Genomic DNA, 49,438 nt, shown 5'->3' on the forward strand with positions numbered 1-49,438 from the left:
TGAAGTCTTTGGCTATGAGGGCGGGATTGGCGCAGACTACAAGGGCTTTAGCTCCTATGCTTCTATCGCGCAAAATTTCCCCACCTATAAAGGCTATTTACTGCAAGATACCTATGAGCTAGGCGCGGTATCTGGGATCATTTATACGCTATCTTTGCAGTATGAGATTGCGCGCTATCACTTGCGCTTTGCGTGGCTTAGTCAATTTACCCAGCGCGTGAAATACAAAGGCTATGATATTTACAATGATGAAACCGGCTTCATCGACAAAGCCGGATATAGCGTGCATAATCTCTACATAAATTGGGAGCCCTTTGGAGCAAAAAGACTTGCCTTGCGCCTAAGTGTGAATAATATCTTTAATACCTTCTACATCGCCCAAACAAGCCCCTTTAAAAATGAAGCGATGGATCCCCTAAAGCCAGATAGTATCCGCCGCGCTATGCCAAGCCCAGGGATTGATGCGCGATTTGAGGTAAGCTATCAGTTTTAATCCCCCCAACTCTATTGCATAGAATCATCAATAGAGTTTATCAATCCACTAAAAGTGGATTCTAGTAGAATCCACTTTTAGTAATCTCTTTGTAAAATCACGCTACACTCTAGGCTCTAAAGCAACACAAAGCTAGAATCTAGGTATAAAGGATTGCAAGTGAGAAGTGGGTATTTTGGGCAGCATGGAGGGCAGTTTGTCCCAGAGATTTTTATGAATGCCATTATTGAGCTAGAGCAGGCGTATATGCGCTATAAAGTGGATTCTAGCTTCCAAAAAGAGTTACAAGAGCTATTAGACAACTACGCAGGGCGACCATCGCGTCTCTACTATGCCGCTAAGATGAGTCAAGATCTAGGGGTGAGAATCTACCTAAAACGCGAAGATCTCAACCACACCGGCTCTCATAAAATCAACAATGTCCTAGGGCAGGCATTGCTTGCTAAAAAAATGGGCAAAACCCGCATAATCGCCGAGACAGGCGCAGGGCAGCACGGCGTAGCAAGTGCCACGGGTGCGGCTCTTTTGGGGCTTTCTTGCGAAATCTTTATGGGTGAAGAAGATGCCAAAAGACAGGCATTAAATGTATATAGAATGCGCCTACTTGGGGCAAAGGTGCATATCGTCTCTAGCGGGACTGCCACGCTAAAAGATGCAGTATCCCAAGCCTTGCGCGAGTGGAGTATGCGCGTAGAAGATACGCATTACTTGCTAGGGTCAGCCGTAGGACCGCACCCTTTCCCTATGATTGTGCGCGACTTGCAAAGTGTCATATCACTAGAATCTAGAGCGCAGATCTTGCAAGCAGAAGGGAGACTGCCAGATATGGTGGTAGCGTGCGTGGGTGGTGGGAGCAACGCCATAGGGAGCTTTCATCACTTTATCCCAGATTCTAGCGTGCGGCTCATTGGCTGTGAGGCAGCGGGCAAGGGCGTTAGCACCAAAGAGACTGCCGCTACTATCACCACAGGCAAGGTGGGGATTTTCCACGGGATGAAGAGCTACTTCTGCCAAGATGAGTGCGGGCAAATCGCGCCTGTGTATAGCATATCTGCGGGGCTTGATTATCCGGGTGTGGGACCAGAGCACGCATATTTACACGATATAAAACGCGCAGAATTTGTCGCAATCACTGATGATGAAGCCGTAGAAGCATTTGAATATCTATCAAAAATGGAGGGCATTATCCCCGCCATTGAAAGCTCACACGCCATAGCCTATGTGCGCAAAGTCGCTAAAGATTTGCCAAAAGACTCACTCATCTTACTCACACTCTCTGGCAGAGGTGATAAAGACTGCGCGGCTATGGCACGATACAAAGGGGAGGAGATTTATGAGTAGCATTGCACAAGCCTTTAGCAAAGCAAAGGCATTTATCCCATTTATCACTTGTGGCGATCCTAATTTAGCATTTAGCGAGAAAGCCATTTATACACTTGCAGAAAATGGCGCAGATATTATTGAGCTAGGCATACCATTTTCAGATCCGGTGGCAGAAGGTGGCGTGATACAAAAAGCCACCGCACGCGCGCTAGAGTCTGGCACAAGCGTGGAAGATGTCTTTAGACTTGTGGCAAAAGTGCGCACCAAAAGCAGTGTGCCGCTTGTGCTTATGACCTATGCCAATATTGTGTTTTCTTATGGAAGTAAGGAGTTTTTTGCTAAGGCTAGGGAGCTTGGGGTAGATGGCGTGATACTCCCAGATGTGCCCTATGAAGAGAGGGAGGAGTTCGCGCGATTTGCTCAAGGAATAGATCTAATCCCACTAATCGCCCCCACAAGCAATGACCGCATAGCAATGCTAGCTACAAATGCGCAAGGCTTCATCTACTGCGTCTCTTCGCTAGGCGTTACAGGGGTGCGTGAGAATATCCCAAGCAATGAATCCATCATCGCACGCATTAAGCAAGCAAGCTCTACCCCCGTGGCAGTGGGCTTTGGGATCTCTACGCCAGATCAAGTTAGGGAAATAGCACGCTATGCTGATGGCGTGATCATCGGCAGTGCGGTAGTGAGTATCTGCGCGCTTAATGAGAGCGAAGAAGTGCGATTACAAAAGCTTGGTGCGTATGCAAGGGAGATACGAGCTGCGCTAGATTCTGCGGGCTAACAAAAGGGATTCTAGGGGGTAGGCGATTCAGTCTTGAGTGAGCAATGCGGCAGTGTTGCGGCTTATGGCAAAGGCACGAACGCTAAGTTCGCTAACCTTTACCATAAGCTGCAAAGCTACCACGGTCCCCACCGCAATCCTTAGAATCGTGTTGAAATAAAACAGGCTTTGTGAAATTAAACACCCTTCAAAAGTGGATTCTAGGCTTAATGCCGTTTTTCTCTCACTTGCGAGATTCTGCGATAGCGGAATCGTGGCAAAGCAAGGCGAAGCCGCAGCTTCTTTAGAAAGCAAGGGATACCGCTCGGCGTTGTGCGATTGTTTCTTTAGTAAGCCCAATCCTCGCGCTAGCTCGCACACAATGACTTCCTAGCCCAAGCTTAAGTCCCTAGCACTAGAATCACCAAAAAATGCTACAATTTCCGCCACAATGGATCTTAAGAGTATCACCACCTACGCAAGGCTTGAGAAATGAAAAGTTTTTATGCGCGTTTTTATCCTTACATTAAAGATTATTATTTTTTCTTCTTCTGTGCCATTTGTGCTAGTGCGCTTAATGCTGGCTGCACGGCGTCTGCCACCTATCTTGTAAAGCCTGTTTTAGATAAGATTTTTACCGAAAAAGATGCGGCTATGCTGCTGCTTTTGCCAGCGTTATTTGTGGCGACATATTTTGGCAAAAGTGTGGGCGCGTATGCGCAAAATTTCTTTGTCAATTATATTGGGCTAGATATTGTGCGCAAAATCCGCGAAGATGTCCTAGCCCATATGCTACGGCTTGATTTAGAGTTTTTCAACAAAATGCGCAAAGGCGAGCTCATCGCACGCATTACCAATGATATAGGGCTTGTGCGAGCGGCGGTGTCAAATTATTTTGCTGATTTTATGCGCGAGAGTCTTACGATTATCGGGCTGCTTTGTGTGGTGATCTACCAAAATCCACGCCTTGCGTTCTACTCGCTTGTGGTGCTGCCCCTTGCGGTGCTGCCGATCCTAATCATTATCCGCCATTTAAAGCGCATTTCACGCAAAACACAGGAGAAAAACAGCGACATCACCGCTAAGATTAGCGAAGTGTTTAACAATACCGAAATCATCAAGGCAAACAACGGCGAGCAAATCGAGCTAGAGCATTACAAAAGAGAGAATCACCACTTTTTCAAGCTTGGCATTAAAGCCACGCTTATAGGCGGGCTTAATGGTCCTATTATGGAGACTTTGGGGGCGATCGCCATTGGGGTGGTGATCTTTGTGGGAGGAAGCGAGGTCATCGCTGGCAATATGACTACCGGGGAGTTTGGCTCCTTTACCACGGCACTTTTTATGCTCTATACGCCCATTAAACGCGTGATAGGGATCATCACAAGCTTTCAAGACGCGCTTGTAGGGGGTGAGCGGATCGGGCAGATCCTAGATCTGCGCCCAAGTATCATTGATGGCAATACAATCTTACAAGCCCCATTGCAAGAGCTTTCTATCAATAATGTGCATTTACACTATGATGAGGTCGCTGCGCTAAATGGCGTGAGTCTAGCAGTAAAGCGCAATGAGATCGTAGCACTTGTAGGCAGAAGCGGCAGTGGCAAAAGCTCTCTTGTGAATATGATCTTGCGCTTGTATGATCCAAGCAGTGGAGAAATCACAATCAATGGCACCAATATCAAGCACTTCACGCAAAAAAGCCTGCGCGATCATATCACGATCGTAACGCAGCGCATTTTTATATTCCACGATACTATCGCGGCAAATGTCGCCTATGGGCAAGCAATCGATGAAGCGCGCGTGATAGAGAGCCTGAAAAAGGCGCAGGCGTGGGAGTTTGTGGAAGCTTGTGAAAATGGGATTTATACAATGCTTGATGAGTTTGGCGCGAATCTTAGCGGTGGGCAGCGGCAGAGGATCGCTATCGCAAGAGCGATTTACCGCGATTGCGATGTGATCATCTTTGATGAAGCGACAAGCGCGCTAGATATACACACAGAAGAAGCCGTGCGAGAGAGCATCGATACTATCAAAAAAGATAAGATCATTATCCTAATCGCGCATCGCCCAAGCACCATCTCCCTAGCCTCGCGCGTGTATTGCCTAGATAATGGCATAATCACTGACATCACCACCCCACAAGGATTTTTAGCCCGCGATGAAATACGACATAACGCTTGACACTTTTGTCATCTCTGATACACACTTTGGGCATAAAGCCGTGATGAAAAAGGAGCCTATCCGCAAGCTAGCCCTAAAGCAAAGCGGCTTTACGCGCTTTGATGAGCTGCAGATCTATCGCTGGAATAATGCCCTTAGCGCAGATGATAAAATCCTGCATTTAGGAGATTTATACTTTGATATGGGCTATAAATACTTGCCGCGCCTACACGGAGAGAAGATCCTTATTGTGGGGAATAATGACATAGGCAAGTTTGAGCGAGTAGAAAAAATGCAAGAGTGGCAAGTCTGCCATAAGCTAAAGCTCCAAATCCCTGAAGCCAAGCGTATAAAAGCCCGCCTTAGGGCAAAATTTGGCAAGTCCCAGCTTAAAGACCCTTATGCCAATGCCATTGTGCTAGACCTTGGCAAAGAGCGCGTGATGTTTAGCCATTTTCCTGTGTTTAACCGCAAGAGAGATGATCGATTCTACCTAGCGCGTGATGTGCTTGATGAAGCGTATAAAATCTGCGATTGCAGTCTCAATATCCACGGACACACGCACACCAAAAAGACCTATAATCGCTTCTGTATCAATGCCTGCTGCGAGGAGCTAGACTTCACGCCTGTGCGCCTTAGAGAGATTGTGCGCTAGGGGATTGTGGGCGATTGTGGTTGGTGGTGGGCTAGATCTACGATAGTAAGGAGTATGAGTGGAACTTGTGGTTGTGTTGGTCATTATTTTTATAGTGTTTTTGTTTGTCGGCGCGGTGTATGGGTTTATCGCCCGCTCTAAGGCGCAGCAGATTGCTAGAGATTTGGAGCTCGCACATAGTAAGCTTGGGCGCGTGATGGCAAGACTAGAGAAGCTAGAATCTAGTTTTTCCCCATCATCACAAGCCGGCAAAATCGGTGCGGCGATCCACGCGCAACAAAAAGGCGAAAAAGTGGATTCTAGTAAAGATTCTGCTAGTGCAGAATGTGTGGATTGCCACGCGGATTTTCAATCCGCTCGCAATGACAGCACAAACGCCGCCCACAATGACACAAAAGTGGATTCTAGGTCTTGGGATTCTAAGATTGTGCGGCTAGAATCGGGGCTTTTTAAGCCGAGTGCGGAGATAAGGCTAGGTCGCCTATCGCACAAGCAAGGCGCAGAAATCCGCGATTCTAGCCCGCAAGCTGAATCCCTCGCTAAAAAAGTGGATTCTAGTGGATCTTGCGATTCTAGCCCGCAAGCCAAATCCATCGCTAAAGATTCTAGTAAGCCCAAATCCGCAGCACACTCTAGCACACAGCCTACCCCCAAATTCCAACGCCTCCTCCACACATTCACGCAAAACAGCCTTGCCCTGCTTGGTGGGATATTTTTTATCCTTGCGGCATTTTTCCTTATCAATTACTCAATCAATCACTCTCTTATCACGCCCCAAGTTCGCATTGGCTTGAGTCTTGCCTTTGGCGTGCTGCTGCTTGCTTGTGGGATACTCTCCACACTCTACCAACACACACTAGCAAGAAAGCTCCAACGCCTAAGCATATTCAAGCAGCCCTCCATAATCGCCCAAACCTGCATTGGCGCGGGGCTTGTGGTGGAGTTTCTAGCGGTGTATGGGGGGTATTATTTTTATAGATTTTTTGGGCTTACAGGGGCATTTGCGCTGCTGGCACTCATCGCGGTATTTGCGCTTGTTTTGACCCTGCGCTATGGGGTGGTGATAGGGATTTTTGGCGTGCTAGGGAGCTTTAGCACGCCTGTGCTGCTCGCAAGTGGGGCGTATCACGCTACTATGCTTTTTGTCTATGTGCTTGTGTGCTATTTTTTCGCATTTAGCATTGCGATAAGAAGCAGGCAATTTGTGATATTTCTCATCGCAAATGTGTTTGTGCTAGGCTATATGCTGGATTTTGTGCTCTTGCGCGAGGTGGGAAAAGTGGGGCTTGTGCTGCTTGTGCTTGTGGTTATAGCACTGCTTGGGGCGCATAGTGCTTTCGCGCTTATGTATGCGCCAGATTCTACGCCCCTATCTACAAGCGAGCAAGCAAGCAGCAAAAAGCCTAGCAATGCTATGGCATTGTGGTGCAATGCTTTGGGGCTTAGCCTTGTGCTCTCTGCGCTTGTGCTGTGCGTGGGGATCGCTAGGCTTTTTTCGCGACTTGGCTATATGGATTTTGGCACGCTTGAGCTAGCATTTTTGGCATTTATCACAGCGTGTTTGTTCGCACTCCCAGCTCTCACGCGCTTTGCACGCTATCCTATTAGCCCGCTTTATCTAAGCCTGCCCATACCCTTTAGCGTGCTTATGCTCTGCTTTGTGATTAAGGCTGCTGGGGCAAGCACGCTTGTGGCACTTGGCTTTATGGTAGGCGTGGCGGCGGGGCTTTATGTCTATGTGCGCTTTAGGGATTTGGCTTGTGGGCTAGAATCCACTTGCAAAAGCACTTCTGGTGCAAAAGTGGATTCTAGTAATGATTCTGCTAGCGCAGAATGTGTGGATTGCCACGCGGATTTTCAATCCGCTCGCAATGACAGAAAAAACACTACTATTGAAAAAATGGATTCTAAGAAGTCTTGGGATTCTAAGAGGTCTTGCAATTCTAGCCCACAGGCTGAATCCCTCGCTAAAGATTCTAATGTAGCGCGTATGCGCGTATGGTATCTATGGCTTATGAGCTTTAGCGCGCTATGCTTTCTCCTACTCTCCACACAGATTGCCTGCCTTGATTGGATTGAGAGTGCTGGCAAATATGCGATGTGGATTCTAGGGCTTGGGGTGTTTGGCTGGGTGTATCGCGCGGTGGTGGTCTATGGGCTCACACCCTATCGCGATGTCTTGCTGCTTGTAAGCGCGTTTGGGGCACTTGGGGCACTTGGGCTCATTGGCGATGATCTCTTACACACGCTTCCACAGACGATGAGAGTCTCTCTGCTCTGGCTTGCAAGCGGTATTTTGCTAGCCCTGCTTGGACGCACAAAGATTCTGCCTAGGGGGATTAGCGGCTTTGAGTGGGTGTTTGCTGGCTTTGGGCTGCTGGCGACTTGGGCGCATATTGTGGGGGTTGATTTGCTCTATGGGCTATTTGGCGGCTTGCGCGGCTCGTATCTGCCAGAGCTTTGCGTCTTTATGCTTGTGAGTGCGATAAATCTCTGGCTTTTTGCGCGTGCGGTGGATTCTCCTGCTGCTTCTCCCTCTACCTCTCTTTCCACTTGGCGCCGTGGGATTTTTGCCGCTCTAGCTGTGCTGCTACTTTGGGAGATAATCGCGCTCATCAATCTCTGCGCGCTTTGGATCGTGCGACATTGGTTTATGGGATTTGATGATTTCTATATGCCGCGCGAGAGTATATCGCGCACGCTAGCGGTTTGCGTGGTGTTTGCCATCGCATTTGGTGCGCTTACAATCAGCTCCATAGCGCGCACAAAGCAGAATCTAGCCCAGCAAAGCCAGCTAGCTAATCACTCATCTCGCCAGAATCCACTTTGGATAAGTTTTTACACGCGCTCAAGCCTAGTGCTTTTTGTCTATGGGCTTGTGGGATTCTGCTCGCTACTTCTCTCCTATAAGGGACATACCTATGCCTATGCCGCAGCGGAGATAGATATGCTCCAAGCCTTAAATCAGCTCTTTGTAGCAATCATAGCCCAAGTGGTGCTTATAGGGCTAGCTGGAGTGCTGTGCTTGTGCTACACAAAATCCCTAGCCACATCGTGGCACGCACAAGGAGCAAAAGACACTAAAGACTCTTTTACATTTGCACGCTTCTCACTGCAGCTCATCGCCAATACCGCGGCTCTTGTGGGGATTGTGGGTGCGCTGGTGTATGTGATACGACTATGCTTTGCTGGGAGGGGGGATATTTCCTTTGGCAATATAGTGATAGGCGATAGGAGCTTGTTCTATGAGTTTGGGAGTGCTGGGTTTGGTGAGATTGAGCTATATACCTACTCTATCGCGCTAGTGCTGCTTGGGATTATTATGCTAGCGGGGTATTTTATCTCGCGCTATAAGGTGTATAAAATCTATGCGTTTGTGCTCTTTGGGGCTGCCACGCTCAAGGTCTTTTTCATCGATACAAGCAGACTTGATAGCCTAGCAAAGATCGCGCTATTTGTCTGTATGGGCGTGCTGTTTTTAAGCGTAAGCTATCTCTATGCGCGATTGGTGAAAAAAGTGGATTCTAGGGATCAGCTTGTGGGCTAGAATCGTAGATTTCATCAGCCCGCTCGCTCGATAGACCTCTAGTCTTATCTCACTCGCTCGCTTTGAAAACCACGATTCTAGCACCACAATCTTAGAATCCTAATTCAGCAAAGCGTAAAACGAGGATTCTAGGTAATGATAGGCAGCAACGCCACAACGCCACAAAGCTAATGGCTAGCCCATACGCAAGAGATAGGATTCTAGCTCTTGCAAGACTTGCTCCCATTGTCCATAGACATTTTGCGCAAAGACCTCCCCCCCACAATACCCACTAAAGCGACTTTTGCCTATCTCGCCCCACCGCCAATCATATCGCTTATATGCCAAAGTCGCACACGGCACGCCAAGGGCTATGGCTAAGTGCGCCACCACAGAATCCACACTTACTACCAAATCCATAGCTGTAATCAGCCTAGCAGTATCGTAAAAATCGTGCAAAGCATAAGTGTATAAAATCCTATCTTGCGTGTTTGTAGCAGGGGCTTGCAGGGATTCTAGGGAGCTTTTGGACTCTGTGGTTAGGGATTTTAAAGTGGGCTTTTCTACAATGGATTCTAGTGGCTCAGGCTGGATACAATGCAAGGAAAATGCCAAGCCCTTTTGCGCACAAGAGCCAAAGCTTGCTAGCAGCTTTTCAAGCGGGATTGACTTGTATGCAGCATAGGCGAAGTTGGGATTTGAGTGGAAAAATATCCCTATGCGCAAAGGCTTAGTGGTATCTGGGGTAGGAGTGGTAAAAGTCTCTACAATGCCCTCTAAACAGGAGTCCCTCACCACTTGCGTAGCAGAATCTAGCAAGGCAAACTCATCAAGCGCGCTAGGGCTATGTGCGGGCGTGGTGGCAAAGACATCGCGCAGATACAGGGCATTGTGTGCGAAGTCTTCAAGCAGTGAGATCCCTAGCACATAGGGCAGGCTTGGCAGAGAGATACAATAATCAAAGTCATTAAACTCTTCCCCCACGACATTAAACCGCTTGGCAAAAAGCCTACGCAAAGGGGCTTGCACAAAGACATATTTCTCCTTGCATTCTAGGCTATCGATAAATCTTGCAAACATCACACTATCGCCAAAGCCCTGCTCGTGGAAAAGAAGCACGCGAGCATTTTTGATACATTCGCGGATCGCCGCTGGCTCTGGCAGCACGGCAATATGCCTTGAGCTTTGGAAAAATCGCGCATTATCTAGTGTTTGCTCTTTATGGAGCTTTAATCGCTCTTGATAGTAGCCAAAGCCCCTTTCAAGCACCCCCACACTAAGCAGCAAATGCGCGTAGTTTATGACATATTCAAACTTTGGGGCGATCATATAGCACTTTTGATAAAGTCGCTCTGCTTCTCTGCTCTTGCCCGCATAGCGCAGGGCATTAGCAAAGTTGAAGTAAAAATCCGCGCGCGAGGCATTATAGGCTTGATATAGCTCCTCGCTCTCGCCTAGCTCTTTAAGGCGTGGGGCAAAATAGGCTTCAAGATTTTTATACAAAATCAATGCAGAATCCACATCATCAACCATCACATAAGTGTGGGCTAGGTTGAAGTGGGCTTCTAGGCTTTGACAGGTTTTATACAGCGCGATGGCTTGGGGGTAGGCTTCCACTTTGGCATAGAGATTAGCGAGATTATAGGCGGCTTGGGTGTCATTGGGAGAGAGCTTTAGCACTTCTTGGTAAGCGGCTATGGCGTGCTCTGTCTCATCGGCTTGGCTTAGAATCCTAGCAAGATTGAAGTAAATGTCTGGGTTGGTGCTTGGCAGAAAAGGTGCGAGTGTTAGGGCGGCGGATTTTAGCGAGCCGGCTTTGCGCAAAAGCTCGGAGAGATTTATAGCTATGGACTCATCATTTGGGGCGAGATTCTGGGCGTTTTTAAGATAGTCTATGGCTCGTGCCACATCACCTAGATAATACAAGCTCATCGCGCAAATAAACCATACTTGCGCGTTGTTTGGGTCTTTAGCAAGCAGTGCGGTGGCGATTTGTAGGCAAAGGGGGTAATTTTGCTCGTTATAAGTGTGTAAAAGATTGGTAAGAGTGGCTTGTCGCTTCTCTTGATTCATCTAGCCACTCTTACTACACAAGGCTGGGTCTAGCTATTTTTATGCGCTTTGCGATACTCTAAAATCATCGCATACACTTCATCTTTCAAAAGAAGCTTTTGCTTTTTTAGCACCTCGATTTCTGTATTGGCAAGATGCTCTATGCCATCTTCAGCATTTTTGATCTTTTGATCAAGCTCGTTATGCTCGTTAAAAATTTTTTCAAAATGCGCATTGTTCATCTTTAGCGCGTGGATTTCATCTCGATATTCGTGGAACATTTTAGACTCCTTAAGCTATGGATTGTGGGTAATTGTAGCATTTTAAGCTTAATTTCTGCTAGGATAGCCGCTTTGATTCTGTGGCGTTAAGGAGAGAGAAAGTGTGGCGCAAATGGCTTAATCATTGGCAGAAAAATGACAAATCCCTGCTAGCAAAAGTGCGGCATACCATAAAGCTTGCGTATCGGTTTTTGACATATCGGGAAGAGATGTTTTACTACGCTTCTTCGCTGAGTTTTTATACGATTTTCGCGCTTGTCCCGATGCTGTTTATCACCTTTTCTGTTTTGCTAGCTTTTTCGCACTTTCAAGATAAGATTGTCGATGTAGAGCGGCTCATACTCTCTAATATCCTCCCTGCAAATGCCGAAGTGGTGATGAACTTTATGAATACATTTTTAGAAAATGGCGACAAAATGGGCGTTGTCGGGGTGATCTCTGTTTTTATCACTTCTTTGCTCTTTTTTCGCAATTATGAGTTTATCACTTCAAAAATGTTTAACTCTAAGCCACGCAAGTTTTTTGACTCTTTGATGATGTATTGGACGATGATTACGCTGTTTCCCTTAGCTTCGGTGGCGATGGTGTATCTTAGTATGAGTGCGCAAGAGATCCTTGATACCCACTTTAAATCGCTTGTGTATTCCCAAGCATTTGTGTGGTTTGTTACTTGTGTGTTGTTTTTGGTGCTGTTTAGGATTTCTGCTAATAAGCCTCTGCATAAAACAACGCTATTTATCTCATCTTTTGTTTCAGGTAGCATTTGGTTTGTGGTGAAAAATCTCTTTGTCTATTATGTAACGCTTAATACCACTTACTCCACACTCTATGGCTCTGTATCAATCGTGCTATTTTTGATGGTGTGGATTTATGTCTCGTGGCTTATTATCCTCTTTGGTATGCGGGCGTGTCAGGGGGTTTTACAATGCTTTGCCCTAGAGAAATCACCCACACAAGATGATATGATCTAGCTATGCTTAAGCTTAAAATGTGCGGACTATGGAGAGAAGAGGATATAGCCTGTGTCAATGCGCTTGTGCCTGATTTTATCGGCTTTGTTTTTGCCAAAAGCCCCCGCCAAGTAAGCAAGCCAAAAGCTACGCATCTTAAATCACTCTTGCACCCGCAAATCCAAGCCGTAGGTGTCTTTGTGGATATGCCTTTAGAGCAGATCATAGAGCTTGTAGAATCTAGCGTGATTGATGTGATCCAGCTACACGATAGCCATTTGTGTGAGAGCGAAGAGATCTTTGAGAAGCGCGAGAGTAGAATCCACTTTTTGCAAGCACGCACCAAAGCCCCTATCATCAAAGCCATAGCCGCTACAAGCGCGCGCGCCATACTCGCCCAAGAGCATAGCTGCGCAGATATGCTACTGCTTGATAATGCCAAAGGTGGCAGTGGAGAGCAGTTTGACTGGGAGTATATAGAGCAAGCAAGAGATCAGGGCTTTAGGCGCGAATTTTTCCTAGCAGGAGGGCTAAATGCCAGCAATCTTGCCAAAGCCCTAGAGCTTAAGCCCTATGGCATAGATCTCTCTAAAGGGCTAGAATCCAATGGGCTAAAAGACTGCCAAAAAATGCGCGATATTGTCGCTACAATCCGCCCAGCAATGAGACAATGCAGCAAGTAGCGGCAGGGGTGAAAGATCGCGGATTCTAGGGCAAGTGTGCAAAGCTAGAATCCACTTTTTCAAAAAGTGGATTCTAGGGGGTAGGCGATTCAGTCTTGGGTGGGCAATGCGGCAGTAAAGCAGGTTTTGTAAAGCAAACCAAGCTTTTTGAAGTAAAACAGGCTTTGTGAAAACGCTTTTTTCTCTCACTCGCGAGCCAACTCTCCTATCCCCTCCCCATCTCTCACTCGCGAGCGAGTGAAGCGAGCGTGGCGATCCATATTCTGCGCTAGCAAAAAGGGCATTGCTAGAATCCACTTTTTCAAAAAGTGGATTCTAGGGACAAGCACAACCACAGGCAAACTTCGCTACAATGCGCACAAAAAGGAGCAAATATGTGTGGGATAGTGGGCTACATCGGCACAAAAGAAAAACGAGAAATATTGCTTAGTGGATTAAAAGAGCTAGAGTATAGGGGCTATGATTCTGCGGGCTTTGCGGTGCTAGGAGAGGGCGAGCTGCTAGGGTTTAAAGCCACAGGCAAGCTTGAAAATCTAGCGGTAAAGACAAAGGATTTTAACTCTAATGGATTTGGGCTTGGCATAGCGCATACAAGATGGGCTACACACGGCAAGCCCACAGAGGCAAACGCCCACCCCCACACAGGCGAGTGTAGCTATGTCGTGCATAATGGCATTATCGAAAACTACAAAGAGCTAAAAGAAGCATTGATAGCAAAAGGGCATAGATTTGTTAGCCAAACAGACACAGAAGTGATTGTGCATTTGTTTGAAGAGCATCTAAAGTCTGCCGACAATGCGCGTGCAGCGTGGGAGCAGACTGCTAAACGGCTAAAAGGAGCATACGCGACACTGCTTATCACAAAAGCCGCGCCTGATAGGATCTTTTATGCCAAAAGTGGTGCGCCTTTAATCATCGGTGCGCCAAAGACAAGCCTAGAAGATCCAAATGCTACTAGGGAGATATTTTTTGCCTCTTCAGATGCGCCGCTTATTGGGCTTGTGGATATGGTGGTGTATTTAGAAGATGGCGCGGTGGGGGATTCGCTAGACTTCCCTAGCCTAGAGCCTAAAGTTGCTTTGACGCATTCTAAATCCTATGCGCAGAAAAATGGCTTCCGCTACTTTATGGAGAAAGAGATCTATGAGCAAGAGCAAGTGCTGCTAGAGACTATGATGGGCAGAGTGAGAGAAGATGGCATAGGGCTTGATGAGCTAGATCCTAGGCTCTTTGAAGGCGTGAGTGAGATTAGTATCTGTGCGTGTGGGACAAGCTATCACGCAGGAATGGTGGGCAAATACCTCTTAGAGCGCAAGGCAAAGGTGCGCACCAATGTTACTCTTGCAAGTGAGCTGCGCTATGCCAAGCCTATTTTGCTGCAAGATGAGCTCTTTATCGTGATCTCTCAAAGTGGCGAGACGGCTGATACCCTAGAAGCCTTGAAACTTGCCAAATCCCAAGGACTCCGCACGCTAGCAATCTGCAATGTCGATAACAGCTCTATCGTGCGAGAAGCCGATGCGGTGCTGCTCACACGCGCTGGGATAGAAAAGGGCGTAGCTAGCACCAAAGCCTTTGCCACGCAGGTTATGGTGCTGTGGATTCTAAGCGTGTTTTTAGGAGTGCAAAGAGGGCTAATCGATGAAAAGGGGCGAAAAAGCGAGCGAGCAAGTATGATTGCTGCCATTGCTGCTACAAGGGTGGATATTGCCTTGCACGAGCGGCTTAAGCGACTCTCTAAGCGGTATTTACACGGACACGGATTTTTCTTCATCGGGCGAGATGTGTTCTACCCACTAGCCTTAGAGGGTGCATTGAAGCTCAAAGAAATCAGCTATTTGCACGCAGAGGGCTATGCAAGCGGTGAGATGAAGCACGGACCTATCGCGCTAGTTGATGCCAATCTCTTCACCATAGCCCTTATGCCAAAGCACCTACTCTATGAAAAAATCGCTTCTAATGTCGAGGAGCTAAGTGCTAGAGATGCGACTATTTGCGCGATCGCTCAAGAGGAATTTGCTCTAGCAGATGATTGGATCAAGATCAAAGAAGCCCATAGCTATATGGAAGAGTTTTTTTCTATGATGGTAGCCCTCCAGCTACTAGCTCTTGAAATTTCTGTGCGGCTTGGCAATGATGTGGATATGCCAAGAAATCTTGCTAAGTCCGTTACCGTGGAGTAAGCAATGCTAGAGCCAAAGTGGGCTAGCTAGAATCCACATTGATTTAGGAGTGATGATGTTTGAGCTTTTACACACCAATGATGGAGCGCGTGCAGGCAAGCTGCATTTAGCGCACTCTATCGTGCCTACACCTGTGTTTATGCCAGTAGGCACGCAAGCTTGTGTGAAAGGACTTGATGCCACAGATTTAGGCGAGATCCTGCAAGCAAAGCTTATCCTAGCCAACACCTACCACACTTATTTGCGCCCGGGTGCTGCGATTATGAAAGAGTTTGGCGGGGTGCATAACTTTAGCGGATTTAATGCAAGCTTTTTAAGTGATTCTGGTGGGTTTCAGGCATTTAGCCTTGGGGCAAATGTGAAAAAGACAGATTCTGGCGTGTGGTTTAGCTCGCATATTGATGGGAGCAAGCATCTCTTCACCCCAGAATCCGTGCTTGATATGCAATACGCGCTTAATAGCGATATTATGATGGTGCTAGATGATTTGATCGCCCTGCCTGCTACACAAGAGCGACTAGCCCTAAGTGTAGAGACCACGACCAAATGGGCTAAACGCTCCATCGCCTACCACAAAGAGCAAAAAGATTTAGGCAAAGCCAGCACAAATCATCTCTTTGGCATTGTGCAAGGCGGGGTGAGCGAGCAGTTTCGCACACAAAGCGCGCTAGAGTTGCGCGAGCTAGACTTTGATGGCTACGCGCTTGGCGGACTTGCTGTGGGCGAGAGCGCAGAGGAGATGTATGCCACAATCGCCCACACCACGCCCTTGCTCCCAGAATCTAAGCCGCGCTATCTTATGGGCGTGGGCACGCCGGAGAATTTGATCGAGGCAATCCATCGCGGAGTGGATATGTTTGACTGCGTGATGCCTTGTAGAAATGCGCGAAATGGCACGCTTTTTACACACTTTGGCAAGCTTAATATCAAAAACTCTTGCTACAAAAACGATCCTGCGCCTATTGATCCTGCTTGTGCGTGCTACACTTGCACGCGCTACTCTCGTGCGTATTTGCACCATCTAAATAAAGCCCAAGAGCTTACCTACCACCGCCTAGCCACTTTGCATAATCTTAGCTACTACCTAGAGCTTATGCGTGCTGCAAGAGAAGCGATAATGCACGATAAATGGCTAGAATTTAGGGCAGAGTTTTATGCCAAAAGACAAGCTTAACCACAAAGGAGCAATATGAAATACCAAGAAATCACCAAGCAAGGTATCAATAAACTTATGGATAGCTTTTATGCCAAAGTGCGTGCGGATACAGGCGAACTAGGCAAGATCTTCCGCGATACTATCGGCGATGATGATGAGAGCTGGGAGAAGCATAAGACAAAAATCGCTGCATTTTGGGGTGGGATTTTCCTAGGGGAGCAGGAGTATCGCGGTGCGCCTTTGCGCGCGCATTTAGATCTGCCACCATTCCCAAGGGAGCTTTTTACCCAATGGCTCAATCTCTTTGCGCAATCTGTGCAGCAAATCTTTGAAGCCCCTTGTGCGCAGCAGATCCTGCAAAGAGCGCAAGCCATTGCCGCGCGTTTTCAATATGTCTTATACGATATGCCACATAAGGAGAGCTAATGCAAAAGATGGAGCAAGTTGTATTCCTTGATTTAAAGGCGCAGTTTAGCGATATAGAAAAAGAAGTCCTATCAGGTGTGCAAGAGGTATGCCAAAGCGCAGAGTTTGTGCTAGGGAGCGCGGTTAGTGAGTTTGAGCAAAGCTTTAGCGATTATATATTCTCCTATGAGAGTGCGCCAAAGCCAAGCCTAGAGCAAGCCCTAGAGCAGCGCATACAAGATCTTAGCCATAGCACCCACCCCAATCGCTGTGTAGGCGTGGGCAATGGCACAGACGCGCTAGAAATCGCCATAGCAGCCCTTGATCTCCCGCCAAAAAGCGAGATCTTAATCCCAGCAAATGCGTATTTTGCCTGTGTAGAAGCGGTGCTAAATGCCGGTATGAGGGCTGTGATTGTGGATTGTGAAGAAGATGGGAGCTTTATGCCAAAGGATTCTATGATCACGCCTAATATGCGTGCGATTTTGTGCGTGCATTTGTATGGGGTTATGCAAGATATAAGCGCGTTTGAAGCATTTGCTACAAAGCATCGCTTAAAGCTTATAGAAGACTGCGCCCAAGCCCACGGCGCAAGCGATGAAAAGGGACGCAAGGCAGGGAGTATCGGCGATATTGCGTGCTTTAGCTTCTATCCGGGGAAAAATCTAGGCTGCTATGGCGATGGCGGCGCGGTAGTCTCAAAAGATATATCCCTAGTGCAAAAAGCGCGCGAGATAGCCAACCACGGACAAAAATTCCATAATGGTATATGGGATAAAAACAACCACTACACCCTAGGGCGCAACTCTAGGCTTGATAGTATTCAAGCAAAGATCCTGCATATCAAGCTCCCCAAGCTCTCCCAGCATAATGCCCATAGAATGCGCTGTGCTAGGGAGTATTGCACGCAGCTTGAGCGATTTGCTTACCTAAAGCTTCCTAGTGTGTTTGCCCAGAGTGTGTGGCATTTGTTTGTTATAGAGTGCTGTGGGCTGGCAGAATCTAAGCGCGATAGGCTACTAGCATTTTTGCGCCAAAATGGCATAGAGTGCGGCGTGCATTATCCGCACGCATTAAGTGATATTGCGACCTTGCAAGCCCATAGCGATGTAACTATCCATAGCTCGCCTAATGCCTCAAGAAGATCGCATAATATCCTTAGCCTGCCTATTGGCGAGCATTTGGACTTCTCACATATCGCCTATATCGCACAAGTTTTAGCAGACTTTGAGCAAACACTCTAGCTTTAGGCGCGTGCTATGAGAAGCAGGCTATGACATAGCCTTAAGCCGATTATAAATACGCGCTTTTCTCTGCATCTTATCGTAGCTTTTAGGGCTAGATTTATCATTACAAGATAAGCCCAGATACACAGAGTGCGCTAGATTATCGCATAGAGATCTAGTTTCGCTCCCTAGATTTGAGATATTTATCCACTACATTAAGCGACTTCTAAGGGGGGGGGGGGGGTTAAAATATCACGCCTAAAATTACTTAGCTATGGCAAGGGATTTTAGAGTATATTTTTGGAGTTTTATATGAAGAAGTCTTTGTTGTTCTGTGTTGTTGTGGGGGCGTTGTTTTTCGCTGGGTGTTCGCAAAATGTCGCGAGATTTTCTGTGGCTTCTACGGGGAATCTTCCTCTTACAAATGTCAAAAAGGGTGAGTATGTCAAGGGGAAAGATTGTATTTGGCATCTGTTTGGATTCCCACTTGGTAATACGCAAAACCGCGTGAGTGGTGCTGTGGCAAAGGCTCTTGAAGTCGCTGCAAAAAAGGATAAAGCAGGTGTCGGCGCAAGCGATGCGCTTGTCAATGTCGATGTAAGCGCGTCATTTTGGAGCTTAATCATCATCGGCAAAAGCTGCTACACTGCTAAAGGTCAGCCTATCACCACTACTCACTAATCGTGCTAGCACCAATGCTTTTCGCGCCCTGCTGGGGCGCACTTAGACTCTCTCTATTTTCAAACTCTTTGTGATTTTCCCTAGATCTAGGACTACAAGCTATGCCTAGGACTTGCCCTAGCCACAATGCGCCAAAGCAGTAGGATCTAAATGCCAAGCATACCATTAAAGTCATTATCGACTTTGAGTATATCAAGCGCGCAAGCGATCATTCCGCGATGATGTGTGGCGTGAGTAAGTATCCCTAGGATAAACTGAAACACAGGCTTTTGCATAGCTCCCCACGGGAAATGGATTGTTTTAATGGCACTAAAGTCGCTTTCATTGATGTTTTCAATAATATCTAGGATATAGCTATCTAGCACCTCTCTTGCGGCAAAGAGATTGCTTGTATCATCGATGATTTGCGGCTTGAAAGCAAATGGCTCTGCAAGCATTGCCTCAATCTTTGAGCTACTAGGGGCTTTGGCACAAAATGATGAAAAATAATCCTTAAAAAAACTCGCATCCCCAGCACTATAATGCACCATTGTCCCAAGGATTGACTTATAGTATAGCCCCATATCTTTGGTAAGCACATTTTCATCAAGCCCTTCTAGCACGGCTATCATTTTTTTGTTCGCTTCTTGATTGTATCTGCCTTGTAGTCGTAGTAGCTCTTTCATATTCTCTCCTTAAGTATCGCGGATCTGCTACAATTATGTGCAAGTCTTGTTTAGATTTGGCTTAAGCTTTGCAAGAAGCCTAGGCTCTCAAGGAGAGATGATGATTTTGTATAAATACTGCGCCAATGGCAATGACTTTTTAGTATTCCACACGCTTGATAGGCAGGGCGATTATAGCGAGCTTGCACGCAGGGTGTGCGATCGCCATAATGGTATCGGCGCAGATGGACTTGTGGCATTACTGCCCTTTAGCGATGAGGCGATCGCCTATCAGTGGGATTTCTACAATGCCGATGGCTCGCGTGCAAATATGTGCGGCAATGCCTCTAGATGTGTCGCGCACTATGCCTACAACCTAGGGCTAGCCCCTAAGACTCATCGCTTCATCACGCACTCAAGTATGCAAGCACAGATCATCAAAGTCAGCGTGCAAGGCGAGATCGTCTCTAGCAATCTTGGGCTATATCGCAATCTGTTTGCCCTAAGTGCGCTGCCTAGCGAGCTAGCGCAAAAAGTGGATTCTAGTGTGCCTAAGGATTTAGCCGCGACTTTGCTAAATCCATCAAGGTGGCATTACATCGACACAGGCGTGCCGCATTTGGTGTGCTTCGTGCAAGAGTGGTTTGATCATTCTAGCCCTAGTCTCAAGGCGTTTATGCAAGAGCTTCGCATACACTTTAATGCCAATGTCAATCTCGCCTATGCAAGCGATGAAATCTATCTAGCGACCTATGAAAGAGGGGTAGAAGACATCACGCTTGCGTGTGGGACGGGTATGGCGGCGGTTTTGCTAGTGGGGCATATCGCGTATGGGCTGGATGGGAGTGCGGTTTTGGTGCCGCCTAGTGGGGATAGGTTGGAGCTATGGTGTGAATCTGTTTCTAAAGGGGATTCGGTCTTGCTTGGTGGGGATTCGGCTTGTGGGCTAGAATCGTGGATTTCATCGCCGCGCTGCGTCAATAGACACCCAAGTCTTATTTCCTTGCGCGGCTTGAAAACAAGCGAAGCGGTGCAAGGCGCAAGCCTTGCAGGTTTCTTTAGTAAAAGCCCCGATTCTAGCACCACAATCCTAGAATCCCAGAGCAGCTGTGGGGATTGGGCTTGTGGGCTAGAATCCCAAGGCGGCTTTACAAAACAAGCTGAAAACAAAACCACCGCAAGTGAAAAATCCGCCGAAAGTAAAAAAGTGGATTCTAGCAATAAAGCCTTTTTATCGTCATTGCGAGCCGACTTGTCGGCGTGGCAATCCACACAAAAATCTACCACCCCCCTAGAATCCACTTTTGATAAATCGCCAAAGACTGAAATCGTGTTTGATACAAAAGCCGCAGGCGGCAGGATTTTTGATGAAAAAGCGGGGTTGTGCAGCCTTTTGCGCGGAGATAAGACTGAGCGTCTATCGCACAAGCAAAAGGCAAACTCCCCGCTTTTTCGCGAAAAGCCAACGCCCGCAAATCAAAACGCAGTTTCTTTAGAAAAAATGGATTCTAGTAGCAAGCTCCCCACCCTAGCCCACATCAATGAGCTAGAATCTAACGCCTATATCGGCGATATGGAAGTGTTTTTGCAAGGAGAAGTGCGGTGCGTAGCGGTCTGCCAGACTTGCTAGCACACTTGCGTGATAAGGATACACAATGCAGCTCTATATAGAATCTAGCAAGCCACACAGCGCGCCTATCATCGGGCTTAGTTTTAGCACACTTTGTGAAGATGACATCGCCCTAGTGCTTGCTATGCGCAATGATGAGCGAGTAGCGCGCTTTATGTATGCTAGCTCCATTAGCCCGCAAGCCCATAGGGAGTTTATCGCCTCACTTGCAGATAATCCTAGCGCGAAGTATTGGCTCTTTAAATGCGGGGAGATCGTGCTAGGTGTGGGGTCTTTGAGCAGGATTTCTCTAAGCAATGCCCACGCATATCTTGGGATTTATACTAATCCATTTTTGTCCAAAGCCCAAAAGCACGCGCTGTGTGAAAATAGCGCGTTTGAGAGTGTGGGGGCGATGATTTTAGCGGCTTTAGAGCAAGCTGGCAGGGAGCTAGGGCTACATACGATATTTCTTGAAGTGCTGGATTCTAACGCCCACGCTAGGGCATTTTATGAGCGCAATGGCTATGACTTGCAGGGTAGGCTAAGGGAGTTTGTGCGCGTGGGGAGGGGAGGGGAGGAGGGGGGGTATGGTGATGTGTGTTTATATGGTAAGGTGTTTGGTAAAGGGGATTCGGCTTTTTCTGGGAGGGATTCGGCTTTGCGCGATAAATCGCCGATTCTGCGGCGAGGGCTTGCTCATTACCGCTTAGGTAAATCCCTTCGCCCCCGCCTTGAAAGCGGCGATTTCTCATCGCAAATCCTAGAATCCCAGAGCAGCTGTGAGAATTGGGCTTGTGGGCTAGAATCCCAAGGCGGCATTACAAAACAAGCTGACAACAAAACCACCGCAAGTGAAAAATCCGCCGAAAGTAAAAAAGTGGATTCTAGTGATAACACCTTTTTATCGTCATTGCGAGCCGACTTGTCGGCGTGGCAATCCACACAAAAATCTACCACCCCCCTAGAATCCACTTTTTCACACAATGCCACACAAACACACAAAGCGGATTCTAAAGAGAAAATGGATTGCCACGCGGATTTACAATCCGCTCGCAATGACAGCAAAAAAGCGGATTCTAGGGAAAACGCCCAAAAATTAAACAACTCGCAGGCGGCAAAACAAGCGAAGCGAAGTTTCTTTAGAAAACAAGCGAAGCGAAGTTTCTTTAGAAAACAAGCGACAGCGGTGCAAGGCGGGAGCACGAAAGCAAGTTTCTTTAGTAAAGCCGAATCCCACACCAAAAAGCCAACGCCCTCCCCACCACCACTGCTCATCGCCGAAATCTCTGCTAATCACAACCAAAGCCTACGCCTAGCCAAGCACACCATAAAAGCCGCTAAAATCGCCGGCGCGGATTTTGTCAAGCTGCAAACCTACACCCCCGAGTGCCTAAGCATCGCTTGTGATAAGCCGCGCTTCCGCATAGATTCTGGCACGCTGTGGGACGGAGAGAGTCTCTACACTCTTTATCAAAAGGCTCACACGCCCCTAGAGTGGCATAAAGAGCTTTTTAGCTATGCTAGGGGGCTTGGCGTGGGGATCTTTAGCTCGCCATTTTCTGCCAAAGCTTTGGAGCTGCTAGAGAGCCTAGAGTGTCCAATGTATAAAATCGCGAGCTTTGAGATCACCGATACGCCCTTTATCAAGCTAGTTGCCAGCACCAAAAAGCCCATCATCATCTCCACAGGCATTGCCACGCACGAAGAGATCCTAGAAGCCTTGCAAGCGTGCTATGAGGCAGGCAATGATGACATTACGCTCCTGCTTTGCACTAGCTCTTACCCAGCCCCGCTACAATCCGCCCAAATCGCCTCTATGCCAAAGCTCGCACGCTATGGGGTGAAATATGGGCTAAGTGATCACACGCAAGGGGATTTGTGCGCGATTTTGGCGAGCGCACTTGGGGCTAGTATGATAGAAAAGCACTTTATCATTAGGCGGTCGCTTGGGGGGATTGATGCGGAGTTTAGTATGGAGGCTAGGGAGTTTCAAGCCTTAGCACGCAAGCTACAAGCCGCCCATCTAGCCCTTGGCAGCGGCAATTTAGCTAGCAAGCTAGAGTCTAATGCCAGCTCTAGCGGACGGGGCTTTGCCCGCTCGCTTTTTGTGTGTGAAGATGTGCGAAAAGGAGAGCTACTCACACCTAGCAATATCCGCTCTATCCGCCCAAGCGGCGGACTCTCGCCAAAATTTCTGCCTGAAGTTTTGGGCAAAAGGGCGGCAAGAGATTTGGAGAAGGGAGAGCCGCTTGAGTGGGGGGATTTTATCTAGCCTTGGCGTGGGATTGACCTCTAAGGCTATCCTAGATCCTTTGCCTGTGCGTGTAGATTGTGGTGCTGCTAGAATCCACTTTTTGAAAACGCGGATTCTAGGGATTCAGCTTGTGGTGCTAGAATCGTGGATTTCATCAGCTCGCTCGCTCGATAGACCTCTAGTCTTATCTCACTCGCTCGCTTTGAAAAACCACGATTCTAGCACCACAATCTTAGAATCCCAAAACGACAATAAAAAAGTGGATTCTAGGGGGTAGGCGATTCAGTCTTGGGCGAGCAATTCACGCCATTGAAAAAATTTAGGGCAGTCACTATCGCCAAGATAGCTCCTACCCTAAATTTTTTCAAAGCACGCAAAGCCCCACCGCAAAACAAGCGACAGCGGTGCAAGGCAAAGCCGCAGCAGGTTTCTTTAGTAACCCTTAGAATCGTGTAAAACAAACAACCTTAAAAAGTGGATTCTAGCACCACAATGCTTAGAATCGTTTTCCTAGAATCCACTTTTGACTTGCCGCGTTTTTCCGTCATCGCGAGACATTGCGCTAGCAGTGGCGTGGCGATCCACTCCCTACACTCCCCACATTAGAATCCGCGTTTTTATCACACACTAGAATCCGCTTTTGTGTTTGTGTGCTTATTGTTTTCAAAAGTGGATTCTAGCAATGCCCTTTTTGCTAGCGCAAAATATGGATCGCCACGCTTTGCTAGCGCAAAGCTCGCGATGACAAAAAGGCTTTGATGTCAAAAAGTGGATTCTAGGAGTGAAGCCAAAATTCTCAAAACACCGCAGGCGGCAGGATTTTTAGTGAAAAAGCGGGGTTGTGCAGCCTTTTGCGCGGAGATAAGACTGATGGTCTATCGCACAAGCAAAAGGCAAACTCCCCGCTTTTTCGCAAAAAGCCAACGCCAAAATAAAAAAGTGGATTCTAGGAGTTGCGATATTTTGTGTCCCAAAGATTCTAAGAATTGCGGTATTGCTTTGCTTGTTTTGCCCACATTTTAGGGTAGGAGCTACCTTGTCGGTAGTGACTATCCTAAAATGTGGGCAATCAGGCAAATGATTACCCAAGGCTGAATCTACACAAGGCATAGTTTTTTAAACTGCTGGTAGTATCCCCACCCCTCCACAATATCCGCTCGACTCTGCATAATATGCGCCAGCTCTCTCTCAAGCGTTGCTTCTAGCTTTTTGGCGACATCTGTATGCTCGCGCAAGAAGTCTAGCACCTGCGCTTCTGTGATCTTGTGCGTGTTGATATACTCCACTCTTTTTTGCAGTGCTTCTATAAAGCCTTGCATAAAGGATTCTAGGCGTGGCAGTATGCTTGGGTCTTTATGCAGCAATGCCGCTTGGGTGCTAGGGATTGTGATAGCGATATTGGTAAAGGGTGTTTGCTTGATGAAGTCTTGCAAAAGATAGGTAATGCCTCTTTGCCACATTGCGTATTGCTCTAGGGTGATAGATACTTCTAGCACCTGCCCGCTAGCCTCACCGCCTAAGGGGATATGCAGGCTAAAGGGCAGCACGCCATTAAGCTCGCCAAACATCTTTGTAGTCCATATCACAGAGTCTTTATCCGGGGCATTGAAGCCAAATTTCTGCGATAGATCTAGCATTGTGGCATAGGCATTTTGGCTAGTGATTTGCTGCATATCGATATAGTGGGTTTGTGAGAGTGTGTGAGATAGAGCTTCTTGCAAGGAATTTTGGATAAAGATATGTCCGCTAGAGTCCTCCACAATCGTAGCGATACTTGCTAGATGTGGGCTAGCCTCTCCCCAAGAAATAGGAGCTTGCGTGAAGTCCCCAAAGCCTACTTGCGTGATTTGCTCATAGGGCGTATCTAGGGTAAATACTCCTTCTCCACCTCGCCCATTTAGGTTCAAAATGCTCTTAATCACGCCGATAGGATCGCGCACCAAGCAAATTGCCGGCGCACTCTTAGCAAATGTAGCAAAAAACTTGTCTTTATCATCAAATCCGCATTCACTTAGGGCAATGGCATAGCTCTCGCCCCCCCCCCCCCCGATTTTGGCATATTTGGCTTTTAGGAGCATTTGGTAGAGATTGCTGTATCGCCGCTTGCCTGATTCTTCAAAATGCCAATTAAGCTTCACGCCGCAGTGGTGCAAAAAGCCTAGCATTGCGTTATGCCCTACGCCGTGGCTTGAAAGGTAGAAAAAGTCATAGCTTTTAGGCAGCTTTGCCCCAAGCTTCCACGCCACAGCACTCCAAATCCTTAGCATAAATCTCACCGATCCTTTCCCTAGATTAGTCATAAGTGTATAGAGTCGCATAAGTTTCCTTTCTTTATAGCAAACTCGCCAACTCTCCCCTTATGCTAGCCCTATCGCTACACTTGCTCTACTACACTTTTCTAGCACTCCAGCAGCGCGTGGTGTATTTGATATGCAGCTCTTTGGGCAGAGTGGCTCGCATCTTTTGTGTGATGTTTTCAAAGAGCTCCCTTCCCTCTGTAGAGTCTAGATCCCAATAGGGATTTTTCACGCTTTTCCACGCGTTGATATAGTTTTCTAAACTCTGCTGGAAGTAAAAGTCCTCTTCTACATACAATATGCTATCAAAGAGATCTTTCCTAGATTCTATGATAGCGCGCTGATCTTCTCGCCTAGTCCCCCTGCTGTAATGTGGGACAAACTCTGTGATAATCTCTTCTGCGGTGTTTTGGATAGGGTCATTTAAATCCCTGTGATTCCACATACACGAGAAGATTCCCCCCCCCCCCCCGTTTAGCCCACTAGAGCGCAGAAGTCTATGGGCTTCGCATAAGGCACTTTGCCTATCCATCACATTAAAGCTAGAGCCAAAGGTTACCCAATCAAACTCCCCGCTAGCTAGCGTGCTATCCACTCCACTAGCCCGCACCCATTCAATCTGCCCCTTTTGCGCCCACTCTTTAGTGCGCTCTATGCCAATCTCTCTCATCGCATCATTTGGCTCAACTGCTACCACCTTGCACCCTCTCTCTAAGAGCATAATGCTAAGATTGCCCGTGCCTGCACCTATGTCTGCGACTTTTGGGGCAGAGGTTTGGCTGCTTTGCTTGACCAAAAAGGCAAGCATATCAATGCTTGATGGCGCGTAGTTGGGGCGGTATTCGTAGAATTTGGCGTGCTTGGTATAGTCCCAAACTTTCTCTACGATCTTTTGCTGTGTAGAACCTGTGGAAGTAGTCATCATTTCTCCTTGTGCTTAGTAGGTGCGCAAAGCACAAGAAGCATAGATTCTACGCCTTTCTCACGCTCCACGCACGGATTTTATAAGGGACTTCAATCACGCTAAGATGAGCGATTTTACTCTCTATCATAGCGATGATTTTGCCCCAGCGATCTGCTCCGGCTTGTGCTTGTATGTCATTGACAGAATGCCAAGCCCCCATATAGCGAGCCTTGTCCATAGTCTCTACATAATCACACTCCATAAAGAAGCAGTCTGTGAAATCTCCCGTAGAGACTAGGATCTCCTCCCACTTTTTGACATTTTGGCTACCACTGCTCACACGAGCAAGCTCTGGAACAATATGCTTAATCTCCTTTTCAATCTCATCAAAGAGCGAGCCTTCTATGATATTTCTAGGATTCCAAATGGCTGTGAAGTAGCCATTCGCCCCCCCCCCCCCCGTTTTTAAGACACGGGCAAACTCTGGGAGAGACTTTGCAGGATCTGTCCAGTGAAATGAGCTAGCCATAATCACCCAATCAGCACTATTAGACTCTAGCCCGGTCTGCTCGCCAGAGCCTTTGTGCCATTTGATATTTGCTTGATCCCTAGTATGCTCTATGCCCTTTTCTCTCATCGCATCATTTGGCTCTACGGCTCGCACTGATAGCCCCATATCCCCAAGCAGCGCGGTAAGCTTGCCTGTGCCAGCTCCAACTTCCGCCACTTGCAGAGCCTGCAAGGGCTTATGCTCATCATTGATACAGGCAATAAGCTTTTGCAAAAGCATAGTGCTATATGCTGGGCGATTGTGATAGTGGGCAGCGACTTGTGTAAAATCTCCTTGCTTCATCAAATCTCCTTTGAAAAGTTTGCCGTGATTGTAACGGACTTGTGTTGATAGGTTTCTTAACACTCTAGGCTTCTAGCGCGTGGGAAGCACACTAGAATCCACTTTTCTAAAGAAACTGCGCGTTGCTTGCTTTGCGATTTTTGTTTGTTGGCGGAATTATGTGCAAAAGTGGATTCTAGGTTTTGCGTGTTTTTGTATGGATTGCCACGCAACCGCTATCGCGCTTGCTCGCAATGACAGAAAAAAGGCTGAAAGTGTAAAAGTGGATTCTAAAGAAAACGCCCAAGACTCCGTCATCGCAAGCTTTGTGCGGTAGCGATTGCGTGGCGATCCATATTCTGCGCTAGCAAAAGTCATTGCTAGAATCCACTTTTTTCACTTGCGGTAGTTTTATCTCTCACTCGCGAGCCGATGAGGTTAGCGTGGCGATCCACACAAGCGCAAAACTTGTGCGTATGTGAAAATTGCTCCCAAATATCTGGGCGATCATTTTTGATAATAGCGCATTCTCTCTCTATCCTTTGGGCTAGATATGTGGCTATATCCGGGGCTTGCAGAAGTGCTTCTATAAGCGTGGATTCTGTGAAAGCAAGCTGCTCTGCCCTTGCCAAAAGTGCGCGTGTGGATTCTATATAGCTTTGTGCTTTGGCTCTTGCTTGCTCTAGGCTGCTACTTTTAATAGGGGGGGGGGCAGCACACACCAGATACAGCGGGTGGCTCTCGTGTCCTTCTACGATAATGGATTCTAGCTTGTGGATAGGGTGGGACCACTGCAAGCGTTTAGAGTCTATATGCGCAGAGACATCGATCTCCGCGCTTGAGCCATCTACTAGCCTTGAGAGAGTGGAGAGTGCGAAAAGCATGCCATCAATAGTAAAAATATAGGGAAAGCACCTTGGGAAAGATGAGCCTTTGACCACGCTTTCTTCATCATAGGAGCAGTTGGTATAGCCGAAGCGATCGCAGAAGTTTTGCATAGTGCTTGGCATATTGCTATCATCAATATCGCGCATACTTAGGTAGCTCACATCACTTGTGATATGCTCTACAAGCTTGCGCTGGGAGCTAAAGGCTATCATCAAATGCGAGATATTTTTGACAATCTCAAAGGCTAGCGCGTTGGCATCTTTTTGGGAGTGTATCGTTGATATGGTGTGTAGCATTGTGGCATTGACATTGCTTTTGACAATGCTTATAGGATCGCGCAGGATTTGATACACCGGCACACGCTTTGTGCAAGTAGCTAGGATCTTGCTCGCACCACTATTTAGCGGGGCTTTATCTAGCACCAGCCCATCAAACTCACGCCAGAAAATAAAAGGGCGGAAATTCTCATAAGAGAGCACCTCCATAGGCTTTGCTTGACATTTGGCAAGATAGTATTTCACCGCCGTTAGCCCCACGCCGTGCCCTCCTAGCAAGATATATTCATATGTGCTTGGGTGGGGGAGGAGATTGGTGAGATTAAAGAGCTTTTGCGCCCCGGGCAAGCGATCGTAGAAATACCCCCATCGCCCCCCTTTCATCACTTTTATCATATTTTTGGCTCTTTGTAGTAGTCGCATTTATGCTCCTTGTGTGGATTGGAATGTGGATTGGATTTTTTCTAGGATTTGCTTCACTTTTTCATCAATGCCACCTAGCGTGGTGTTATCAATGCGTAAATGCGCCTTTGGCTCATCGTAATCTATATCCACGCCCACGACATTTGGCAGCTCGCCTTTAAGGGCTTTGGAGTAAATCTGCTTTTGATCCCTGCGTATGAGCTCATCATAATCGCAAGAGACATAGACCTCAAGGTAGTTGGGGAAATGCTCTCTATTGTAGGCATAGATCTCATCAAACATCGAAATCGTGCTTACAATGGTGATAATCCCCTGCCTAGACAAAAGCCTAGCGAGATCGGCACGCTTTTTTGCCACGCTAATGCGCCCTTGCTTATCATAGCTATATGCCCCTAGCACATCGCGCAGCTCATCGCCATCAAGATACACGACATTGAGTGCTTGGGATTGCAGCTTTATATACAGCTCTTTAGCAAGAGTGCTTTTGCCACTGCCAGCAAGCCCTGTGAGCCACACCACTAGCCCATAGTAGCTAGCCTTAAATGCCAAAGGCAGCCTATCACTGCGGACATCTTCATAGATAGCTCCGCCTATTTGACTCGCAGCAAAGGCTATGAAGTAGTCATTGGCAAAGTGCTTTTTGTTGTAGCGTAGGGGCTTGCCTGTTTTGATACTTATCACCGCGCCGCCGCTTTGCTCGACTATGACTTGAGAGGCAGCAGTATCCCACTCCTTTGTGCCATTAAATCTAGGGTAAATCTCCGCCGCTCCATTGGCAAGTGCGCAAAACTTCAGCGATGAGCCTAGCTTGATACTCTCTAGCCCATAATGCGCGATAAATGCTTGTGTGAGGGGGCTAGAGTGGAAGACAGAATCACACGCTAGGGAGATAGCAGAATTTTTTTGGCTAGAGGATTCGGCTTTGCGCGATAAATCTTTGATTGCATCGCCGCGCTGCGTCGATAGACACTCGAGTCTTATCTCCTTGCGCGGCTCGCAAAGCAAAGATTTCTCATCGCAAATCCTAGAATCCTTTGGCTGCTCGCTTACATTTGTGGTGTTTTCAAAAGTGGATTCTAGGGGGTTGGTATGTTTTTTTATGGATTGCCACGCTTTGCGGAGCAAAGCTCGCAATGACGGAGTTGTGGCGGTGCTAGAATCCACTTTTTGCGCGGAGTGGGTGGATTTTTCACACTCGGCTTGATTGCCTTCTTCAAGGATTCTAGGGATTGCGGTGGGGCTAGAATCCGCTTTTTGCTCGCCCATTGTCTCTCGCGGCAGTATTTTGGAGCTAGAATCGGTGCTTTGCAAATCTCGCAAGGAAGATAAGACTTGCGGTCTATCGACGCCGCGAGATGAAGCAATCGCCGATTCTAGCCCAAAAGACAACGCGCCGCTATGCCTACCCAAAGCCGAATCCCCCCTACCAACAAACGCCCCAAACCCCTCTAGCCCTAGATATAGCTCCTTTAGCATAGGCACATACACCACGCCTAAAATAGCTTTGTCTCGGTGGATTAGGGCGATATTGACACTCCAGCCAGAAAGATTAGCGACAAAATCCTTTGTGCCATCAAGGGGATCAACAAGCCAAAAATACTCCAAATCCTTGCGCTTCTCATACTCTAGCGGAGCTTCTTCAGAGCAGATAGGATAGGGGGCAATGTGCGATAATCTATCGGTGATAAAGGCATTTGCCTCTAAATCTGCTTTGGTAACAGGCGAGCCATCGGCTTTTTGGCTAGCGGTTTTGTCCTTGATAGCTAAGATCAGCTCGCCTGCTTGCAGCGCGATTGTGGCGGCTTTTTCTAGTAGCTCTTGCATTACTCGCCTTTTTGCGCTGTGATTGCTTGAATATCTTGCAGTGATATAGCTAGATCACTTGGCATATCCACCTCCAGCCAGCCGCCATAAATCTCCACCGCTTGTGCATTATCAAAGCTATCAATAAGAGCTTGCAAAAAGCTTGTCATATACATATTTTCAAAATCCTTGCCATCATAGATCGCATTTCTATCTAGCCCATCATAGAATGCAAGCATTTGCGGCAAAAAATCGTGCCTAAGCATAAATAGCCCCATATACTGCCCTTGTATCTCATCTAGGCTTGTAGGCTTTTTGCCTAGCTCGGTGATCTTGCCATTGTGGATTTTAAGGCTCTCGGCATCTAGCAGCACATCGCTAAATCGCTTGCGCCAAAGCTTATGCCAAAGCTTATCTACTGCGATTGCCAAAGGCGCGCTGCTTTTGCAAAGCTTTTGCACACAAGGCGCGAAATACACAATATCTGCATAGGAGATAAGCAGGTCTTGCTTATCATTAGCACAGCCCTCTATCCACTCCCTAGCACAGAGCATTGTCTGCACCATATTGGTGCTAGCATAGCGCGGGTTCTCATACATTGTCATAATATCGTGCTTGCTTAAGTAGGATTCTAGCACGGGGTATAAATACCCGCCCACCACCGCTATCTCATCAATCCCGCACGCACGCAATGCCTCTATCCCATAATCGACAATCGCCCTGCCCTCATACTCCACCATACATTTTGGCTTGCTTTGAGTTAGCGGCATAAGCCTTGAGCCAAATCCTGCGGCTAAAATCAATGCTCTCATTCACGCTCCTTTAGTGCTTGTAAAAATCTCTGCCATAGCCCTTGATACTCCATACCCCCACTTCGCTCTATATGCCACATCACGCCAAAAATAGGCAGTCTCTCGTGCCTAAAGCCCTCTATACTGCCATCACTAGCTAGGGCTATGGACTCTAGCTCGCTAGATACAGACATCACGCCATAATTATGAAAGGAATTGACCCTAAACTCCTGCCCTTGTGCGTGGAGCTTATGGCTGCCTATATGCCCTTGTAGTGGCGCGATCTCGCAGGAAAAATACTGCGCGATCATCTGCGCCCCACGACATATCCCAAGCACTGGAATCCGCTTTTTGACACAATGCTCTAGCAGATCCCTTTCATAGCTATCGCGCGTGCGTGAAAGATAATCATCACAAAAGAGTGCCAAGTCATTCCCCCCGCTAAGGATCACCCCTTGCACAAAGGGCGCATATTGGCTAAAGGGGATATGATAGGCAAGCGGCAGGGGCAGATAGCTGGCAAGATTACGCGCAAAAAAGCTCCCCCACTCACTTGCTAGGCACTCGCGCACTTCATTATGCGCGGCAGGGGCAAGTCGCTGGCTTATGGCGATGAAGGGCTGCATTATAGGCACACTATTCTTTGGGCTTGGCAGTCAAGCTGGATCCTAGTGGCACTCGCATAAGCTTGATACGCGTGCTCGCCTACGCCAATCACCGCTGGGATTTGTAGCTCACTGGCGCGGATCGCCATATGGGAGTTGCTCCCGCCATAGCAGGTGATAAAGCCGGCAATATCTTTGGTGAAGAGATAGTCATAGCCCGGATCGGCGGATTTGATAAGCACGATAGAGCCTTGTAGATTTTGCTGCGTGGTAGAATCTAGCTCGATAGCCTCGCCTATCACAAGCTTTTGTGTGATGAAGTTTGGCACCACCTTGCTTGAAAAAAAGGCAAAGACTTCATCAGGCTTTGTGATAAGAGCTGGGAGCTTTAGCGCGCAAGTAAGGTTGTATTCTTGCTTGTTTGCGGCGATTTCTTGCAAGAATCGCTCCTTGGGGCTATCTTTATACAAGCTTGCATAAAGGCTTAAAATGCTTTTAATATCCAAATGCGCCATATCGCTTGCTGGGATTTGCAGGCTCTCGCCTAGCTCTTTGATATAGCTTAGGGCTTTTGAGAGAAACTTAGAGAAAGCAAACTTCACGCTCTCCCTGCCCTCTATGGCTTGCTTCAAAAAGACAAACAAATCTTTTGCGCAAATCTCTAGCCCGTGCTCTTTGAGCAAGGAGTCTAGCGCGCGGAGGCGATCGCTGCTTATGTGGTATGGTTTTTGTTGTGGTGATTCAGCTTGGCTTGGCTTTGGCGTTGGCTTTCTAAAGAAACCTGCGAGCTCACGCTCGCACCGCTTTGCTTGTTTTGCGCGAAAAAGCAGGGAGTTTGCGGCTCGCGGCGTCGATAGACCGCAAGTCTTATCTCCTTGCTCGCCACTGCACAACCCTGCTTTTTCATCGCAAATCCTGCCGCCTGCGGCTTGTTTATCAAACGCACTTTGAGCGTTTTTATCCCTAGAATCCACTTTTTTACTTGTGGCGTTTTTTGTGTCATTGCGAGCGGACTTGTCCGCGTGGCAATCCACTAATTCTGCGCTAGCAGAATAGTCATTACTAGAATCCGCTTTTTGTGCATCTGTGGTGGGGTTTTCAAAAATGGATTCTAGGTTTTGTGTCTGTGTTTGTGTGGATTGCCACGCCACTGCTGGCGCAGTGTCTCGCAATGACGATAAATGGGCGTTGTGTGTAGAATGGCTGTTTTGCTCAAAAGTGGATTCTAGGGGTGGGGGCGGATTTTCACACTCGGCTTGATTGTCTTCTTCAAGGATTCTAGGAGTTGCAGCGGTGCTAGAATCCACTTTTTGCTCGCCCTTTGTCTCTCGCGGCAGTATTTTGGAGCTAGAATCGGTGCTTTGCGTAAAAGTGGATTCTAGCTTAAACTTGCTCGTGGTTGGGTTTGTAATTTCAGTGCTACTTTGGGATTCTAGGATTGTAGATGAGAAATCGCCGCTTTCAAGGCGTGGGCGAAGGGATTTATCTAGGCGATAATGAGCAAGCCCACGCCGCAGAATCGGCGATTTATCGCTACAAGCCGAATCCCCGCATTTAGAGCCGAAGTAATAGTCAAACCCCTCATCATACCTAGCCGACAAAATATCATAACTCCCCGCACGCAAATGCCCATAAACAGCCAAAAACTCATCTATTGAGTCTTCTTGCAAATGCGCTATATCATCACTAAGTTGCTTGCTAATGGTGTGCAAAGAGCTTAGAAACTCCTCTTTTTCCTGCGTGCTTAAAAAGCCTATCTCCACAAGCGAGCGTAAAATCTGCATAGCCACAAACGCCGCCCTAGCCACGCCAGCAAACGGCAGCGTGCCAAACCGCTTGCAATCTTCTAGCAGCCAATAAATCTTATCATACAGCGAGAGACTAGAATCCACTATCGCGCTATATCTGGCTTCAAGCTTTTGGGACTTTGCTAAATCTTTGAGATATAGCCCAGAGTCTTTTGCTAGGATAGAGTTTGTGAGATTAAGCAGGGCAAATTCTACGCGCTTTAGCTCATTGTCGTTAAATCCGTGCTTCAGCAGGGCTTGCAGTCGCGTAGGTGTGGAGAAATCATAGCAAGAAAACACAATATCAAACTCGATTTTATCGTGGGCTTCTGGGGTGGATTCTAACGCGCTTAGGTAGTAATCCACAAGCTTTGTGGCGATATTATCATCTAGGTGCTTTGGGATAAAGGAGTTAAAAGACAAGCGCACATCGATATAAGGTATGCCTAAAAATGAGTGCATAAGCGGGTGGGAGCGTAAATTTCTATATCCATAATTATCGCGCTGGTAAGCCCACACGCCATCTGTTACGATCTCTTTATAGAGACTTAGGGCTAGTCGCTTAGGCTTTAGCCCGATGATTTCTGCGGGATTCCAATCAGGCATCACGCCAAATATCGCCTTTGCCCCAAGGACATTTGGGTGGGGTGCGCTTAGGGCTTTTATGCGTTTAGAGAGTCGCTCTAGGGCTCTAGGGGTGATTATGTCATAGAGATCTTGCTTGTGTTGCATTACAAGGGGGCGGACTTGGAGGCAGTAGAGCTCTAGCTGGGGCGATTCTAGCCCAAAAGCTGAATCCTTACAGGATTCCCCCCCCCCCCCGTTTTAACAAAAGCAAACTCCACATCTAAAGCTTTGTGCGCAAAAATGGATTCTAGCTCTTGTATCATAGCAATCACCCTAGCCATCAGCGGATCATTGCAAGGCGCGCCACGATACTGCACAAAGTGCTCAAGCGCGTTTGTGCTACCGCTTGTTACGCTTGCGTTATCGCCGCTTGTGTCATAGCTTATGCAAAAATAGGGCGCATTGGACTCTTTATCCACGCTAAAGCCCACGCCACATAGCGCGATAGAATCCAGCATAGGCTGGATCAAGATTTCATCGCTAGGATCTGGCATAGAAGCCCCCACTTGCTCTATGGCTTCTAGCAGGGCTTTGGTGTCATCTGCTGGGATATTAGCTAGGCTTAGAAATGCTCCGGCATTAGAAGTGCTAGCGGTATCTTCACTCTTTGAGCTAGATCGCACGATAAGTTTCTCGCTCTTAAGCTCTGCGATACGCGCTAGGAGTGCTTCTTGGGCTTGTGCTAGCTCAAGAAGTGAAGTGATCACAAGCGGCAGAACTTGCGCGCTATGTAGTTGTCCTTGCAAAAGCTCTAGAGTCCTTGCCTTTGTGCCTAGCTCCACTTGCCTCTCCTATGTGATATAAAAATGCGGATTCTAGCAAAATCCATATTGCGATGCGCTTATTTCTGCAAACTTCTTGTGTGGTGGATAGTGGGCTATCTACATAGCTAAGGGCTAGAGTCGCTCTCTCCACCTGCTTTAAGGCTAAAACAATGTGCTAGAGAGATTGAAGCTTAAAGGCGTGGGGTAGGTTTTACTAAGCTTTTGGCAGAGCTGGGAGCTTTGGATAGGCTGGACTCTCACTTGCAGGCTTTGGGCGGTTATGTCGATTATCACGCAGTTGTTTGCCGTATCTAGCGCACCATTTTTGCCAAGCCGCACGCCGCTACCTTGAGCGACCCAGCGCGTAGGAGATAGCCCAGCAGCCTGCATAATGAAAGCACCATCAAGGGGGTTTGCGCTTAGATCTTGCGTGAGTGTGGCTACTTGCACGGAGCTAATGACTGCTTGTATATCGCTATTTACCGCGGCATAGAGCGCGTCCGTGCGCGTGGCGACAAGCTTTGGCAAAGCCACTGCGGCGAGTATCCCCACCACCGCTATCACAAACACAAGCTCGATTAGGCTAAATCCACCGCTCACCCGAAGCTTTGGTGCGTGGATTCTAGCGCGCATCACACAAGCCTATCGATCATCTGCTTGACAAAATTAGCACCGATCCTTGCCGAAGAGTCCAAAAACTCATCAAAGCTCACATCAGCAGCCCCATCGGCACTATCGCTAATGGATCGCAAGATACAGCAAGGCACTTTGAAGCTATCGCACACCACTGCGACACTCGCCCCCTCCATCTCCACTGCCGCTGCGCCAAAATTCTCTATGATCCACTGCTTTTTCTCCTTGCTATGGATAAAGGCATCGCCTGAAGCGATTATGCCTTCTTTTAGCGTGATATTGGATTCTAGGGCTACTTGCCTAGCAATGGCATTGAGATTTTCATCAGTTTCTATAAATACCCTACTTTCTGGGATAAATCCTAGCGGGTGTCCAAACGCGCTAATATCCACATCGTGCTGGCAAAGTTTGCTCCCAAGCAGCAAGTCTCCCACTGCCAAATCTGTATCCAAGCCTCCAGCCACGCCGCAGAAAATGACTTTCTCACAGCCAAAGCGCAAAATCATTGTGCTAGCGGTGATGGCAGAATGCACCTTGCCGATCTTGCTATAAGCGACATAAATCTCCGCGCCTTTATACGCGATATGATAAAACACATTCCCACCTAGTGCGATCTCCTGCGCTTGCGGAAACAGCGCGAGAATAGGCGTGATCTCTTCTTCCATTGCTCCTATAATGCCTATTTTTATCATTACTGCTGCTCCAATTGTGAAATGGATTCTTGTAGGGTTTGGGTGTTGGCGATTGTGAGCGTGGGCTTTTGACTTAGGCGTTTGTTTAAGCCCTTTAGCACGCTATTATGCCCTAGCTCGATATAGGCATCAATATGCTCATCAACAGCCAAAATTGACTGCTTATACAGCACCGGCGAGATAAGCTGCAAGGTGAGCAGCTCATAGGCTTGCTCGGCAGTGTCATAGGGCTTTGTCGTGGCATTTGAGATGATAGGCAGGGCGAATGTGGGCTTTAGATACTTGCGCAAAAGCTCCTTAAATGGCTCGCACATAGATTCTAGCAAAGGGCAGTGCGAGGCTACGGACATAGGCAGCAGCAGTGCGCGTTTAGCCCCTAGGGCTTTGATAGGCTCTTCTATGCTTGCTAGATCGCTCTTTTTCCCCGCTAGCACGATCTGTCCATCGCCGTTGTAGTTGGCACACCAGACACTTTTGCCCTGATCGCGCCACGATTGTGTAGCCCCCTCGGCTTGCTCATCGCTAAGCCCTACGATGACCATCATACCTGCATCTTTGCCATCGCACGCTTTTGTCATCATCTCCCCTCGCGCTTTGGTAAGCCTAAGCCCATCTTCAAAGCCCACGCCCAAAGCCACGCATAGCGCGCTAATCTCCCCAAGCGAATGCCCTAAGGCAAAGTGGGCTAGAAGCGGGGACTCTTGCTGCAAGATTGTGTGGGCGATTTGGCTTACAAGAAAGATCGCTGGCTGGGTGTATTGCGTTTGATTAAGCAGGTCGTTTTCTTCAAAAAGCAGCTTTTTGAAATCAAGCCCCAGCACATCGCTAGCGGTTTCAAACATCTCCTTTGCCACGCCAAAATTCTCGTAAAAATCCTTGCCCATTCCTATGGCTTGAGAGCCCTGCCCAGGGAAAACAAAAGCATATTTCATAAAAGTATCCTTAAAGTATTCTTAGCTTGTTGTGTGGGATTAGGCGTGCATTGTAGCAAGTTGCCGCTTATTGTCAAATAAGTTTGTATTGGCTACCATATCAACGCAAACATAGATTCTACTTTCTAGCAGGTGGCATATGGCTAAAGGATTTAGCGAGGATTCTCGCGTGAAAATACCAGCACTCATCACACTTACTCGACTTGGGTTTGCCTATCGCTCGCTTAAAAACGCAGAGTTTGAGCCTAGGACAAATATCCTTATCCCAAGCTTTGCTAAAGCCCTACGCACACTCAATCCAACCTTACGCCAAGGATCACTCGATAAAGCCCTAGAGCATATCGCTTTTATTCTCTCCTATGATGATTGCGGCAGGGCTTTTTATGAGAGCTTGTGCTATGGGCTTAGCGGACATACTATCGAAGAAGTAGGTGCTATCAAGCTTATTGATTGGGATAATTTTAGTAACAATATGTTTGAAGTCGTTACAGAGCTGCCTTACGGAGGCGATGAGAGCGGCGCAGGGAGCTTCCGCCCAGATATTACGCTATGTATCAATGGCTTGCCGCTGTGCTTTATCGAAGTCAAAAAGCCCAATAACGAGCAAGGCATACAAGCCGAGCTAAAGCGCGCTAAAGAGCGATTTAGCAACCCCGCTTTTAAACGCTTTTTTCACTGCACGCAAATTATCGTGTATTCTAATAATTGCGCCTATGATGAAAGCGAGCTTACCCCAATAAGCGGCGCGTTTTACTCCACAAGCTATAGCCTAAAGCCCAATCACTTTAGAGAGGAGTCTCCCCAAGCAGCACTACCAGAAGTGGATTCTACTACGCTCAAAGCCATACTCCAAGATACCAACTCCCAAGCCCTACTATCCACGCAAGAGTTCGCCACCAACCTAGCCCCCACCACTCCGACAAACTCCCTACTCATCTCACTTTTTACCCTTGAGCGACTGCAAGTCTTTTTGCGCTATGGGATCGCCTTTGTAGAATCTAGCTCTAGCCACCAAAGCCCCACCCAAAGTCTCACCCAAAGTCTCACCCAAAGCCCCACCATAGAAAAGCACATTATGCGCTATCCGCAGTTTTTCGCCCTATGCGCGATCAAAGACAAATTACACCAATGGCATAAAGCCGAGTCCAACTCTGCCCAGATCCCCCAGCCACTCCCCCTAAAGCGTGGGATCATATGGCATACACAAGGCTCGGGCAAAACCGCCCTAAGCTTCTACGCCACAAGGTGGATCAAAGACTTTTACCAATCTTTAGGCATTATCACCAAGTTTTACTTCATCACCGATCGCCTAGATCTCTACAAGCAAGCTTCTAGCGAGTTTAGCAAAAGGGGCTTGCGTGTCAAAGAGATAGAGTCTAAGCAGGACTTCATCAGTGAGCTATCAAGCCTTAAATGCAACAACCAAGAAGGCAAAGATGAGATGATAGTCGTAAATATCCAAAAATTTAGCCAAGACTCTCTAGCCCTGCCCAACTCCTACGCCCTTGCTTTCCAGCGCGTGTTTTTTATCGATGAAGCACACAGAAGCTATGATCCCAAAGGCTCATTTCTCACACATTTATTCACCACAGATAGGCAGGCTATCTTCCTATCGCTCACAGGGACACCCCTGCTAGGCAGCTCCTCCAGAAGCAAATCCACCCAAATTTTTGGCGAGTATATCCACCGCTACTACTACGACTCATCGATCAAAGATGGCTACACCCTACGCCTTATCAAAGAAGACATACAAGCTAGCTATAAAGAAACGCTAAGAGACAGGCTAAAAGCCCTAGAGCTAGAGCAAGGTTCTCTAGATTCTAAAGCTATCTATGCGCACAAAAGCTTTGTAACGCCCCTATATAAATATATCTATGATGATTTCACACAAAGCCGCGCCAAGCTAGGTGATGAAAGCATTGGGGCTATGGTGGTGTGTGCGAGCAGTGAGCAGGCTAGAGAGCTATTTGCACTCTCACAAGCCATTTCCCCAGCTTCCCCCCCCCCCCCCCGTTTCAAGCAGCCTAGATTCTAAGCCCTTAATCTCCGCGCTAATCCTACACGACCAAGGCGATAAGCACTCCCGCGCCAAAGACATTGAAGACTTCAAGGCTGGTAAGATCTCCTTGCTCTTTGTCTATAATATGCTACTCACCGGCTTTGATGCCCCAAGGCTTAAAAAGCTCTATCTCTGCCGCAAGATAGAGTCCCACAATCTCCTCCAAGCCCTAACGCGTGTCAATCGCCCTTATAAGTCCTTCCACTATGGCTATGTGGTGGATTTTGCGGATATTGACAGAGAGTTTGACAAGACCAACAAAGCCTATTGGGACGAGCTACACAGAGAGCTAGGCGATGATATAGACTCTTATACAGGACTTTTTAAAACCCTAGAAGAAATCAAAGCCGAGCTAGAATCCATAAAAGCCACATTATGGGAGTATGACACAAGCAACGCCGAAGAATTCCGCTTACAAATAGAAAAGCTCTCCAAAGACAAGCTCCACACCCTCCAATCCCAGCTGCAATCTGCGCGCGAGCTCTACAATCTCATCGCCCTACACGGCTACAAAGAGCTAGAATCCAAGCTGCCTTTTAGCAGCCTTGCTAGATTGCTCCAAGTGCTACAAGATAGGCTACACACCCTACATATCCAAGAGATCATAGACTCCACCGACCCAGATCCAAGCCTGCTTAGCCAAGCCTTAGAGGATTATATTTTCTCCTTTACCAAAATCGATGAAAAAGAGCTGCTCCTACTCGATGGGCTAAAGTCCCAAATCGCACGCACAAGAGAGGCGTTCCTAAGCAATATAGACAATGCCGACCCTATCTACACCACACTCTACCAAGAGCTTCAACGCCTCCTAGCCAAAAGGCACATAAACCCCACCCAAGAGCAGATTGCCGCGCTTGATAGCGAGTATAAGTCCTTACAAGCACGCATAGACGCCCTAAATGCCGCAGATGAAAGGCTCTGTGCCAAATACGACAAAGACCCAAAATTCCTACGCATACACAAACGCCTAAGAGAGTCTTTGCACCTTGCAGACCCAAGTATCCACGAGAGCCTGCTAGCGATCAAGCACACCATCGACCACCAGCTCCTAAACAACCGCGAGCTGCTAGCAAATCAAGCCTTTTTCACCACAGAGCTAAACCAGCTCACTAAATCCCAAGCAAAAGCCCTGCTAGAGACTCGCTACTCCCGAGAGACAAGAAGCACTCTCACCTCCCTACTTGCCAATGAATACCTACACCAATACAAAGGAGAATCCGCCTAATGCAAGTCCCAAACACCCAGACCCCGCCAAACACCACACCGCAAATCCTAGCCCTAATCGACAGGCTCAAAGCCATTTGTGCTAGAAGCGGGCTAGGCAATGACGCAGGGGAGTATAAAATCATCACCCAAGTTTTCCTCTACAAATTCCTAAGCGATAAATTTATCTATGAGATAAAGCGCGCTGAGCCAAGCCTAGAGAAGCTAGACTCTAGCAAGCTACTCTCCCACCTAAAGAGCCTAAGCACAGATGACTATGCAATGCTCTGTGAAGACATCGGCGCAAATGTCATCTTTCTACCAGATGAGCTGCTGCCCTATCTCTTTGAGCGGCAAAATGAATCAAGCTTCCACAAAAGGCTTGATGAAGCGTTAGAAAATCTCTCTTCTAGGAATCTTGAGATATTTTCTATCACCACAGAGGGCGGGAGCAAGATCAAGCTTTTTGAGCCTATATCGCCTATCATCACCGATGCAAGCAAGCGCGATAACTTCGCCAAAGCCCTTGTGTCATCGCTTGTGGATTTTGACTTTGAAGCGATCTTTGATCAAGGCTACGACTTTTTCGCCCCACTTTTTGAATACCTTATCAAAGACTACAACAAAGACAACGGCGGCAAATATGCCGAGTATTACACCCCAGCATCTGTAAGCTCCATAATGGCGCGCATACTTGTAGGCGACACCAGCCCTAAAAGTGTGAGCATTTATGACCCAAGCGCAGGCTCTGGCACGCTGCTTATGAGCCTAGCACACACCATAGGGCAGGATAAATGCTCCATCTACGCCCAAGACATAAGCCAGAAGTCCAGCCAGCTCCTACGCCTAAACCTCATCCTAAACAATCTCTCCCACTCTATCCACAACATCACCCAAGGCAACACCCTAACCCACCCCAAGCACACGCACAAGCTCTTTGATTTCATCGTAAGTAATCCGCCATTTAAGCTCGACTTTAGCGAGTATAGAGCCGAGCTAGATGCGCAAAAGGAGCGGTTTTTCGCCGGAGTGCCTAAAGTCCCTAACAAAAAGCTAGAATCTATGGCGATTTATCTGTGCTTTTTCCAGCACCTGCTAAACTCCCTAAGCCCCAAGGGCAGAGCTGCCATAGTCGTGCCCACAGGCTTTATCACCGCCACTAAGATAGAAAAGACCCTACGCAAAGTCCTAGTAGATTCTAGCTCACTGCTAGGGTGTATCACAATGCCGCCCAATATCTTTGCCACCACTGACACCAATGTCTCTATCGTCTTTATCGATCGCTCCAAGCCCCACACGCACGCACTTTTGATGGATGCTTCAAAGCTAGGATCTAAGCAAAAGGTAGAGAAAAACGAGCGAACCATTTTAAGCCAAGATGACGAAGCCAAGATCATTGGCACATTTCTACGCCAAGAAGAGATAAAAGACTTTAGCATAAGCGTCCCCCTAGAATCTATCGCGCAAAAGGGCTATTCATTTTCTGCGGGGCAGTATTTTGACTTTAGCATCGAGCATATCGATCTAAGTCAAGAGGAGTTTGACGCCCAGCTAGAATCTAGCAAGGCTAGGCTGCAAGAGCTTTTTGCAGAGTCTAGGGTGCTGCAGGGGGAGATAGTGGCAAGCTTTGAGCGGTTACATTTTAAGGGCTAGAGTGTATGGATTCTAGGCGAATGGATTCGGCTTTGGGTAGGCATTTCGCAGATTTTGGGGATTTTAGGGCAACCGCAGACCTTAAGTCTAGCTCTACCCTAAAATCCCCAAAAAACTACAAAAGCCCCACCGCAAATCCTAGAATCCTTGAAGAAGAAAGCGGAGTTTCTCCGTCATTGCGAGCCGATGAAATCGGCGTGGCAATCCACAAGCAAGAAAAACAAAAAACGCAAAAAGTGGATTCTAGCTCTCTGTCATTGCGAGACTTGCGCTAGCAAGTCGTGGCAAAGCGCAGCTTCTTTAGTAATCCACAAAAACACAAAGGACACATAATGCCAACACCAGCACCACACAAACAACCCCACCAAACACAATGGGAAAAGGTAAAATTGGGGGATATAGCAGAGATAGACCCAAAAGAAAAGATAAAAAAAGGAGTCAAAGCCAAAAAAATATCAATGGGCGACATAATACCATTTTACAAGTTTGCTAAATTTAGTTCATTTGAAAATTTTAAATCTGGCTCAAAATTTAGAAATGGCGATATATTACTGGCAAAAATTACTCCTTGCCTTGAAAATGGCAAAACAGCTTTTGTCGATTGTTTAGAAAAAGACGAAGTAGCATTTGGCTCTAGCGAGTTTATTGTTTTTAGGGCTACAAAAATGACAGACTCACACTTTTTATACTACACACTTACTGCGCCGAATTTTAGAAAAACAGCAATCCAATCAATGACAGGCACATCGGGTAGAAAACGAGTGCAAAATAATATCATAACACAATACCAAATCCCGTTGCCGCCTCTCCCTACGCAAGAAAACATCGCGCAAGTCCTTAGTATGCTGGATAAAAAAATCGAGCTAAACACACGCATAAACACCGAGCTAGAAGCTCTAGCAAAGCTCCTTTATACGCGCTATTTTGTGGAGTATAACTTCCCAGACTCTAGCGGCAAGCCTTATAAAGCAAGCGGCGGAGCTATGGTCTATGACCCCACCTTAAAGCGCGAGATCCCACAAGACTGGGAAGTCGCCAAAATCGGCGATTTATGCAGTATTCAATCAGGCTTTGCATTTTCTACAAAAGATTTCAGCAGTCAAGGTATATACAAACTTATCACAATTAAAAATGTCAAAGATGGTTTTATAAGCATTGATACAGACAACAAAATTTTAATGTTACCGACCAAATTGCCTACATTTTGTAGATTAAAAAAGGGGGATATTTTACTATCACTTACAGGAAATGTAGGGCGAGTCGGTATGGTATGGGATACAGATTTATTGCTAAATCAACGAGTGGGAATTATCCAAGAAAAAGAAGCAAACAAATCATTTTTATATTGTCTTTTTAGAAGCGAAATAATGAAAACAACATTAGAAAATTTAGCTAGCGGAACTTCACAGCATAATTTAAGCCCAATTTTGACTGAAAAGCTTTGGACACTAAAACCAAAAAAAGAAATTTTAAACAAATTTCATAATGAAGTTTCTACTATCCTAGAATCCATTTTAACAAACCAGCAAGAATCCCAAAGGCTAGCGGAGTGGCGCGACTATCTGCTGCCGTTGCTTATGGGCGATCAAGCGGAAGTGGTATAGGCGATCTACCCACCTAGAACGCTCTCGCCACATTTAGTAACACGCCCTAGCCTAGATCACACTACTTCTCCCCTATCGCTTGACATAGTGCGTAAAGTCTGCTAGCTTTGATCCAATCTCAACTCTACAAAGGACCACACAATGCCTATCGCACACAATATCACCGATCTAATCGGGCGCACGCCTATCCTAGCTCTCCACCAATTCGCCCCCAATCTCTACGGCAAATGCGAGTTTCTCAACCCAAGCCACTCTGTCAAAGACCGCGCCGCTTACGCGATGATCCAAGATGCCCTAGATAGCGGCAAGATCACGCAAGACTCCACCATAGTAGAATGCACCAGCGGCAATATGGGCATCTCTCTAGCGATGATTTGCGCAAGCCTAGGGCTAAAGATCATCATCACGATGCCGGAGTCTATGAGCCTAGAGCGGCGCAAGATGATCGCGCTTTTTGGCGCGAAGCTTGTGCTGACCCCAGCCGCACAGGGTATGCAAGGCGCACTCGATGAGGCAAACAGACTGCTTGCAAGTATCCCCAATGCCTTTATGCCAAGCCAATTTACAAATCTAGCCAACAAAGAAGCCCACAAACGCACCACTGCCCTAGAGATTTATGAGAGCTTTAGCGGCGAGCTTGACTACTTTGTCGCGGGCTTTGGCACAGGAGGGACGATCAGCGGGGTGGGCGAAGTGCTTAAGGAGAAAATCCCGCATTTGCGTATAATCGGCGTAGAGCCAGCCGCCTCGCCACTCCTTAGCCAAGGGCAAGCCGGAGCGCACAAGATCCAAGGCATAGGCGCGAACTTCATCCCCAAAATCCTAAACACAAGCGTGATAGACTCTGTCATCTGCGCGGGCAATGAAGAAGCCATAGCCACCGCGCAAGCTCTAGCCAAAATCGGCGTGATGGTGGGGATCTCAAGCGGAGCGAATGTCGCTATCGCGCTACAAATCGCCAAAGAAAATCCGGGCAAAAAGGTGCTAACAATGCTTAATGACACAGCGGAGCGATACTTATCGACAGATTTGTTTGGCACTTTGTAGGCAGCCAGCCCTATGGCTATCTGCTCTCTAAGCTAGGGCATAAATCCCTAGAATCCACTTTTCTAAAGAAACATCGCCTAGCGGCGAGCGTTTTACTTGTTTTCTAAAGAAACATCGCCTAGCGGCGAGCGTTTTACTTGTTTTCTAAAGAAACATCGCCTAGCGGCGAGCGGTATCCCTTGTTTTCTAAAGAAACATCGCCTAGCTTGTTTTCTAAAGAAACTGCGTTTTCACTAGCGGCTTTTTCTGTCATTGCGAGCCGCGACAGTGGCGCGGCAATCACTCCCCACACTCCCCACACTAGAATCCACTTTTTGAAAAACGCCTTTTTCTTGTCATATTGAGCCGCAGGCGAAATATCTCTGTCATTGCGAGACTTGCGCTAGCAAGTCGTGGCAATCCATTTACATTTTGTCAAAAGTGGATTCTAGGGGGTGCTAGTTTTGCAAAAAGTGCTGCAAAACCTCGCTTTTTTTAGAATCTAAGCTCGGCAAGCTAGAATCTAAAAGGTGTATTTTGGATTCTATATTTTCAATGGCGGATACGATTTTCTCTTGTGCTTCAAGGGGTGGGAGTGGGATTTTTAAGTCGTTAATTTTGCTTGATAAATTGTTGATATTTGAACCTGTTGCAGAATTTTCAAGTTTTTGTTTAAAATCATCATTTGCAATAGTATAGAAAACAAATTTTGCATTAAAACGACTTCTTAAAATTCCCATAAATCCTCCAGCATAGTATTCGGTATCTTTATTTATAAAAGCCACTTTTCCTATATGTTTTAAGCTTCCACTTGAAAAACACATAAAAATATCATTTTTTCGCAAAATTTTATTTTTATCTCCTATAAAATCTTGCTTAAGATAAATCATTTTTGAAAGCTCAAAGGTGTTATTAAGGGTAATATTATCCGCAGTTAATACTATATTTTGTGTCTTTTCCGCTGTTTGCTCTGTTTTGTCGTATGTTATCCCTCTTATAATTTCGCATACTTCGCCGAGTTTGATTGTATCCCAGCCTTGCGGTGGTGGGGTAGGGATAGAATCTAAAAGGGCTTTAAAATCTAAGGCGTTATTGTTATTAAAATCTAGCTTAGATTCTAGCTCTTGTATAGAATCTAGCAGGGAAGCGATGAAGTCTCTACTGCCCCCCCTCGCTAGAATCTACAATGCCGCATTTGACTAAAATGGCTTTAATCAATTCTTGGTATTTTTCTATGCTCATTCTTATGGTGTTATACTGCTCTTCTACCTTTTCACACTCTGCTACGATTTGCTTTTGGATTTCTAAAGGCGGCAGGGGAATTTTTAGTTGCGACAAATTAGTTCTTGTGATTTGAGGTTGAGCCGCACCTGTAATAACGCTTTTTATGTTTGACAGCGGCAAAATATAAATTAAAAATTTTTTTAATATAAGGTTTTTTTCTAATGGCGTTATTATCATCGCATTACCTGTAATCCAAGATTCTGGTTCTGTAAAGTTAATAGTTCCGCAAGTTGCACCCCTGCAAGTCATTGCTACTTCAGCATCTTTGTGATTATATTTATCGTAAAATCCTATTACGCCATTTGCACCATAAACTTTATATTGTCCTTGTTCTAAAATTTCTTTTGCTGTAATAGTTTGTGGCTGATACATTTTGCAAACAGATTCTAACTTTACTAACTCATACTTACAATTTTCAAAAGGATTCTGTGCGTTAAACTCGCCTTGTGAATTTGTAGGATTTAAGCTTATAGCCTTATTAAAATCCACCTTGCTAAAGTCTAGCATATCTATGAGTTTTGCTTTAAAGGCATAGGGGCTTAAGTCTTGCGGGATGGGATTAGATTCTATTTGAGATGCTTTTTCGCGCCCTAAACCCCGCGCCCCACCCATATCGGTAGATACAAACGCTTGGCGGATAAGGTAGGCTAGTTTGTTTGGATTGTGCGGATTATCCCTTTCAAAAAGTGGGCTAAGGTAGGGGCTATGTAGCTCTTTAAGCCCTTCATCGCCTTTGCGATTACTCCACTCATAGCCTAAGAATTTTTTCTGCTCTTTGTTATCACTTGGGGCTTTGATGATGATAGGGGCTTGATTGAGAGCTAGAGAGAAATAGAGTAATTTATCTTTTTCTATCGCTCTTGCGTAGGCTAAAAAGGCGTTGTGTATCAAGGTGTCTTTGTCTTTAGAACTTTGAAAGGCTTTAGAGTCTAGCAGCTTTTTATACTCGCTTGTTTCTTTAAAGGCGGTGTGGTATTCTTTAAAGGTATCTAGCTCTAAAAGCTGTGTTGTGCTTTGGGATCTTTCAATATTTTGTTCTGTGTCTTTGGTTTCACTTGGGGCTTTGTCTAAATTGTAGCTAGATTCTAAATCCTTTCGCGCCCTAAACCCCGCAGCCCACCCATTTGGTTGAGATTCTAAACCTCCATTTAAAAAGCTTTCATAATCTTTTTTATCAAAGCCCCTAAAATCACAATACGCATTAAATGCGTTTATGTAGTCTTTATAAGGCTCATTTTGTGATAAATGTCCGCTTTCTATGTAGTTTTTGATATTGCTATAATCTTGCGAAATGGTTGCGTTTTCTGGTGTGAAGCTGTCCTTTTTGCGTAAGAATAAAATAATGGTATTTGTGCCTGTCGCTCCAAAAGTCCCGCTGCCTAGCTCTACAATAGCGATGAAGTCAAAATTGATAAGCAAAATCTCTCTTGTGCTTTTATAAATGCCATCTTTGTTTAGAATCGAGCTTGGCAGGATAATGGCGGCTTTGGCATTGTCTCTTAAAAGCTGGTTTGCTCTCTCTATGAAAAAGCATTCAATGGCGTTATTTGTCTCTATATTTATCTCATTAGTAAAAAGCGTGTAGGTTTTTTTGGATTTAGCACTTAGAGTCTCTAAAAAGCCCTTGACAGAATAAGGGGGATTAGCGATAAGTAAATCAAAGCTGTGGTTGTCAATTTGCAATTTTTGCTTATTTCCGCTGTCTGTTTTGGGATTTTCTAGCTCGTGTGTGGCAAGGGCGTCTGCATAAAGGATATTGATTTCATTTTGTCCATACATTGCAGAAGAAACTTTTGCGACTTTACTTAGGCGATATTCTTTCTCAATGCCATAAATTTGTTTGTAATGCTCTTGTAAATCCTGCTTAATGTAGCGTTTCAGTTCGTTTGCATAAGTGTTTAGAAAATGTCCCGCCCCACAAGCAAAGTCAAGCACTTTTAAAGGCTTAGAACTTAGCATAGAATCTAGCGGTAAGGCATACATAATAAATTCACAAATTTGTATAGGAGTGAAAAACTGCCCTTCATCTTGCTTCATACCCTTTTGTAAAAAAAGCTCAAAAAGATTGCCTAAGAATTGATTGGTGGAATTTTGCGTGAGTTTGTAGGGGGCAAAAAGCTCGATGATTTCTTTTAGCACTATGGCGTTTTGTAAGAAAAGCTCTTTATTATGCACTTCTAAAAAGGCAAAGTCGTTGTTGGAGTAGAATTTAAGCTCTTTGATATGCTTTTGAATCTGTGCTTTTAAGTCTTTTGCGTGAAGTTTTTTAAAGGCTTTTTCTATATCATCATTAGAGACAAAGGTAATTTCTTCGCCTAAAAACTCACTCATCGCTTCTTTGTAAAGGAGCATTAGCCTATCTTGCATATTGGCATAAGTATCTGCCATAACGCCAAAATAGCCAAATTTGAGATTGTTTTTATTAAAGCTTTCATCATAGATTTTACATAGAAAAATATTTACAAGTTTGTCAAAGGCGTTTTCTTTGCCTGAAATATTATGTTTGCGTAAAATCTTAGCAAACTCGTGGTATTTACCCTCTTCTTTTAGCTCTTGTAGATTAGAAAAAGTGGGGGTTAGCTCTAGAATCTTATAAGCATTTACATCATTTTCAAAAATGCCTTGCGTGAAAAATTGCAATTCATAGCTCTCTTTCCATACAGAAAAAAGTTCGGTGTTATTACTTGCTTTTTTATAGGATTTTTCTATATCGTTTTCTTGCAAGTATTCGTCATTATCAAAGGCTTGGATAATGTAATTTTGATATTTGATACTTTTAGATTCTGCTTCTAAATCGCTGGTGTAAAGGCACAAAAATTTTGTAGCTTTTTCTTGCTGAAAATAGCTAAAAAGCTGTCCGCCATTTTCTTTCATTCTCTCCCATTCTTTGCTAAATTCGCTTTTGCTATTTTCTTGTGTGGTTTTACATTCTATAATGAGATAAGTGTTGTCTTGGTTATCACGCACTAAAATATCAGCTTTACCACCTTTTAGTTCTCCGCCCAATCGCCATTTTTTCTCTAATTCTAGCGACTCTGCCTTATAGCCTTTTTCTAATAATCTATGCACACATTCAAAAACGACAAAATTTTCAGGGTGAGAGAAGTTTGAAGTCGTGGTGTCGTGTATCTTTATGCCTTGTGGGTAGATGAGCTCTTTATTAGCAAAATCCACTTGCATTGTGTGGGTGTTTATGGTCTTTGTGTAGATAGTTGCTTGTTTAGATTCTAGCTTTTTGGGGGGGGGGGGGGGGGGGGGGGGGGGGGGGGGGGGGGGGGGGGGGGGGGGGGGGGGGGGGGGGGG

Annotated in this window: 44 protein-coding genes and 2 pseudogenes (1 of these 46 running past the window's edge); 25 read left to right on the forward strand and 21 right to left on the reverse strand. The window is 46.5% G+C overall.

The features are described from left to right. From NYG90_RS09035 to trpA, 3 genes are all read left to right on the forward strand, one after another. Positions 1–493, forward strand: the 3' end of a protein-coding gene (locus NYG90_RS09035) for a TonB-dependent receptor plug domain-containing protein (protein ID WP_285257404.1). The gene continues 1,601 nt to the left of window position 1, outside the view; only the last 493 of its 2,094 coding nucleotides appear in the window; its start codon lies off the left edge, out of view; the stop codon is at positions 491–493. 159 nt (positions 494–652) lie between these two features. Beyond that, the gene (trpB, locus tag NYG90_RS09040) at positions 653–1,834 is read left to right on the forward strand and encodes a tryptophan synthase subunit beta (RefSeq protein WP_115012428.1); all 1,182 of its coding nucleotides are present in this window, start codon (positions 653–655) and stop codon (positions 1,832–1,834) included. Then, entirely contained in the window at positions 1,827–2,603 is a 777-nt protein-coding gene (gene trpA / locus NYG90_RS09045) for a tryptophan synthase subunit alpha (protein ID WP_285257403.1), read from the forward strand. Before trpB ends, trpA begins: the two co-directional genes overlap by 8 nt. A 27-nt stretch (positions 2,604–2,630) precedes the next feature. On the opposite strand, the gene NYG90_RS09050 is transcribed toward trpA, so the two are convergent. Beyond that, positions 2,631–2,963, reverse strand: a complete 333-nt coding sequence (locus tag NYG90_RS09050) for a hypothetical protein (protein ID WP_285257402.1) — start codon at positions 2,961–2,963, stop codon at positions 2,631–2,633. A gap of 111 nt (positions 2,964–3,074) precedes the next feature. On the opposite strand from NYG90_RS09050, the gene NYG90_RS09055 reads away from it, so the two are divergent. From NYG90_RS09055 to NYG90_RS09065, 3 genes are read left to right on the forward strand one after another with little or no spacing between them, the layout of a single operon-like run. Next, positions 3,075–4,766 carry an ABC transporter ATP-binding protein gene (locus NYG90_RS09055; protein ID WP_285264961.1) on the forward strand — a complete coding sequence of 564 codons (1,692 nt, stop codon included), beginning with the start codon at positions 3,075–3,077 and terminating at the stop codon, positions 4,764–4,766. Further along, entirely contained in the window at positions 4,744–5,400 is a 657-nt protein-coding gene (locus NYG90_RS09060) for a metallophosphoesterase (protein WP_285257400.1), read from the forward strand. Before NYG90_RS09055 ends, NYG90_RS09060 begins: the two co-directional genes overlap by 23 nt. Positions 5,401–5,458: 58 nt before the next feature. Further along, positions 5,459–8,947 (forward strand): DUF2339 domain-containing protein, encoded by a 3,489-nt coding sequence (locus NYG90_RS09065; RefSeq protein ID WP_285264962.1) that lies wholly within the window; start codon positions 5,459–5,461, stop codon positions 8,945–8,947. 174 nt (positions 8,948–9,121) lie between these two features. Here the strand turns inward: NYG90_RS09065 and NYG90_RS09070 are convergent, their stop codons facing one another. Beyond that, positions 9,122–10,999 carry a tetratricopeptide repeat protein gene (locus tag NYG90_RS09070; protein WP_285257398.1) on the reverse strand — a complete coding sequence of 626 codons (1,878 nt, stop codon included), beginning with the start codon at positions 10,997–10,999 and terminating at the stop codon, positions 9,122–9,124. Between the two features lie 29 nt (positions 11,000–11,028). After that, entirely contained in the window at positions 11,029–11,259 is a 231-nt protein-coding gene (locus tag NYG90_RS09075) for an HP1242/YdcH family protein (RefSeq protein ID WP_115010643.1), read from the reverse strand. A 101-nt stretch (positions 11,260–11,360) separates the two neighbouring features. On the opposite strand from NYG90_RS09075, the gene NYG90_RS09080 reads away from it, so the two are divergent. Both NYG90_RS09080 and NYG90_RS09085 read left to right on the forward strand, forming a co-directional pair. Beyond that, entirely contained in the window at positions 11,361–12,230 is an 870-nt protein-coding gene (locus NYG90_RS09080; protein ID WP_285257397.1) for a YihY family inner membrane protein, read from the forward strand. 2 nt (positions 12,231–12,232) lie between these two features. Further along, entirely contained in the window at positions 12,233–12,892 is a 660-nt protein-coding gene (locus tag NYG90_RS09085) for a phosphoribosylanthranilate isomerase (protein WP_285257396.1), read from the forward strand. A 185-nt stretch (positions 12,893–13,077) separates the two neighbouring features. On the opposite strand, the gene NYG90_RS09090 is transcribed toward NYG90_RS09085, so the two are convergent. Beyond that, positions 13,078–13,227 carry a hypothetical protein gene (locus NYG90_RS09090; RefSeq protein ID WP_285257395.1) on the reverse strand — a complete coding sequence of 50 codons (150 nt, stop codon included), beginning with the start codon at positions 13,225–13,227 and terminating at the stop codon, positions 13,078–13,080. A 39-nt stretch (positions 13,228–13,266) separates the two neighbouring features. On the opposite strand from NYG90_RS09090, the gene glmS reads away from it, so the two are divergent. From glmS to NYG90_RS09115, 5 genes are all read left to right on the forward strand, one after another. Further along, a complete protein-coding gene (gene glmS, locus NYG90_RS09095) occupies positions 13,267–15,075 on the forward strand; it encodes a glutamine--fructose-6-phosphate transaminase (isomerizing) (protein WP_285257394.1) in 1,809 nt (602 codons plus the stop codon). 52 nt (positions 15,076–15,127) lie between these two features. Beyond that, on the forward strand, positions 15,128–16,249 hold the full coding sequence (gene tgt, locus NYG90_RS09100; RefSeq protein ID WP_285257393.1) for a tRNA guanosine(34) transglycosylase Tgt: 1,122 nt from the start codon (positions 15,128–15,130) through the stop codon (positions 16,247–16,249). 15 nt (positions 16,250–16,264) lie between these two features. After that, entirely contained in the window at positions 16,265–16,657 is a 393-nt protein-coding gene (locus NYG90_RS09105) for a group III truncated hemoglobin (protein WP_115010647.1), read from the forward strand. Further along, complete coding sequence (locus NYG90_RS09110; protein ID WP_285264963.1) at positions 16,657–17,880, forward strand: DegT/DnrJ/EryC1/StrS family aminotransferase; 1,224 nt, start codon at positions 16,657–16,659, stop codon at positions 17,878–17,880. Before NYG90_RS09105 ends, NYG90_RS09110 begins: the two co-directional genes overlap by 1 nt. A gap of 294 nt (positions 17,881–18,174) precedes the next feature. Next, complete coding sequence (locus tag NYG90_RS09115) at positions 18,175–18,543, forward strand: hypothetical protein (RefSeq protein WP_285257391.1); 369 nt, start codon at positions 18,175–18,177, stop codon at positions 18,541–18,543. Here the strand turns inward: NYG90_RS09115 and NYG90_RS09120 are convergent. Both NYG90_RS09120 and NYG90_RS09125 read right to left on the reverse strand, forming a co-directional pair. Further along, the gene (locus tag NYG90_RS09120; protein WP_285257390.1) at positions 18,533–18,700 is read right to left on the reverse strand and encodes a hypothetical protein; all 168 of its coding nucleotides are present in this window, start codon (positions 18,698–18,700) and stop codon (positions 18,533–18,535) included. The two genes, NYG90_RS09115 and NYG90_RS09120, sit on opposite strands and share 11 nt — an antisense overlap. Beyond that, positions 18,690–19,208: a DinB family protein gene (locus NYG90_RS09125; protein WP_115010650.1), complete on the reverse strand. Its 519-nt coding sequence runs from the start codon at positions 19,206–19,208 to the stop codon at positions 18,690–18,692. Before NYG90_RS09125 ends, NYG90_RS09120 begins: the two co-directional genes overlap by 11 nt. Before the next feature lie 97 nt (positions 19,209–19,305). Here NYG90_RS09125 and dapF point away from each other — a divergent pair, with 97 nt between their 5' ends. From dapF to NYG90_RS09150, 5 genes and pseudogenes are all read left to right on the forward strand, one after another. Next, complete coding sequence (gene dapF / locus NYG90_RS09130; protein WP_285264964.1) at positions 19,306–20,817, forward strand: diaminopimelate epimerase; 1,512 nt, start codon at positions 19,306–19,308, stop codon at positions 20,815–20,817. A 25-nt stretch (positions 20,818–20,842) separates the two neighbouring features. Further along, positions 20,843–21,352, forward strand: a pseudogene (pseH, locus tag NYG90_RS09135) (UDP-4-amino-4,6-dideoxy-N-acetyl-beta-L-altrosamine N-acetyltransferase); the annotation flags it as partial. A 714-nt stretch (positions 21,353–22,066) separates the two neighbouring features. Next, entirely contained in the window at positions 22,067–23,071 is a 1,005-nt protein-coding gene (gene pseI / locus NYG90_RS09140; RefSeq protein WP_285257451.1) for a pseudaminic acid synthase, read from the forward strand. Beyond that, positions 23,049–23,330 carry a hypothetical protein gene (locus tag NYG90_RS09145; protein ID WP_285257388.1) on the forward strand — a complete coding sequence of 94 codons (282 nt, stop codon included), beginning with the start codon at positions 23,049–23,051 and terminating at the stop codon, positions 23,328–23,330. The genes pseI and NYG90_RS09145 overlap by 23 nt, the downstream gene beginning before the upstream one ends. 491 nt (positions 23,331–23,821) lie before the next feature. Next, entirely contained in the window at positions 23,822–24,076 is a 255-nt protein-coding gene (locus NYG90_RS09150) for a hypothetical protein (RefSeq protein ID WP_285257387.1), read from the forward strand. Positions 24,077–24,150: 74 nt separating this feature from the next. Here NYG90_RS09150 and NYG90_RS09155 read toward each other — a convergent pair whose 3' ends face one another. The 3 genes from NYG90_RS09155 to NYG90_RS09165 all read right to left on the reverse strand — a co-directional run bounded on the left by NYG90_RS09155 (position 24,151) and on the right by NYG90_RS09165 (position 27,107). After that, on the reverse strand, positions 24,151–25,371 hold the full coding sequence (locus NYG90_RS09155) for a DUF2972 domain-containing protein (RefSeq protein WP_285264965.1): 1,221 nt from the start codon (positions 25,369–25,371) through the stop codon (positions 24,151–24,153). Positions 25,372–25,441: 70 nt separating this feature from the next. Then, complete coding sequence (locus NYG90_RS09160) at positions 25,442–26,272, reverse strand: class I SAM-dependent methyltransferase (protein WP_285264972.1); 831 nt, start codon at positions 26,270–26,272, stop codon at positions 25,442–25,444. Positions 26,273–26,321: 49 nt separating this feature from the next. Then, positions 26,322–27,107, reverse strand: a complete 786-nt coding sequence (locus NYG90_RS09165; protein WP_285264966.1) for a class I SAM-dependent methyltransferase — start codon at positions 27,105–27,107, stop codon at positions 26,322–26,324. A gap of 79 nt (positions 27,108–27,186) precedes the next feature. Between NYG90_RS09165 and NYG90_RS09170 the strand changes: the two genes are divergently transcribed. Continuing rightward, positions 27,187–27,423 (forward strand): hypothetical protein, encoded by a 237-nt coding sequence (locus tag NYG90_RS09170; protein WP_285257384.1) that lies wholly within the window; start codon positions 27,187–27,189, stop codon positions 27,421–27,423. 43 nt (positions 27,424–27,466) lie between these two features. Here the strand turns inward: NYG90_RS09170 and NYG90_RS09175 are convergent, their stop codons facing one another. The 10 genes and pseudogenes from NYG90_RS09175 to fabD form a co-directional block, all read right to left on the reverse strand. After that, complete coding sequence (locus NYG90_RS09175) at positions 27,467–28,672, reverse strand: hypothetical protein (protein WP_285257383.1); 1,206 nt, start codon at positions 28,670–28,672, stop codon at positions 27,467–27,469. Continuing rightward, positions 28,673–29,221 carry an adenylyl-sulfate kinase gene (locus NYG90_RS09180; RefSeq protein WP_285257450.1) on the reverse strand — a complete coding sequence of 183 codons (549 nt, stop codon included), beginning with the start codon at positions 29,219–29,221 and terminating at the stop codon, positions 28,673–28,675. Between the two features lie 102 nt (positions 29,222–29,323). Further along, positions 29,324–30,496: pseudogene (locus tag NYG90_RS09185) on the reverse strand (3'(2'),5'-bisphosphate nucleotidase CysQ family protein); the annotation flags it as partial. Beyond that, positions 30,496–31,287 carry a phosphocholine cytidylyltransferase family protein gene (locus NYG90_RS09190; protein ID WP_285264967.1) on the reverse strand — a complete coding sequence of 264 codons (792 nt, stop codon included), beginning with the start codon at positions 31,285–31,287 and terminating at the stop codon, positions 30,496–30,498. The pseudogene NYG90_RS09185 and the gene NYG90_RS09190, both read right to left, overlap by 1 nt. Then, the gene (locus NYG90_RS09195; RefSeq protein ID WP_285257449.1) at positions 31,284–31,892 is read right to left on the reverse strand and encodes a gamma-glutamyl-CDP-amidate hydrolase; all 609 of its coding nucleotides are present in this window, start codon (positions 31,890–31,892) and stop codon (positions 31,284–31,286) included. Before NYG90_RS09195 ends, NYG90_RS09190 begins: the two co-directional genes overlap by 4 nt. Further along, positions 31,892–34,390 (reverse strand): PEP-utilizing enzyme, encoded by a 2,499-nt coding sequence (locus NYG90_RS09200; protein WP_285264968.1) that lies wholly within the window; start codon positions 34,388–34,390, stop codon positions 31,892–31,894. Before NYG90_RS09200 ends, NYG90_RS09195 begins: the two co-directional genes overlap by 1 nt. Before the next feature lie 47 nt (positions 34,391–34,437). Next, entirely contained in the window at positions 34,438–35,067 is a 630-nt protein-coding gene (locus NYG90_RS09205; RefSeq protein WP_285264969.1) for a PEP/pyruvate-binding domain-containing protein, read from the reverse strand. A gap of 144 nt (positions 35,068–35,211) precedes the next feature. Beyond that, positions 35,212–35,682, reverse strand: a complete 471-nt coding sequence (locus tag NYG90_RS09210; protein ID WP_285257380.1) for a type II secretion system protein — start codon at positions 35,680–35,682, stop codon at positions 35,212–35,214. Next, positions 35,682–36,374, reverse strand: a complete 693-nt coding sequence (locus NYG90_RS09215) for a 5'-methylthioadenosine/adenosylhomocysteine nucleosidase (RefSeq protein WP_147278737.1) — start codon at positions 36,372–36,374, stop codon at positions 35,682–35,684. Before NYG90_RS09215 ends, NYG90_RS09210 begins: the two co-directional genes overlap by 1 nt. Continuing rightward, positions 36,374–37,306 (reverse strand): ACP S-malonyltransferase, encoded by a 933-nt coding sequence (gene fabD / locus NYG90_RS09220; protein ID WP_285257379.1) that lies wholly within the window; start codon positions 37,304–37,306, stop codon positions 36,374–36,376. Before fabD ends, NYG90_RS09215 begins: the two co-directional genes overlap by 1 nt. A 139-nt stretch (positions 37,307–37,445) precedes the next feature. Here fabD and NYG90_RS09225 point away from each other — a divergent pair, with 139 nt between their 5' ends. From NYG90_RS09225 to cysK, 6 genes are all read left to right on the forward strand, one after another. After that, on the forward strand, positions 37,446–39,341 hold the full coding sequence (locus NYG90_RS09225) for a type I restriction endonuclease (RefSeq protein ID WP_285264970.1): 1,896 nt from the start codon (positions 37,446–37,448) through the stop codon (positions 39,339–39,341). Next, positions 39,244–40,590 carry a type I restriction enzyme subunit R domain-containing protein gene (locus NYG90_RS09230; protein ID WP_285264971.1) on the forward strand — a complete coding sequence of 449 codons (1,347 nt, stop codon included), beginning with the start codon at positions 39,244–39,246 and terminating at the stop codon, positions 40,588–40,590. The genes NYG90_RS09225 and NYG90_RS09230 overlap by 98 nt, the downstream gene beginning before the upstream one ends. After that, the gene (locus NYG90_RS09235; protein WP_285257377.1) at positions 40,590–42,221 is read left to right on the forward strand and encodes an HsdM family class I SAM-dependent methyltransferase; all 1,632 of its coding nucleotides are present in this window, start codon (positions 40,590–40,592) and stop codon (positions 42,219–42,221) included. The genes NYG90_RS09230 and NYG90_RS09235 overlap by 1 nt, the downstream gene beginning before the upstream one ends. Positions 42,222–42,226: 5 nt before the next feature. Beyond that, complete coding sequence (locus NYG90_RS09240) at positions 42,227–42,496, forward strand: hypothetical protein (RefSeq protein WP_285257376.1); 270 nt, start codon at positions 42,227–42,229, stop codon at positions 42,494–42,496. 57 nt (positions 42,497–42,553) lie between these two features. Beyond that, complete coding sequence (locus NYG90_RS09245) at positions 42,554–43,825, forward strand: restriction endonuclease subunit S (RefSeq protein WP_285257375.1); 1,272 nt, start codon at positions 42,554–42,556, stop codon at positions 43,823–43,825. A 141-nt stretch (positions 43,826–43,966) separates the two neighbouring features. After that, positions 43,967–44,872, forward strand: a complete 906-nt coding sequence (gene cysK, locus NYG90_RS09250) for a cysteine synthase A (RefSeq protein ID WP_115010666.1) — start codon at positions 43,967–43,969, stop codon at positions 44,870–44,872. Between the two features lie 437 nt (positions 44,873–45,309). Here the strand turns inward: cysK and NYG90_RS10615 are convergent, their stop codons facing one another. Then, a complete protein-coding gene (locus NYG90_RS10615) occupies positions 45,310–46,032 on the reverse strand; it encodes a restriction endonuclease subunit S (protein WP_434062740.1) in 723 nt (240 codons plus the stop codon). Further along, entirely contained in the window at positions 46,010–49,315 is a 3,306-nt protein-coding gene (locus NYG90_RS09255) for an N-6 DNA methylase (RefSeq protein WP_434062741.1), read from the reverse strand. Before NYG90_RS09255 ends, NYG90_RS10615 begins: the two co-directional genes overlap by 23 nt. Positions 49,316–49,438 lie beyond the last annotated feature (123 nt).

Source organism: Helicobacter zhangjianzhongii (assembly GCF_030249855.1).
Taxonomy (GTDB): domain Bacteria; phylum Campylobacterota; class Campylobacteria; order Campylobacterales; family Helicobacteraceae; genus Helicobacter_B; species Helicobacter_B zhangjianzhongii.

Bases quoted from the DNA above. Each gene is read 5' to 3' on its own strand.
- trpA (WP_285257403.1), top strand. From the start codon at position 1,827: ATGAGTAGCATTGCACAAGCCTTTAGCAAAGCAAAGGCATTTATCCCA.
- NYG90_RS09055 (WP_285264961.1), top strand. From the start codon at position 3,075: ATGAAAAGTTTTTATGCGCGTTTTTATCCTTACATTAAAGATTATTAT.
- NYG90_RS09060 (WP_285257400.1), top strand. From the start codon at position 4,744: ATGAAATACGACATAACGCTTGACACTTTTGTCATCTCTGATACACAC.
- NYG90_RS09070 (WP_285257398.1), bottom strand. From the start codon at position 10,999: ATGAATCAAGAGAAGCGACAAGCCACTCTTACCAATCTTTTACACACT.
- NYG90_RS09075 (WP_115010643.1), bottom strand. From the start codon at position 11,259: ATGTTCCACGAATATCGAGATGAAATCCACGCGCTAAAGATGAACAAT.
- NYG90_RS09085 (WP_285257396.1), top strand. From the start codon at position 12,233: ATGCTTAAGCTTAAAATGTGCGGACTATGGAGAGAAGAGGATATAGCC.
- glmS (WP_285257394.1), top strand. From the start codon at position 13,267: ATGTGTGGGATAGTGGGCTACATCGGCACAAAAGAAAAACGAGAAATA.
- tgt (WP_285257393.1), top strand. From the start codon at position 15,128: ATGATGTTTGAGCTTTTACACACCAATGATGGAGCGCGTGCAGGCAAG.
- NYG90_RS09105 (WP_115010647.1), top strand. From the start codon at position 16,265: ATGAAATACCAAGAAATCACCAAGCAAGGTATCAATAAACTTATGGAT.
- NYG90_RS09110 (WP_285264963.1), top strand. From the start codon at position 16,657: ATGCAAAAGATGGAGCAAGTTGTATTCCTTGATTTAAAGGCGCAGTTT.
- NYG90_RS09115 (WP_285257391.1), top strand. From the start codon at position 18,175: ATGAAGAAGTCTTTGTTGTTCTGTGTTGTTGTGGGGGCGTTGTTTTTC.
- NYG90_RS09125 (WP_115010650.1), bottom strand. From the start codon at position 19,208: ATGAAAGAGCTACTACGACTACAAGGCAGATACAATCAAGAAGCGAAC.
- dapF (WP_285264964.1), top strand. From the start codon at position 19,306: ATGATGATTTTGTATAAATACTGCGCCAATGGCAATGACTTTTTAGTA.
- NYG90_RS09155 (WP_285264965.1), bottom strand. From the start codon at position 25,371: ATGCGACTCTATACACTTATGACTAATCTAGGGAAAGGATCGGTGAGA.
- NYG90_RS09160 (WP_285264972.1), bottom strand. From the start codon at position 26,272: ATGACTACTTCCACAGGTTCTACACAGCAAAAGATCGTAGAGAAAGTT.
- NYG90_RS09165 (WP_285264966.1), bottom strand. From the start codon at position 27,107: ATGAAGCAAGGAGATTTTACACAAGTCGCTGCCCACTATCACAATCGC.
- NYG90_RS09175 (WP_285257383.1), bottom strand. From the start codon at position 28,672: ATGCGACTACTACAAAGAGCCAAAAATATGATAAAAGTGATGAAAGGG.
- NYG90_RS09190 (WP_285264967.1), bottom strand. From the start codon at position 31,287: ATGAGAGCATTGATTTTAGCCGCAGGATTTGGCTCAAGGCTTATGCCG.
- NYG90_RS09195 (WP_285257449.1), bottom strand. From the start codon at position 31,892: ATGCAGCCCTTCATCGCCATAAGCCAGCGACTTGCCCCTGCCGCGCAT.
- NYG90_RS09200 (WP_285264968.1), bottom strand. From the start codon at position 34,390: ATGCAACACAAGCAAGATCTCTATGACATAATCACCCCTAGAGCCCTA.
- NYG90_RS09210 (WP_285257380.1), bottom strand. From the start codon at position 35,682: ATGCGCGCTAGAATCCACGCACCAAAGCTTCGGGTGAGCGGTGGATTT.
- NYG90_RS09215 (WP_147278737.1), bottom strand. From the start codon at position 36,374: ATGATAAAAATAGGCATTATAGGAGCAATGGAAGAAGAGATCACGCCT.
- fabD (WP_285257379.1), bottom strand. From the start codon at position 37,306: ATGAAATATGCTTTTGTTTTCCCTGGGCAGGGCTCTCAAGCCATAGGA.
- NYG90_RS09225 (WP_285264970.1), top strand. From the start codon at position 37,446: ATGGCTAAAGGATTTAGCGAGGATTCTCGCGTGAAAATACCAGCACTC.
- NYG90_RS09235 (WP_285257377.1), top strand. From the start codon at position 40,590: ATGCAAGTCCCAAACACCCAGACCCCGCCAAACACCACACCGCAAATC.
- NYG90_RS09240 (WP_285257376.1), top strand. From the start codon at position 42,227: ATGGATTCTAGGCGAATGGATTCGGCTTTGGGTAGGCATTTCGCAGAT.
- NYG90_RS09245 (WP_285257375.1), top strand. From the start codon at position 42,554: ATGCCAACACCAGCACCACACAAACAACCCCACCAAACACAATGGGAA.
- cysK (WP_115010666.1), top strand. From the start codon at position 43,967: ATGCCTATCGCACACAATATCACCGATCTAATCGGGCGCACGCCTATC.
- NYG90_RS09255 (WP_434062741.1), bottom strand. From the start codon at position 49,315: ATGCAAGTGGATTTTGCTAATAAAGAGCTCATCTACCCACAAGGCATA.